At 53.5% G+C, this 57,671-nt stretch carries 49 protein-coding genes and 4 pseudogenes (1 of these 53 running past the window's edge); 31 read left to right on the top strand and 22 right to left on the bottom strand.

The window, feature by feature from the left end:
- From ltrA to O1721_RS25730, 4 genes and pseudogenes are all read left to right on the top strand, one after another.
- Positions 1 to 1,415, top strand: partial view of a group II intron reverse transcriptase/maturase gene (ltrA, locus tag O1721_RS25745; protein ID WP_001189111.1) — the 3' portion only. It extends 94 nt beyond the left edge of the window; the window shows 1,415 of its 1,509 coding nt (coding positions 95-1,509); its start codon lies off the left edge, out of view; it ends in the stop codon at positions 1,413 to 1,415.
- A gap of 80 nt (positions 1,416 to 1,495) precedes the next feature.
- Positions 1,496 to 1,732 (top strand): annotated as a pseudogene (locus tag O1721_RS25740) (DDE-type integrase/transposase/recombinase); the annotation flags it as partial.
- A 224-nt stretch (positions 1,733 to 1,956) separates the two neighbouring features.
- Entirely contained in the window at positions 1,957 to 3,033 is a 1,077-nt protein-coding gene (locus O1721_RS25735; protein ID WP_000227969.1) for an IS110 family RNA-guided transposase, read from the top strand.
- Positions 3,034 to 3,049: 16 nt separating this feature from the next.
- A pseudogene (locus O1721_RS25730) lies at positions 3,050 to 3,326 on the top strand (IS3 family transposase); the annotation flags it as partial.
- A 199-nt stretch (positions 3,327 to 3,525) separates the two neighbouring features.
- Here O1721_RS25730 and fghA read toward each other — a convergent pair.
- The 5 genes from fghA to O1721_RS25705 form a co-directional block, all read right to left on the bottom strand.
- Positions 3,526 to 4,362: an S-formylglutathione hydrolase gene (gene fghA, locus O1721_RS25725; RefSeq protein WP_012561110.1), complete on the bottom strand. Its 837-nt coding sequence runs from the start codon at positions 4,360 to 4,362 to the stop codon at positions 3,526 to 3,528.
- Positions 4,363 to 4,426: 64 nt separating this feature from the next.
- Positions 4,427 to 4,825, bottom strand: a complete 399-nt coding sequence (locus O1721_RS25720; protein WP_012561111.1) for a VOC family protein — start codon at positions 4,823 to 4,825, stop codon at positions 4,427 to 4,429.
- Positions 4,826 to 4,868: 43 nt separating this feature from the next.
- A complete protein-coding gene (gene frmA, locus O1721_RS25715) occupies positions 4,869 to 5,978 on the bottom strand; it encodes an S-(hydroxymethyl)glutathione dehydrogenase (RefSeq protein ID WP_017384070.1) in 1,110 nt (369 codons plus the stop codon).
- 34 nt (positions 5,979 to 6,012) lie between these two features.
- Positions 6,013 to 6,288, bottom strand: a complete 276-nt coding sequence (gene frmR, locus O1721_RS25710; protein ID WP_017384071.1) for a formaldehyde-responsive transcriptional repressor FrmR — start codon at positions 6,286 to 6,288, stop codon at positions 6,013 to 6,015.
- A gap of 113 nt (positions 6,289 to 6,401) precedes the next feature.
- Positions 6,402 to 7,099 (bottom strand): IS1 family transposase gene (locus O1721_RS25705; protein ID WP_223195083.1). Its coding sequence is split into 2 segments (ribosomal slippage): positions 6,402 to 6,850 and positions 6,850 to 7,099, totalling 699 coding nucleotides; the frame shifts between segments, so codons are not numbered across the junction.
- A 400-nt stretch (positions 7,100 to 7,499) separates the two neighbouring features.
- Here O1721_RS25705 and acuI point away from each other — a divergent pair.
- Complete coding sequence (acuI, locus tag O1721_RS25700) at positions 7,500 to 8,483, top strand: acrylyl-CoA reductase (NADPH) (RefSeq protein WP_023280857.1); 984 nt, start codon at positions 7,500 to 7,502, stop codon at positions 8,481 to 8,483.
- A 62-nt stretch (positions 8,484 to 8,545) separates the two neighbouring features.
- Here acuI and acuR read toward each other — a convergent pair whose 3' ends face one another.
- Together acuR and O1721_RS25690 are read right to left on the bottom strand one after the other, a co-directional pair.
- Positions 8,546 to 9,202 (bottom strand): acrylate utilization transcriptional regulator AcuR, encoded by a 657-nt coding sequence (gene acuR / locus O1721_RS25695; protein ID WP_023280966.1) that lies wholly within the window; start codon positions 9,200 to 9,202, stop codon positions 8,546 to 8,548.
- 423 nt (positions 9,203 to 9,625) lie between these two features.
- Positions 9,626 to 9,922: a helix-turn-helix transcriptional regulator gene (locus tag O1721_RS25690; protein WP_017384073.1), complete on the bottom strand. Its 297-nt coding sequence runs from the start codon at positions 9,920 to 9,922 to the stop codon at positions 9,626 to 9,628.
- Positions 9,923 to 10,780: 858 nt separating this feature from the next.
- On the opposite strand from O1721_RS25690, the gene O1721_RS25685 reads away from it, so the two are divergent.
- From O1721_RS25685 to O1721_RS25665, 5 genes and pseudogenes are all read left to right on the top strand, one after another.
- Positions 10,781 to 11,269, top strand: a complete 489-nt coding sequence (locus tag O1721_RS25685; protein WP_023280967.1) for a P-loop NTPase fold protein — start codon at positions 10,781 to 10,783, stop codon at positions 11,267 to 11,269.
- Positions 11,270 to 11,313: 44 nt separating this feature from the next.
- Positions 11,314 to 12,464 (top strand): IS3 family transposase gene (locus tag O1721_RS25680; protein WP_087855188.1). Its coding sequence is split into 2 segments (ribosomal slippage): positions 11,314 to 11,572 and positions 11,572 to 12,464, totalling 1,152 coding nucleotides; the frame shifts between segments, so codons are not numbered across the junction.
- Positions 12,465 to 12,588: 124 nt separating this feature from the next.
- Entirely contained in the window at positions 12,589 to 15,303 is a 2,715-nt protein-coding gene (locus O1721_RS25675) for a P-loop NTPase fold protein (RefSeq protein ID WP_157843391.1), read from the top strand.
- 204 nt (positions 15,304 to 15,507) lie between these two features.
- Positions 15,508 to 15,837 carry a hypothetical protein gene (locus tag O1721_RS25670; RefSeq protein ID WP_000140246.1) on the top strand — a complete coding sequence of 110 codons (330 nt, stop codon included), beginning with the start codon at positions 15,508 to 15,510 and terminating at the stop codon, positions 15,835 to 15,837.
- A gap of 114 nt (positions 15,838 to 15,951) precedes the next feature.
- Positions 15,952 to 16,962 (top strand): annotated as a pseudogene (locus O1721_RS25665) (radical SAM protein); the annotation flags it as partial.
- A gap of 86 nt (positions 16,963 to 17,048) precedes the next feature.
- Here the strand turns inward: O1721_RS25665 and dkgA are convergent.
- Positions 17,049 to 17,876, bottom strand: a complete 828-nt coding sequence (gene dkgA, locus O1721_RS25660) for a 2,5-didehydrogluconate reductase DkgA (RefSeq protein WP_003862493.1) — start codon at positions 17,874 to 17,876, stop codon at positions 17,049 to 17,051.
- Between the two features lie 105 nt (positions 17,877 to 17,981).
- The gene (yqhD, locus tag O1721_RS25655) at positions 17,982 to 19,145 is read right to left on the bottom strand and encodes an alcohol dehydrogenase (protein WP_032649530.1); all 1,164 of its coding nucleotides are present in this window, start codon (positions 19,143 to 19,145) and stop codon (positions 17,982 to 17,984) included.
- A gap of 195 nt (positions 19,146 to 19,340) precedes the next feature.
- On the opposite strand from yqhD, the gene O1721_RS25650 reads away from it, so the two are divergent.
- The gene (locus tag O1721_RS25650) at positions 19,341 to 20,240 is read left to right on the top strand and encodes an AraC family transcriptional regulator (protein ID WP_032649528.1); all 900 of its coding nucleotides are present in this window, start codon (positions 19,341 to 19,343) and stop codon (positions 20,238 to 20,240) included.
- A gap of 45 nt (positions 20,241 to 20,285) precedes the next feature.
- Here O1721_RS25650 and yghB read toward each other — a convergent pair whose 3' ends face one another.
- Together yghB and metC are read right to left on the bottom strand one after the other, a co-directional pair.
- Complete coding sequence (gene yghB / locus O1721_RS25645; protein WP_479954017.1) at positions 20,286 to 20,945, bottom strand: DedA family general envelope maintenance protein YghB; 660 nt, start codon at positions 20,943 to 20,945, stop codon at positions 20,286 to 20,288.
- 142 nt (positions 20,946 to 21,087) lie between these two features.
- Entirely contained in the window at positions 21,088 to 22,275 is a 1,188-nt protein-coding gene (metC, locus tag O1721_RS25640) for a cystathionine beta-lyase (protein ID WP_032649526.1), read from the bottom strand.
- Positions 22,276 to 22,526: 251 nt separating this feature from the next.
- On the opposite strand from metC, the gene exbB reads away from it, so the two are divergent.
- Together exbB and exbD are read left to right on the top strand one after the other, a co-directional pair.
- Positions 22,527 to 23,258 (top strand): tol-pal system-associated acyl-CoA thioesterase, encoded by a 732-nt coding sequence (gene exbB / locus O1721_RS25635; RefSeq protein WP_003862482.1) that lies wholly within the window; start codon positions 22,527 to 22,529, stop codon positions 23,256 to 23,258.
- Positions 23,259 to 23,262: 4 nt separating this feature from the next.
- On the top strand, positions 23,263 to 23,688 hold the full coding sequence (gene exbD, locus O1721_RS25630) for a TonB system transport protein ExbD (RefSeq protein WP_001251472.1): 426 nt from the start codon (positions 23,263 to 23,265) through the stop codon (positions 23,686 to 23,688).
- Positions 23,689 to 23,768: 80 nt separating this feature from the next.
- On the opposite strand, the gene O1721_RS25625 is transcribed toward exbD, so the two are convergent.
- Together O1721_RS25625 and O1721_RS25620 are read right to left on the bottom strand one after the other, a co-directional pair.
- The gene (locus O1721_RS25625) at positions 23,769 to 24,194 is read right to left on the bottom strand and encodes a hypothetical protein (RefSeq protein ID WP_017382748.1); all 426 of its coding nucleotides are present in this window, start codon (positions 24,192 to 24,194) and stop codon (positions 23,769 to 23,771) included.
- A gap of 1 nt (position 24,195) precedes the next feature.
- A complete protein-coding gene (locus tag O1721_RS25620) occupies positions 24,196 to 24,600 on the bottom strand; it encodes a hypothetical protein (protein ID WP_032649523.1) in 405 nt (134 codons plus the stop codon).
- Positions 24,601 to 24,703: 103 nt separating this feature from the next.
- On the opposite strand from O1721_RS25620, the gene O1721_RS25615 reads away from it, so the two are divergent.
- Positions 24,704 to 25,207, top strand: a complete 504-nt coding sequence (locus tag O1721_RS25615) for an ESA_00282 family adhesion-associated protein (protein ID WP_015571866.1) — start codon at positions 24,704 to 24,706, stop codon at positions 25,205 to 25,207.
- A gap of 43 nt (positions 25,208 to 25,250) precedes the next feature.
- Positions 25,251 to 25,739, top strand: a complete 489-nt coding sequence (locus tag O1721_RS25610) for a TIGR00645 family protein (RefSeq protein ID WP_006811956.1) — start codon at positions 25,251 to 25,253, stop codon at positions 25,737 to 25,739.
- Between the two features lie 109 nt (positions 25,740 to 25,848).
- On the opposite strand, the gene O1721_RS25605 is transcribed toward O1721_RS25610, so the two are convergent.
- Positions 25,849 to 26,889 carry an aldo/keto reductase gene (locus O1721_RS25605; protein WP_032649519.1) on the bottom strand — a complete coding sequence of 347 codons (1,041 nt, stop codon included), beginning with the start codon at positions 26,887 to 26,889 and terminating at the stop codon, positions 25,849 to 25,851.
- Between the two features lie 151 nt (positions 26,890 to 27,040).
- On the opposite strand from O1721_RS25605, the gene O1721_RS25600 reads away from it, so the two are divergent.
- Positions 27,041 to 28,588: a methyl-accepting chemotaxis protein gene (locus tag O1721_RS25600; RefSeq protein WP_032649517.1), complete on the top strand. Its 1,548-nt coding sequence runs from the start codon at positions 27,041 to 27,043 to the stop codon at positions 28,586 to 28,588.
- Between the two features lie 2 nt (positions 28,589 to 28,590).
- On the opposite strand, the gene fucR is transcribed toward O1721_RS25600, so the two are convergent.
- Positions 28,591 to 29,340: an L-fucose operon activator gene (gene fucR, locus O1721_RS25595; protein WP_032649514.1), complete on the bottom strand. Its 750-nt coding sequence runs from the start codon at positions 29,338 to 29,340 to the stop codon at positions 28,591 to 28,593.
- Between the two features lie 76 nt (positions 29,341 to 29,416).
- Positions 29,417 to 30,283, bottom strand: a complete 867-nt coding sequence (gene yghU, locus O1721_RS25590; RefSeq protein ID WP_032649511.1) for a glutathione-dependent disulfide-bond oxidoreductase — start codon at positions 30,281 to 30,283, stop codon at positions 29,417 to 29,419.
- A gap of 183 nt (positions 30,284 to 30,466) precedes the next feature.
- On the opposite strand from yghU, the gene gss reads away from it, so the two are divergent.
- Entirely contained in the window at positions 30,467 to 32,329 is a 1,863-nt protein-coding gene (gene gss, locus O1721_RS25585; RefSeq protein ID WP_015571862.1) for a bifunctional glutathionylspermidine amidase/synthase, read from the top strand.
- 52 nt (positions 32,330 to 32,381) lie between these two features.
- Here gss and pgaD read toward each other — a convergent pair whose 3' ends face one another.
- Genes pgaD through pgaA form a run of 4 tightly spaced genes read right to left on the bottom strand, consistent with a single transcriptional unit; the run spans position 32,382 to position 38,521 of the window.
- Positions 32,382 to 32,816: a poly-beta-1,6-N-acetyl-D-glucosamine biosynthesis protein PgaD gene (gene pgaD, locus O1721_RS25580; RefSeq protein WP_015571861.1), complete on the bottom strand. Its 435-nt coding sequence runs from the start codon at positions 32,814 to 32,816 to the stop codon at positions 32,382 to 32,384.
- The gene (gene pgaC / locus O1721_RS25575; RefSeq protein WP_015571860.1) at positions 32,813 to 34,144 is read right to left on the bottom strand and encodes a poly-beta-1,6-N-acetyl-D-glucosamine synthase; all 1,332 of its coding nucleotides are present in this window, start codon (positions 34,142 to 34,144) and stop codon (positions 32,813 to 32,815) included. The genes pgaD and pgaC overlap by 4 nt, the downstream gene beginning before the upstream one ends.
- A complete protein-coding gene (pgaB, locus tag O1721_RS25570; protein WP_032668621.1) occupies positions 34,137 to 36,074 on the bottom strand; it encodes a poly-beta-1,6-N-acetyl-D-glucosamine N-deacetylase PgaB in 1,938 nt (645 codons plus the stop codon). The genes pgaC and pgaB overlap by 8 nt, the downstream gene beginning before the upstream one ends.
- Positions 36,075 to 36,082: 8 nt before the next feature.
- On the bottom strand, positions 36,083 to 38,521 hold the full coding sequence (gene pgaA, locus O1721_RS25565) for a poly-beta-1,6 N-acetyl-D-glucosamine export porin PgaA (protein WP_032649509.1): 2,439 nt from the start codon (positions 38,519 to 38,521) through the stop codon (positions 36,083 to 36,085).
- A gap of 668 nt (positions 38,522 to 39,189) precedes the next feature.
- On the opposite strand from pgaA, the gene O1721_RS25560 reads away from it, so the two are divergent.
- Positions 39,190 to 39,717, top strand: a complete 528-nt coding sequence (locus tag O1721_RS25560; protein WP_045324834.1) for a helix-turn-helix transcriptional regulator — start codon at positions 39,190 to 39,192, stop codon at positions 39,715 to 39,717.
- Positions 39,718 to 39,778: 61 nt separating this feature from the next.
- Here O1721_RS25560 and O1721_RS25555 read toward each other — a convergent pair whose 3' ends face one another.
- Together O1721_RS25555 and O1721_RS25550 are read right to left on the bottom strand one after the other, a co-directional pair.
- Entirely contained in the window at positions 39,779 to 42,826 is a 3,048-nt protein-coding gene (locus O1721_RS25555) for an autotransporter outer membrane beta-barrel domain-containing protein (protein ID WP_032649505.1), read from the bottom strand.
- 116 nt (positions 42,827 to 42,942) lie between these two features.
- Positions 42,943 to 43,257: a hypothetical protein gene (locus tag O1721_RS25550; RefSeq protein WP_032649503.1), complete on the bottom strand. Its 315-nt coding sequence runs from the start codon at positions 43,255 to 43,257 to the stop codon at positions 42,943 to 42,945.
- Positions 43,258 to 43,432: 175 nt separating this feature from the next.
- Between O1721_RS25550 and O1721_RS25545 the strand changes: the two are divergent.
- From O1721_RS25545 to O1721_RS25485, 13 genes and pseudogenes are all read left to right on the top strand, one after another.
- Positions 43,433 to 44,065, top strand: a pseudogene (locus O1721_RS25545) (LuxR C-terminal-related transcriptional regulator).
- Positions 44,062 to 45,846 (top strand): hybrid sensor histidine kinase/response regulator, encoded by a 1,785-nt coding sequence (locus tag O1721_RS25540; protein WP_032649501.1) that lies wholly within the window; start codon positions 44,062 to 44,064, stop codon positions 45,844 to 45,846. Before O1721_RS25545 ends, O1721_RS25540 begins: the two are co-directional and overlap by 4 nt.
- A gap of 218 nt (positions 45,847 to 46,064) precedes the next feature.
- The gene (locus tag O1721_RS25535; protein WP_006777717.1) at positions 46,065 to 46,940 is read left to right on the top strand and encodes a ParA family protein; all 876 of its coding nucleotides are present in this window, start codon (positions 46,065 to 46,067) and stop codon (positions 46,938 to 46,940) included.
- Positions 46,933 to 48,303, top strand: a complete 1,371-nt coding sequence (dnaB-PI, locus tag O1721_RS25530; RefSeq protein ID WP_006777718.1) for an SPI-7-type island replicative DNA helicase — start codon at positions 46,933 to 46,935, stop codon at positions 48,301 to 48,303. Before O1721_RS25535 ends, dnaB-PI begins: the two co-directional genes overlap by 8 nt.
- Complete coding sequence (locus tag O1721_RS25525; protein ID WP_006777719.1) at positions 48,300 to 49,994, top strand: ParB family protein; 1,695 nt, start codon at positions 48,300 to 48,302, stop codon at positions 49,992 to 49,994. The genes dnaB-PI and O1721_RS25525 overlap by 4 nt, the downstream gene beginning before the upstream one ends.
- Positions 49,987 to 50,697, top strand: coding sequence for a DUF2786 domain-containing protein (locus tag O1721_RS25520; protein WP_006777721.1), 711 nt, complete (start codon positions 49,987 to 49,989; stop codon positions 50,695 to 50,697). Before O1721_RS25525 ends, O1721_RS25520 begins: the two co-directional genes overlap by 8 nt.
- Before the next feature lie 6 nt (positions 50,698 to 50,703).
- Positions 50,704 to 51,294 carry a DUF2857 domain-containing protein gene (locus O1721_RS25515; protein ID WP_032646920.1) on the top strand — a complete coding sequence of 197 codons (591 nt, stop codon included), beginning with the start codon at positions 50,704 to 50,706 and terminating at the stop codon, positions 51,292 to 51,294.
- Complete coding sequence (locus O1721_RS25510) at positions 51,291 to 51,539, top strand: ParE family toxin-like protein (protein ID WP_004115572.1); 249 nt, start codon at positions 51,291 to 51,293, stop codon at positions 51,537 to 51,539. Before O1721_RS25515 ends, O1721_RS25510 begins: the two co-directional genes overlap by 4 nt.
- A gap of 99 nt (positions 51,540 to 51,638) precedes the next feature.
- Positions 51,639 to 52,877: an STY4528 family pathogenicity island replication protein gene (locus O1721_RS25505; RefSeq protein WP_006777723.1), complete on the top strand. Its 1,239-nt coding sequence runs from the start codon at positions 51,639 to 51,641 to the stop codon at positions 52,875 to 52,877.
- Between the two features lie 416 nt (positions 52,878 to 53,293).
- Positions 53,294 to 54,007: a PFL_4669 family integrating conjugative element protein gene (locus O1721_RS25500; RefSeq protein ID WP_010615557.1), complete on the top strand. Its 714-nt coding sequence runs from the start codon at positions 53,294 to 53,296 to the stop codon at positions 54,005 to 54,007.
- Position 54,008: 1 nt separating this feature from the next.
- Positions 54,009 to 54,563 (top strand): hypothetical protein, encoded by a 555-nt coding sequence (locus O1721_RS25495; protein WP_006777724.1) that lies wholly within the window; start codon positions 54,009 to 54,011, stop codon positions 54,561 to 54,563.
- A gap of 15 nt (positions 54,564 to 54,578) precedes the next feature.
- Entirely contained in the window at positions 54,579 to 56,600 is a 2,022-nt protein-coding gene (locus tag O1721_RS25490; protein WP_006777725.1) for a DNA topoisomerase III, read from the top strand.
- Positions 56,601 to 57,237: 637 nt separating this feature from the next.
- Positions 57,238 to 57,671, top strand: a 434-nt coding sequence (locus O1721_RS25485; protein ID WP_479954011.1) for an STY4534 family ICE replication protein, incomplete at its 3' end; no start/stop codon positions are given.

Below are 57,671 nucleotides of genomic sequence, written 5' to 3'. Positions count from 1 at the left end.
AAGCGGCGCGGATCACGCTTTCATCAAAGGGGGCCCATACCCCCGGCGTTGATGGCGTGAACAAAACAATGCTACAGGCCAGACTGGCTGTTGAGCTGCAAATCCTCAGGGATGAATTACTCTCAGGCCACTACCAGCCCTTGCCCGCCAGACGGGTTTACATCCCTAAAAGCAACGGCAAACTGCGACCACTGGGTATCCCCGCGTTGCGGGATCGTATTGTTCAGCGGGCCATGCTGATGGCGATGGAGCCGATATGGGAGAGTGATTTTCATACGCTCTCATATGGCTTCCGGCCTGAGCGCAGTGTCCACCACGCGATCCGCACGGTGAAATTACAGCTCACAGACTGTGGTGAAACCCGGGGACGCTGGGTGATTGAAGGCGACCTGTCCAGTTACTTCGACACCGTACATCATCGACTGCTGATGAAGGCTGTACGCCGCAGGATCAGTGACGCACGTTTCATGACTCTGCTGTGGAAAACCATCAAGGCGGGACATATCGATGTCGGTCTCTTTCGGGCGGCCAGTGAAGGTGTACCACAGGGCGGTGTTATATCGCCGCTATTATCGAACATCATGCTGAATGAGTTCGATCAATACCTGCATGAGCGCTACCTGAGCGGGAAAGCCAGAAAAGATCGGTGGTACTGGAATAACAGTATCCAACGGGGCCGAAGTACGGCGGTCAGAGAAAACTGGCAGTGGAAACCCGCGGTGGCGTACTGCCGCTATGCCGATGATTTTGTCCTCATCGTCAAAGGCACCAAAGCACAGGCGGAAGCCATCAGGGAGGAGTGTCGGGGTGTGCTCGAAGGCAGTCTGAAACTCAGGCTGAACATGGATAAGACTAAAATCACCCATGTTAATGACGGCTTTATCTTTCTGGGGCACAGGATCATTCGCAAACGCAGTCGTTATGGCGAGATGCGAGTGGTCTCAACGATCCCGCAGGAGAAAGCCAGAAACTTCGCCGCATCGCTGACAGCACTGTTATCAGGCAACTACAGTGAAAGCAAAGTCGATATGGCTGAACAACTCAACCGAAAACTGAAAGGCTGGGCCATGTTCTATCAGTTCGTTGATTTTAAGGCCAAAGTCTTCAGTTATATCGACCGTGTCGTGTTCTGGAAGCTGGCTCACTGGCTGGCCCGCAAATACCGTACAGGTATCGCTTCCCTGATGAGGTGGTGGTGTAAATCACCGAAACCGGGTCAGAGCAAAACGTGGGTTTTATTTGGTAAAACCAATCACGGCAAGCTCAGCGGCGAAATACTGTACCGGTTGGTGGGGCAAGGCAAGAAGCTGTTCCGCTGGCGGCTACCCGAAGGTAATCCCTATCTGAGGACGGAGACCAGAAACACGTATACATCGCGCTTTACAGAAGTGGCAATGGCGTTCGCCAGCATTTAAATGGAGAGCCGGATGCGCTGAAAGGTGCACGTCCGGTTCGGGGAGGAGAGGCAGGGAAATAGTCCGACTACGCCCTGCCTCTTACTCTACTCCGCACCTGGCAGGGCTGGCTGTATCTGGCGGTGGTTATCGATCTCTTCGCCCGTAATGTGGTCGGCTGGTCGATGAAACCCACTCTCTCACGCGAACTGGCGCTCGACGCGCTGATGATGGCGGTCTGGCGCCGAAAACCAGACAGCGAGGTTATCGTACATAGCGATAGTAATAATGCCGATGTCAGTCTTTACCACCACTTAGTTTGCCGTTTAACCAGATTGGTGTGATTACTGATGCAGTGAAGACCTTCCCGCATCCTGACTCACACAGCGATCGACCTTTTGTGTCCTGCCCTGGACCCGTCGGTTGCCGGAAGCGCCTTCATGCGAGGCATCTCCTCACCGATGCGCGTGACTCAAGAAGGGCCTGACGGCTTGTCTCGTTACTGTCCTGTCCGGGTTATCTGTCTGGAGATTCAACTCTGTTTCCTCACAGGAGCTCTGTCATGGTTGATAAAGTTACCGAAGCTGCCGTTGTGGGTGGCGTGGATACACATAAAGATTTGCACGTTGCCGCTGTCGTAGATCAGAACAATAAAGTCCTTGGGACTCAGTATTTCTCCACAACACGACAAGGTTACCGGCAGATGCTGGCATGGATGACCTCGTTTGGGACATTAAAGCGAATTGGTGTTGAGTGCACAGGTACCTATGGTTCCGGTTTGCTTCGTTATTTTCAGAACGCCGGGTTAGAAGTTCTTGAGGTGACTGCTCCAGACCGGATGGAGCGACGCAAACGGGGTAAAAGTGACACAATTGATGCTGAATGTGCCGCTCATGCAGCATTCTCAGGCATCAGGACAGTTACTCCCAAAACGCGTGATGGCATGATTGAGTCCCTGCGGGTATTAAAAACTTGCCGAAAAACAGCAATATCAGCCCGCAGAGTCGCTCTCCAGATTATCCATTCAAATATTATCTCTGCCCCGGATGAATTACGTGAACAGCTCAGAAATATGACGCGCATGCAGCTCATCAGGACCCTGGGTTCCTGGAGACCTGATGCCAGTGAATACCGCAATGTAACCAACGTTTATCGCATTTCATTAAAGTCCCTTGCCCGACGCTATCTCGAGTTACATGACGAAATCGCTGATCTGGATGTCATGATTGCGGCAATTGTCGACGAGTTGGCACCTGAGCTGATTAAACGTAATGCTATCGGATACGAAAGCGCTTCACAGTTGCTGATCACTGCCGGAGACAATCCTCAACGGTTAAGATCAGAATCAGGATTTGCGGCACTGTGTGGTGTCAGCCCGGTCCCCGTTTCTTCTGGAAAAACGAACCGTTACCGACTTAATCGTGGTGGAGATCGTGCTGCAAATAGTGCACTTCACATCATCGCCATCGGACGCTTACGAACTGACGCAAAAACAAAGGAATATGTCGCCAGGCGTGTAGCCGAAGGACATACAAAAATGGAAGCGATACGCTGTCTAAAGCGATATATCTCCCGCGAAGTTTACACGTTACTGCGCAATCAAAACAGGCGGATCAACAGTATCCCGATAACAGCTTGACTCTTAGAAGGGCGTCCAGGGCAGCCAGTACGGCAGTGACGACTGGCAGCGCTTCTACCGGGCCAATAACCTGGCGCCGAGCATGAGCCGGCGTGGCAACTGCTGGGATAATGCGGTGGCCGAATCGTTCTTCAGTTCGCTGAAAAAAGAACGGATCAGAAAACGCATATATAAAACCAGGGATCTGGCCCGGGCGGATCTTCGATTACATTGAAGTCTTCTATAACCGGTCCCGGCGCCACAGCCACCTCGGCGACGTCAGTCCGGAGGCCTTCGAACAGGCCTCGTCGTGAGGACAGGATTTGTCTACAGGCGTGGGGTCAGTCCAAACTATAGGGCAGGATCGTCTACCGGGGCGGGGTCAGTCCATCAACGGCTCGGAAGTGTCTAGATTATCCGTGGCGATTCAGTTACAGTACATCTCAGGTCTGCAGGGTTCAGGCCCTGTTCAGGCCTGAAAATTAAGCACATTTTCTGAGGCTGGAAATCAACTCATGCTGACAGCCTGAGCCTGTTGGCATGGTAAGCAATGTGCTCACCAATAAAGCTGGAAATGAAATAATAGCTGTGGTCGTATCCAGTATGATATCGGAACGACGCATTGAGGTTCATCTCATTGCATACTCTCTCAAGGATTTTGGTGCGCAGTTGCTCTTCATAAAAGGCGTCACTCAGCCCCTGATCAATGAAGATTTCTGGTAATTTTTCACCCTGTAAAATGAGGCTGACTGGATCGTAGGCTTCCCACGTTTTTCTGTTTTCACCCAGGTAAGCGCTAAATGCCTGTTGCCCCCATGGCACCTGAGAAGGCGATACTATCGGGGAAAATGCTGATACGCTCACATATTCACCAGGATTTCGCAGAGCCAGCACCAGAGCACCCAGCCCTCCCATAGAATGACCGGATATAGATTTTCTTGCCGTTGCAGGAAAATGATTCATGACGACATCCGGAAGCTCTCTGAGAATATAGTCATACATCCTGTAATGAACATTCCACGGCTGTTCCGTCGCGTTCAGATAAAAACCGGCCCCCTGGCCAAGATCGTAACTGTCGGCATCCGGGACATTATTACCCCGGGGACTGGTATCCGGGACAACAACGATGACGTTATGCCGGGCTGCATAATGCTGCATACCTGATTTGGTGATGAAATTCTGCTCAGTACAGGTCAGGCCCGACAACCAGTATAGTACCGGCAGTTTTTCTGTTACTGCTTTGGGAGGAAGATACACACCGAAATTCATTTCACAATTAAGGGATTGTGAATAATGCCGGTACACGTTTTGCCAGCCGCCAGAGCTGGCATGCTGCTCAATGAGTTCCATCAGCCGTTATCTCATGGTTATTTCCCCTGACCGAAGCCAGGGGAAGTATCTTTAAATCCGGACGTCAGATAAACGTATACGCCGTGATTTTGTTACCCGCCGGATCCCGCAGGTAGGCAGCATAGGCCCCGGGAAGGTGACCACGCGGGCCAGGTTGACCTTCATCAGCTCCACCGGCGGCAAGGCCGGCAGCATGGAAAGCATCAACCTCTTCCGGGGTGGCAGCAGCGAAGCCGACAGTCACCCCGTTAGCGGAAGGTGCTTCACCGTTGCCCGGACGGGCAATGATAAATGCCGGCTTTTCGCGGCCATAGAGTACCCAGCCGTTGCCAAACGGGCCGAGGTTATTGATACCAAGCGTGCCCAGGACGACATCGTAAAATGCGGAGGATTTCTCGACATCGGCTGCGCCAATGAACACATGAGAAAAGATGCCGTCACCAGAAATTACCGGAGTTGTCATTTTCCACTTCCTTCAGTTTGAGTTGATTAAAATTCTGATGGGATCAGTAATGAATCACTGTCCGGATAGATTTGCCTTCATGCATAAGCTCGAAGGCGTCATTGATTTCATCCAGTGTCATCGTATGGGTTACAAATGGCTCAAGGTCAATATCCCCCTTCATGGCATCCTCGACCATACCGGGGAGCTGAGTGCGGCCTTTTACTCCGCCAAACGCGGAACCTTTCCATACGCGCCCGGTGACCAGCTGGAAAGGACGGGTGGAAATCTCCTGTCCGGCCCCTGCGACACCAATGACAACGGACTGCCCCCACCCACGGTGAGCACTTTCCAGCGCTGCACGCATGACGTTAACGTTACCGATACATTCAAAGGTATGGTCAATACCCCACTTGTTGATATCCAGCAGAACATCTTTAATCGGTTTGTCATAATCATTCGGGTTAATGCAGTCAGTGGCCCCGAACTGACGGGCCAGGTCAAATTTTGTCGGATTAGTATCGATAGCGATAATACGTCCCGCTTTTGCCTGACGGGCCCCCTGTACCGCAGCCAGACCAATTGCCCCCAGACCAAAAATGGCAACTGAATCGCCCGGCTGCACTTTAGCCGTGTTATGGACGGCGCCAATACCGGTAGTCACGCCACAACCCAACAGGCAGACGTGTTCATGGTTCGCCTCCGGGTTAATTTTTGCCAGAGAAACCTCGGCCACAACGGTGTATTCACTGAATGTGGAACATCCCATGTAGTGGTAAAGAGGCTGACCGTTGTATGAAAAGCGAGTGGTCCCGTCAGGCATCAGTCCTTTGCCCTGAGTCTCGCGAACCGATACACAGAGGTTCGTTTTACCGGACTGGCAGAATTCACACTCCCCGCATTCAGCGGTGTAGAGCGGAATAACATGGTCACCCGGCTTCACACTGGTGACGCCTTCACCAACTTCAACGACGATACCGGCTCCCTCGTGGCCGAGAACCACCGGGAAAACGCCCTCAGGGTCATTCCCTGAGAGGGTAAAGGCATCGGTATGGCAGACACCTGTGTGGGTGTTTTTAATCAGCACCTCGCCTTTTTTAGGCGGAGCAACATCAATTTCAACAATCTCCAGGGGCTTCCCTGGTGCAAATGCAACAGCGGCACGTGATTTCATACGTAATATATCCTCAATGTAATAATGGCCTCACCTATTTAAGATAGGCACGAACCAGCTCAATCGTATCGTCAACTGATTTACTGACTTCATGACTGTAGCTGTCATTCTGGTCAAAGGTTTCCCGTATGTGGCTCTCCAGCACCTCTGCCATCAGTCCGTTAGCGGCGCCCCGGACGGCGGCGATTTGCTGGAGAACGGAACGGCATTCAGCGCCACTTTCAAGTGCTCTTTCCAGAGCATCAATCTGACCCCGGATACGGCGAACCCGGGTTAGGACCTTTTTTTTCTCTTCAGGAGTACTGGGCATTGCTTACCTCACTGCTCTGTATTTCTTATACTATAGGGGAGTATTACATTAAGATCAACACATACCCCACTATAGTATAATAAATATATCAGAGCACCGGTAATGACTCCAACTTACTGATAGTGTTTTATGTTCAGATAATGCCCGATGACTTTGTCATGCAGCTCCACCGATTTTGAGAACGACAGTGACTTCCTGCCCAGCCTTGCCAGATGCTGCCTCAGATTCAGGTTATGCCGCTCAATGCGCTGCGTATATCGCTTGCTGATAACGTGCAGTTCTCCCTTCAGGCGTGATTCATAAAGCGGCCAGCCATCCGTCATCCATACCACGACCTCAAAGGCCGACAGCAGGCCCAGAAGACGCTCCAGCGTGACCAACGTGCGTTCACCGAATACGTGCGCCACAACCGTCCTCCGTATCCTGTCATACGCGTAAAACAACCAGCGCTGGCGTGATTTAGCGCCGACGTAACCCCACTGTTCGTCCATTTCCGCGCAAACAATGACGTCACTGCCCGGTTGTATGCGTGAGTTTACCGACTGCGGCCTGAGTTTTTTAAGTGTCGTAAAATCGTGTTGAGGCCAACGCCCATAATGCGTGCACTGGCGCGACATCCGACGCCATTCATGGCCATATCAATAATTTTCTGGTGTGTACCGGGCTGAGAGACGGTGTAAGTGAACTGTAGCTGCCATGTTTTACGGCAGTGAGAGCAGAGATAGCGCTGATGTCCGGCAGTACTTTTACCGTTACGCACCACGCCTTCAGTAGCTGAACAGGAGGGACAACTGATAGAAACAGAAGCCACTGGAGCACCTCAAAAACACCATCATACACTAAATCAGTAAGTTGGCACCATTACCCGAATTACCAGCGTCTGCTCTTGGCACGGAGCGGACCTATTTACTGAGCCGAAGGTCCGCTCAGACTAACTCATTAAAGCCTGGTTGTTTTATCGCATCATCAGCCGTGTTCTGAAGCATTAGCTATGTATCTTCAGGGATGCTGATTTTCCCTCTGCACCAGATAAACCAGAATACAGTTTGATGTCGGTCAAAAAAGACAGCTTTAAGTGCATGAAATGAATAATGTTTCTTGAATGCTGGCAAAGCACTGGGATAGTAGTGTTGATTATTAGACGATCGGTCAATATTATTTATTGACGACTTAATGACTGAACGGTAAACGCCCGGACAAACGAGGTGAACGTGTTTAAATCTTTATTAATCAACAAAACAGATGGACGCTATAGTGCGCAACTTGCTGAAATCGCTGAAAGTGAACTACCGCAGGGGGATGTGGAGGTCAATGTTGACTATTCATCCATCAACTACAAAGACGCACTGGCCATTACGGGCCGGGGCCCAATCGTCCGACGCTTTCCCATGGTGCCCGGCATTGATTTTACCGGTACAGTGTCCGCCAGTTCACATCCCGAATATCAGGCCGGAGATAAGGTTCTCCTGACCGGCTGGGGTGTTGGGGAAAAACACTGGGGCGGACTATCCGAAAAAGCACGGGTAAATGGAGACTGGCTGACGCCGCTCCCGGCTGGCGCTAACGGCAAACACGTAATGGCAATCGGAACAGCTGGGTTTACCGCGATGCTGTGCGTAGACGCACTTCTGAATCATGGTATTAAGCCTGAAGATGGTCCGGTACTTGTTACCGGTGCCAGCGGCGGCGTCGGGAGCATTGCGGCCATGATCCTTGCATCAATGGGGTACCGCGTTACGGCGTCTACTGGACGCCCGGAAGAGGCTGCCTGGCTCTATAAAACGGTCGGTGTGGACGAGATTATTAACCGTTCCGAGCTCTCCTGTCCCGGAAAACCGTTACAGAAAGAACGCTGGGCTGCCGCCATTGATACAGTCGGTAGCCATACGCTCTGCAATGTATGCGCCGGGGTGCGTTATGGCAGTATTGTTGCAGCCTGCGGCATGGCACAGGGGATGGAACTAATGGGGAATGTGGCTCCGTTTATCCTGCGTGGCGTCACGCTGAAAGGGATTGACAGTGTCATGTTCGCGAAGGAAAAAAGAGCGGCGATCTGGCAGCAGGCGGTACAGTATTTACCGGAGTCCAGACTGGATAGCCTGACCACCGTTTATCCGCTGAGTGATGCCATCAATGTGGCCGAAAAACTTCTGAGTGGCGGAATTCGTGGCCGGGCAGTAATTCAGTGTAGCTAATGAAGTGGAAGCCAGGCTCAGCCTGGGTTTGATAATTATTATCAGGGGCTGCGGCCCCTTTTTTACTTTTCAACAGCCGTGTCCTTAGAGGGCTGATAGCGTACTGACTTTTTGAAATAGCTCCAGAAGTCGTACACAGGCTGGGTTGAGCAATAAAGTTTGGCACGCATTACGGCACCCTCCCAACTGCTCCAGAAAATGGCCGCCAGTTGCGTATTATTCATATCGGAACGGATTTCGCCCGAAGATAACGCGTCGGACAGACAGCACGCCACAAGCGCCTGCCAGCGCTCAAGTATTTCGTGGAGCTGTTTGATAAAGGACAGTGGAAGACCCGGACTCTCCTGCATCATATTGCCAACCAGACAGCCCCGGGTGAAATTGTACTTTTTAATGCCGTCGCAGGCATCGTCGATGAAATTTTCCAGACGCATCATTGGTGTGAAGGATGATTCATACAGATGTTTTTGGAGTTTATGCACAAAGAAACTGTCATAGGCGCTCAGAACAGTCTGGGCATACTCTTCTTTGCTCTTGAAATAGTAATAAAATGAGCCTTTAGGAACACTGGCATTTTTGACAATGGCATCGACTCCCGTTGAAAGAAAACCATTCTGCGTGAGCAGTTCAAGCCCGCTTCGGATCAGGTCATTACGGGTATCTGTATAGGTACTCTCTGTTTTTCGTGGCCTGCCTCGCCCACGAATTTCGCCAGTCATGACTTTGCTCCTGCATTTTATTAACGGAAAAGAATAAGTGATTTTGCGCGGAGGCTTCAATCAGTTTATCCCCGGCGGTGACGAGGTGGCCACCTATGCCGACTGGACAGGGGACTGACTATTGCCATAACGCCATCGCAGGTTGCTTCAGTAAACCTGCTAATCCCGTACAATGGCGAATTCGCTATATCCGCTTCTCGCACTTAGCTGCCATAAATCGGCCAGGCAATCACAGGTCATTTCTGTCTCGCAAAGAAGGTGCCGTTTCTGCTTTGCGTTGACACCCCTAAATATTAGAATTAAAAGGAGAGAGTTACTGGAAAAAGGCAGCGGAGGCAGTGACAATCGTGGCTTGAAGCCACTACTCGATGGATGCGGACATGTAGTTGGCGTCATTCGACAAAACTAGCAAACTTCTAATAGTCACCATTTCTCCCGTCTGGCGGGAGTGCTGTCAAATGCCCCCCTCATCTCTGTGTGGGAAATGAAGGGTGAAGGGGAAATAGATGACAGCGTTATTTCTACGCCCAGAATACTGAATACCTTGTACAGACGATCAATACTGGCGCTAGCAGGGTTTGCTTCCAGGCGGGCATAGGTTTGCTGCGTTACGCCAAGCCTCTCAGACACATCTTTTTGCGTGAAGCCCTTGATTTTGCGAAACCCGATTAGCACAGGTCTGAGCTGGTTCAGCGTTTTTATCGGGAACTGATTATTCATAAGTGACCTGCCTCGCAGACTGAGTAGGGAGTACCGCCCTGTAATACAGCAGGTAAGGTGTATTTTGTGTTATACAGACTATAGGCTGTAAAACCTTTATTGAAAAGATGCTGATGTTCCAGGGGCATGCCGAGCATGGACGATTTTCTGCGGGGCGGTATTTCGCTACGGGGGAGATTGCGTTCGGGCAATGTACCGGTGTAAAAAACGTCAATTTTTCAAAACCGCTGTTATCGGGATAAGCTGAAAACTCCGAAGGCAGACACAGCCACGAATAATGTCAGACTTAAACTCTGTAGCTGTCTTCTTTTGCCTGTAAATAACGTCTAGTTTGACTCTGATGAAGGCTGTACCAGGCAGAGAACATGTCACTCTCGGGGCCGGATGATAAAATGTGTTCAACTGGCTGGGCAGGGTAATAGCGAAGAACGTTCTCTGAAATTCGATTCAGCTCAGCGTAACGTGCGCTGTAGGTATGTATAATCCATTGCATCAATTTTGCATCCGTATTATTCGCAGATTACACACAAGAAGCTTAACAATGGCTGAAAGAGTGAGCAGGGATATGTAACAAAAACAAGGGCTTCAAGATGAACTGGATAAAACCGGAGCAGAGCAAGCCCTGTTCCGGTTTGTCAGGCTTTGGAATTTCTTCCAGGCCCCTGCAGCTAGTCACAACAAACACATTAATGTTTTCATTGCTTCAATTCAATATTATTGTGTGAAAGGGATTCCATCGAAATCGGCTTATGCATGCTTAAAACTAAACTGCCCCGGCTGCAGTCATTTGGTTGCTGTGGGCTCTGTACTGTGTCTAATAGTGAAAGAATCTTACGTTATAACGAAGGAAATTGCTGAATGACTCTACGATTGCAGACGGAATCACCCGCTGACCAGGATATGTTTAGAGGCAGCAGTCATGAAAAAGTTGCAGAGAATGTGGCTCAGATCATCAGGACACCTGATGTCAATATTATTGGTCTGGAAGGTGAGCTGGGTTCAGGTAAGTCAACAATATTGAAGTTCCTGCAGAAAAAGCTTAAAGATGATTTTACGTTCATTAACTTTGATGCAGAACGTTACCATCATGGCTCAACTAAAAAAGCGCTTATCGATGTCATCCACCACGGGGTCAGCCTACAATGTCCGGGCTCCCGGGATGTGTTGGATAAGTATAAAAATCTGGCTCTGGGTAACATCGTTGAATACGACAAGAGGGTCAGCAGCAGGCTAAGCTGGTTGACCGTCGTTTTTATTTTACTGTCATTGCTTTCCGTGCAGATGCTTCGTTATGTGCTAACAGACCTTAATCAATATTTTACTAACAATGATCTTACCCACGAATAGTGGACACACGACTAAGTGAGTAAACTCTTAACCAGAGGTGACTCATGACAAAACCAGCATCAACCAGTAAGAAGCCCCGCAAACAGTACACGCCTGAATTCCGCAACGAAGCCCTGAAGCTTGCGGAACGTATCGGTGTTGCTGCCGCTGCCCGGGAACTCAGCCTGTACGAATCCCAGCTCTACGCATGGCGCAGTAAGATTAACAATGCCCGCAGCTCTTCCGAACGTGAGCAGGAAATGTCCGTTGAAATTGCCCGTCTTAAGCGCCAACTGGCGGAACAGGCAGAGGAGCTGGCCATTCTCCAAAAGGCCGCGACATACTTCGCGAAGCGCCTGAAATGAAGTATGTCTTTATTGAAAAACATCGGGCTGAGTTCAGCGTCAAAGCCATATGCCGGGTACTGCGGGTCGCCCGTAGCGGCTGGTATGCGTGGCGTCTGCGTCGTCAGCAGATAACACCACGTCAGCAGTTCCGGCTCGTCTGTGATACTGCTGTCCGTCAGGCATTCACTGAGGCAAAACAGCGTTATGGTGCGCCTCGTCTCGCTGACGAACTGCCTGAGTACAACGTCAAAACCATTGCCGCCAGCCTGCGGCGTCAGGGGCTTCGCGCAAAAGCGGCCCGGAAGTTCAGCCCGGTCCGATACCGCGAACATGGCCTGCCGGTGTCTGAAAATCTGCTGAAACAGGATTTTTACGCGAGTGGCCCGAATCAGAAGTGGGCGGGTGACATCACGTACTTGCGCACGGACGAAGGCTGGTTGTACCTGGCGGTGGTCATTGACCTGTGGTCCCGTGCTGTCATCGGCTGGTCGATGTCGTCGCGGATGACAGCGCAGCTGGCCTGCGATGCGCTACAGATGGCACTCTGGCGACGTAAGCGCCCGGAAAATGTCATCGTGCATACGGACAGAGGCGGGCAGTACTGTTCGGCAGACTATCTGGCGTTACTGAAGCGGCATAATCTGCACGGTAGCATGAGTGCCAAAGGATGTTGTTACGACAATGCCTGCGCGGAAAGCTTCTTCCACTCGCTGAAGGTGGAATGTATCCACGGGGAACGCCTTATCAGCCGGGAAATCATGCGGATGACGGTGTTTAATTATATCGAGTGTGATTACAATCGGTGGCGCCGACACAGTGCCTGTGGCGGACTCAGTCCCGAACAATTTGAAAACCAGAACCTCGCTTAGGGCCGTGTCCACATTACGTGGGTAGGATCACAAGGAGTCATTATTAGGGTGGCTTTTTTATGTTGAGGTGGCCGCGTTTCTTTCTCCTGCCATTATGGTCGCAGGACTGGCATGCCTGCAGAACATGGAATGGTACAGAAAGAAAGGGTATTCGAGTATTGGTGATTTGTTCAAACGCAACAGTACTGACAGGATTGAAGAGACTTGGCTAGTTAATAAGGAGGTCGGAGCTATTGAGCTGGCTGAAGCTCTGCAGGGATTTACCTCCAAAGAGGTCATTTCCCATGGAGATCGCTTCATCCTTATCATTGATAATCTGGACCGAATCAGTGCAGACAAAGTGAAAGAGCTCTGGAGTGATATGGAGCTTATTGCCGGAGCCACTCATGAACACTTCAGGATAGTGGTGCCCTATTCGGCAAGACAGGTTTCAGCCTCACTTTCTGTGGCGGGTTTCAGCGGGCGTGAGTTTATTGCAAAGCGGATTCCTGTAAGTTTTCAGGTTCCTCCTCTTATTTCGGCAGGATGGCAGGAAGCGTTAAGGCAGTACTGGAAAGAAACAGTAAATGAGGATGCAGGGATAGCGTGCCGGGAAGCAACGGTGTTGCTTGAGCGCTGGAAACCCTCTGAGTATCCTCGTATCACACCGCGATTAATGAAGAAGTTTGTTAATGATATTCATATTCTGAACCTTACCGTTCCTGCAACAGAAGATCATCGCCATATTCTTATTGCTCTCTACTTACTGGTGGTCAGATACGGGGAGCGAGATATTAAAGTATTACTTCGCGATCCCAAAGCTAGTCAGACCGAACCCGGTATTGCTCCGGATGATTTTGACGAGATGCTCTCGCTAACTTATCAACAAATATCCCGAATTTTTAATAACGATACAGAAAGATGGAGCGAATTTCTGATGAGCATCCACTATCAGTCCACGGTGGAGCTTGCCAGGAGCGAGTTGCTTGATACGCCTCTTAAAGACGCGATTGGTGCTATAAATATCCCACGGCTTGAAGAACTGACGGCCTTGTGGGGTTTCGCTGAAGCATGGCAGCGAGTGGCACCACATATTCAGATGCGAGACTGGCTGGTTTCTTATAGCCGGATGGATGAGAAGTGTCAGGCTCTCGCCGAACCGCAACTCAAAGTCGCAGTGCAAATGCTGAATCAGAGTTATGCTGTTTCACTCAGAGAAAAGAATGATGAAGGTTTCGTATTGAGTCTGCAGAAACTGATGGCTGACGGGCGGATAAGCCTAGAGCCTTTCGTCGAAAGGCAAATATCGTTTATTGTGAGTAAACTTGATGAAATTCAGGATTCAGAAAAATTGGAGGCTGAATCCACGCAGACGTTGCTGCAGGAAGCTGATTCATACTCTGTTCTGGCCGGTGAATCACTACTGAATAAAATGGAGAATTTTGTAGATGGCGTATTTTATGTGGAATACCTTGTCAATAATGAAGAGACCTTGTCAAACCTGAAAATTGGCACACTAGATATCGGAAATCACGGTCGGGAGGAGATGTTACGCTATGGAGCTGAGCAACCTCAGATAGACCTTTTTAATCCGGGAATTATCCGGCATATCAATATTGCATCGAAGGCGGTACAGAACGTAATTGGAAAGAATGATGGTACAGGTGGGGCTCAGGTTAGCTCTGCAATAATGACGCTTAAAAATCGTCAGGTTGTTGAGGACGTTATCCATTTCAGAAAAATTGTTCTGAGCCCGGACTGGAATAATAATGTTTTAAATCAATATTATCTTAATAATACGGCGACGAGGAATCTCTTCCCTGCGGAATTTGCTGCACAGGCTGTTGCTCACATGGTGCTCCATGGTAACTATGCCGGTATCGAGTCGTACAGTGAACATATTGGTGAGGAACGGTTTGACCTGGCTTTGGCTGCATATCTTCGTTATCTACGTACTGCCGAGAGTATCTTTATAGCACTTAAGGATAAAAATGTTCTGCCGTACATCAAAAATGCTGTTGGCAGGATTGTTGATTTAGGTCTTCTGGTGAATATACCTGTCCTGAGCTTTGTTAAAGGTCAGTATGACGTCATCAAAGAAGCTACAAATGCAACCTCTCTTTTAATATTTGTGCGAGAGCGTCAAAAAGCACTGTCAGAGAAAATAATTGAGTCTGATGTGAATGCTATGGGTCCAGTATTTCTCCATGACGTATATCAGTCAGGTGAGCAGTTTGATATTTTGAAGAAAAAGCTGAACGCCCTGGCATGTGGAGTATTTAGTTCTTCTGAAAGGCTTATTGAGTGTTTTACGGTTCTTCCTGTGAACATGCGCTTTATCCTTGAACAAATGCAACTTCAGGGGCAGCATATCCGGATGGAAGGTAGTGTGGGTATCTTTGCATCATGGTTCCGTGATGCAGAGCCAGACGTTGTCACAAATGCCGAGAACATTCATTTCCTGTGGTCTTGCCTCGACGATACCCAGAGAGAGACTGTACTTGATGAGTTGCACGATGTCTTACTTGAAAGACATATTCGTATTGACAGCCGTATTGCGATTATTACCCGTTTTCATAATGAGTTGTCGTTTATTGAACCTGAGAAGGCCGTTGAACGCAGGGCTATTGCGGCGCTGTTTAGCGCTTCTGTTGATAATGTATTATTGTCTCAATGGCTTGACCGTCAGACGTTTTCATTTTCATCATGGTCTCCGGAGGACGCCCGTACGGCAACGAGTTGTATAATGAATAACTCGGAGATTTTTCCTCTCATCTGCAGGAATTCACAGTATATTAAAAACAGAATGTTACCAGAGAAAGCGGACGTTACAGAAGATAGTGATACGTTTCCGGACTGAGTTCGTTCTTTAAATCCTATACCTGAAGACCACAGCGGTGGTCTTTGGGAGTTTTTTTATTGCCTGATATACATTAAGCATGTTATATCTTGCTAAGAAATAATCATTCAGGGATTAATCATAACTACTGAAGTTATGTTGTGTTCTTTTCTTTTAAAAATAAATTATTCAGATTTATTTTCTATTGATTTAATGAGGTAGGGAATGACAGAAAGTGCTTTGCTTTTGCGAGAGGCATTTAATGAATCGGTTAACTATATGACATGGTCTTTTTATTCACTGATAACTGCTTACGTTTCGATGGCTTTTTATGATAGAGTTGAGGTTAAGACCCGAATAAATAATTATCTGAATAAGTTACTTTTCGTGATTGCTATGTCCGTTTTTATCCCAAATATGTACTTTGTTTCAATGGTGTTCAGTCAGAAGTTAGGCACCGCAGCTGGCGTTGCGTCATTCATTATTGGGCTACTTTTCATGATGTTAAACTCGGCGCCTGTAATTACTGGTATCGTACAGCAGCGCAAAGATTGAGTTTTATGAGTATAGTCAGTTGGGTTTTCATCTGTTTTATCAGACTTAGAAAAATGAAATCTTTCAATTCATTGATTTTAAACGCAAAAAAATTTCTAAATGATCAGAATTATAGGGTGCTCGCTCTGTTCGATCACTGAACATGAAGGCCGTATTATTCAGAGCCGTTCCGAAGAGTCGATTGTTAACGAGATCGAAGCGATTCGCGACACGGTGCCGGGCTTTACCGGCGTGATCTCCGATCTGGGTGGTCCAACGGCCAACATGTATATGCTGCGCTGTAAATCGCCGCGCGCCGAGCAGACCTGCCGTCGTCTCTCCTGCGTCTATCCGAGCATTTGCGAGCATATGGACACCAACCACGAGCCGACGATCAACCTCTACCGTCGCGCCCGTGACCTGAAAGGCATCAAGAAGATCCTGATCGCCTCCGGCGTGCGTTACGACATTGCGGTGGAAGATCCGCGCTACATCAAAGAGCTGGCGACGCACCACGTTGGCGGTTATCTGAAGATCGCCCCGGAGCACACCGAAGAAGGCCCGCTGTCCAAAATGATGAAGCCAGGCATGGGCAGCTATGACCGCTTTAAACAGCTGTTTGATACCTATTCAAAACAGGCGGGGAAAGAGCAGTATCTGATCCCATACTTCATCTCCGCACACCCCGGCACCCGTGATGAAGACATGGTGAATCTGGCGCTGTGGCTGAAGCAGCGTCGATTCCGTCTGGATCAGGTGCAGAACTTCTATCCGTCGCCGCTCGCCAACTCGACGACCATGTATTACACCGGCAAAAACCCGCTGAGTAAGATTGGTTATAAGAGCGAAGACGTGGTGGTGCCGAAAGGGGATAAACAGCGCCGTCTGCATAAAGCGCTGCTGCGTTATCACGATCCGAAGAACTGGCCGCTGATCCGTCAGGCGCTGGAAGAGATGGGGAAAAAGCACCTGATCGGCTCGCGTCGTGATTGCCTGGTGCCAGCGCCAACGCTGGAAGAGATGCGCGAAGCGCGCCGCCAGAACCGCAACACGCGCCCGGCGCTGACCAAGCACACGTCTATTGCGCATCAGCGTTCGAACGGTGTTGCGGGAACGAAGAAGAACGTAAAACGTAAGACCGGTTAAACCTGTAACAATGCCCGGTGGCGCTGCGCTTACCGGGCCTACAGGTCTAACCCTCTCCCCTCCGGGGAGAGGGCAGGGTGAGGGGATCACCCGCCAAACTGATCCGGGTCCGGCCCAAGCCGTTTGCCCTGATCCAGCTTCGCAATTTCACCCAGCTCGTCTTTATCCAGGCGGAAATCCCAGACGTCGAAGTTCTCGGCGATACGCGATGGCGTGACCGATTTCGGGATCACCACCAGACCGCTATCCAGATGCCAGCGAATGACGATCTGCGCCGGGGTTTTACCGTACTTATCCGCCAGTTCACGGATGATTTTCTGGTCAAACACCCCTTCGCCGCCCTGGGCCAGCGGGCTCCAGGATTCGGTCTGGATCTTGTGCGTGGCGTTCCATGAATGAAGCTGGCGCTGCTGCATAAGCGGATGCAGCTCAATCTGGTTAATCACCGGCGCGACGCCCGTTTCATCAATCAGGCGTTGCAGATGATGAACCTGGAAATTACAGACGCCGATGCTTTTTATCAGCCCCTCTTTTTGCAGTTCAATCATCCCCTTCCAGGCATCAACGTAATGGTCGATAGCCGGTACCGGCCAGTGCATGAGATAAAGATCGACGAAATCGAGCTGGAGTTTCTCCAGACTCTCCTGCAACGCTTCGCGGGGACGCTTTTGATCGTCGTTCCACAGCTTGGTGGTGATGAAAAGCTCATCCCGGGGAACGCCAGCGCTGGCAAGCGCTTTTCCCACGCCGTCCTCGTTTTTATAGGCGGCGGCGGTATCGATGGACCGATAGCCGACTTCCAGGGCTTTATGAATGGCGGAGACGACCTCGTCGTTACCGGCTTTCCATACACCTAGCCCCAGCTGGGGCATCACGTTGCCGTCCTGTAGCTTGATTACGGTTTGGTTTGCCATTTTTCCTCCTTCAGGTGCTCATCGCCGGAGGGAACCTCCGACGATGTGATGTGCATTAAGTCTGGACGAAATGTCAAAAAACGAAAGTCAGGATCCTAAAAACGCTTAGCGTGCCGCTTCGTAAATACGACGGCTGACGTCAAGGGTGATGTCGCCATGCTCGCCGATCTGCGTCATACCGTGTGCTTCCAGTTTCGCCAGCAGGGCAGGGATGGAGCTGCCGTCCAGGCCGTAGCCAGAGAGACGCGTTGGCACGCCCAGGCTTTCAAAGAAGTGACGGGTGGCTTCAATCGCGGCATCGATACGCGCATCGTCGGAACCGTCGGTGATGTTCCACACGCGTTCGGCGTACTGGAGCAGTTTGGCGCGTTTAGCGTCACGTTTTTCGTTCCACAGCGCAGGCAGAACCACCGCCAGCGTCTGGGCGTGATCCAGGCCGTGCATCGCCGTCAGCTCGTGGCCGAGCATATGGGTAGCCCAGTCCTGCGGCACGCCTGCGCCGATCAGGCCGTTCAGCGCCTGGGTGGCAGCCCACATCACGTTGGCACGCACGTCGTAATTTTCAGGCTCTTTCAGCGCTTTTGGACCTTCTTCAATCAGCGTCAGCAGAATGCCTTCCGCGAAACGATCCTGAATTTTGGCGTTTACCGGGTAAGTAACGTACTGCTCAACGGTGTGAACAAAGGCGTCGACCACGCCGTTCGCCACCTGACGCGCAGGCAGGGTATAGGTGTAAACCGGATCGAGGATCGCGAACACGGGCTGAACGTGTTCGTTCATAAAGGCCTGCTTGTCACCGGTGGTTTTACGAGAGATGACCGCGCCTTTGTTGGACTCTGATCCGGTGGCCGGCAGCGTCAGCACGGAGCCCATCGGGATCGCACTGCTGATGTCGCTGCCGCCCGTTTCCAGAATATGCCACGGGTCGATGTCGTCAGCGTAATGGGCCGCCGCCGCGATGAATTTGGTGCCGTCCAGCACGGAGCCGCCGCCCACCGCCAGCAGGAAGGTGATTTGCTCATCACGGGCGATTTTCACCGCGTTCATCAGCGTTTCATAAGACGGGTTAGGCTCGATACCGCCGAACTCGCGCACGTCCAGACCTTCCAGAGCGCTGTACACCTGATCCAGTACGCCGGTTTTTTTCACGCTGCCGCCGCCGTAGGTAATCAGGACGCGGGCGTCCGTCGGGATTTGCGCGCGCAGGTCGGCGATGGCGTCTTTACCAAACAGAATGCGGGTTGGGGTATGAAGATTAAAGTTGTTCATGGCTTGTTCCCTGTAGTGGGTAAAAAATCGTGGTGGCGCAGAAGGCAACCTGATGCTGCTCATTGTGGCGGGCAGGCGCTATCCTCTCAATGCACATTCCTGCCGATGTCTTGCCCATTTCTACAGCGCGCTGGAGAAACGGTAAGAAAATGCGCACACTGTCAGCGTCGGAAACCGTACCCGGAGTAACTGAAAATGAACCGTGATGCCATCTGCCGCCAGCTAACGTCGCAGATTAAAAGACTGATAGATAACGGAAATGATTCGGCTGAGCTGCTGCCGGATATCCGATTGCTGTACGGTACCCAGCCCGGGACGCGCACCCCGGTGATGTATCAGCCCGGCATCGTGTTTCTCTTTTCTGGCCATAAGATTGGCTATATCAATGAGCGCGAGTTCCGTTACGACACCAATGAATATCTGCTTCTGACAGTACCTTTACCCTTCGAATGTGAAACTTTCGCGACAGAGGAGGTACCGCTCGCCGGAATCCGCGTCAACGTCGACATCCTCCAGTTGCAGGAGCTGCTGATGGAGATTGGGGAGGACGAACTTTTCCGGCCGTCAATGGCGGCAAGCGGTATCAACTCCGCGACCCTGTCGGAGGAAATTCTCTGCGCGATTGAACGCCTGTTAGACGTGATGGAAAGGCCGCTGGATGCGCGTATTCTCGGAAAACAGATTATCCGCGAAATTCTTTACCATGTGCTGCTGGGACCGGGCGGCGGGGCGCTGCTGGCGCTGGTAAGCCGGCAAACGCACTTCAGCCTGATTAGCCGCGTGCTGAAGCGCATCGAGAGCCAGTACACGGAAAACCTCAGCGTTGACCAGCTGGCGGCGGAAGCCAATATGAGCGTCTCGGCGTTTCACCATAACTTTAAATCTGTCACCAGCACGTCACCGTTGCAGTACCTCAAAACCTACCGTCTGCATAAGGCGCGGATGCTGATGATCCACGATGGCATGAAGGCCAGCGCCGCGGCGATGCGGGTCGGGTATGAAAGCGCGTCGCAGTTTAGTCGGGAGTTTAAGCGTTACTTCGGCGTCACGCCGGGGGAAGATGCGTCACGTATAAGAACCATGCAGGGAGCCTGAGGGGAAACGGAGGCCGGGTAAGCGGTAGCGCCACCCGGCTTTTATTTATGCGCTGCAATACTTTTTCTTAATCACCACCGCAATGGTACCCACCAGCCCTGCAACCAGCAGGAAAATCGGCAGGATCATCAGGAAGGTCATCACCTGGTCTTCATGGCGCTTAACAAAGGGGATCATATTCAGCGCGTAGCCGAGCGTGGTGACCACGCCTACCCAGAGCAGGGCGCTCAGCCAGTTGAAGAACTGGAAGCGGCGGTTAGAGAGGCCTGAGATACCCGCCATGGTAGGCAACAGGGTACGAACAAACGCCAGAAAACGCCCGGCAAGTAACGCCAGCAGGCCGTGACGGTCAAACATGCAGGTCGCGCGCTGGTGATATTTATGCGGCAGCTGCGCCAGCCAGCCTTTCACCACGCGAGTGTTTCCAAGCCAGCGCTCTTGCAGGTAGCTCAGCCAACAGCCGAGACTGGCCGCAGAGGTGAGGATCACCATTGTCGGTGCGAAGTCCATCACGCCCTTGCCGATTAACGCCCCTGCGAGCAGGAGCAGGCTGTCACCGGGTAAAAATGAGGCTGGCAGTAATCCATTTTCCAGAAACAGCGTCGCGAACATCACGAAATAGACAATCCCGACGACATGCGGGTCCGCCAGCGCGGCAAAATCGTGTTGCCAGAGCGCCGTGATGATATTTTGAATAACAGCCATGGACTTTCCTGTGGAACAGCAGATATAACGCTATTGTACTCCCAATTTTGCCTGTCGGGGTTGATCGCAGGCGCATCTCATACAGACTTTTCTGCTTGCGGTGTTCAGAATAGCGTCCGGGGAGTACATTTCAGCCAGCACTTTACACGATGCGCTCAAATCCTGCCGATAAATCCGCAATTAAATCGTCCACATTTTCCAGCCCGATATGCAGGCGGATTAAGGTCCCCTCGAAGTCCACCTCGCCGCCCGGGCGCAGGGCCGCAATCTGCTCCGGCTGGTTGGGCAGGATCAGCGATTCAAACCCACCCCATGAATAGGCCATGCTGAAGAGGGTAAAGTTATCCAGATAGCTTGCCAGTTCGGCGTCATTCAGGCGCTTTTTAAGAACAAATGAGAACAACCCGCTGCTGCCCGTAAAGTCACGTTGCCAGTATTCGTGGCCCTTGCTGCCCGGCAGCGCCGGATGGTTAACGCGCTCCACCTGCGGATGCAGCGCCAGCCACTGTGCAATTTGCAGGCTGCTTTCGTGATGCTGACGCAAACGCACGCCGAGCGTACGGATGCCCCGGCTGGTCATGTAGGCGGTATCGGCATCCACCATCTGGCCCATCAGGTAGGCGTTTTCACGCAATTGATCCCAGCAGCGGGCGTTAGACACCGCCGTACCGATCATGCCGTCGGAATGGCCAATCAGGTATTTCGTTGCCGCCTGAATGGAGATATCAATATCGAACTCCAGCGCCTTAAACAGCACGCCCGCCGCCCAGGTGTTGTCGATCATGATGATCGCCTCCGGCGCTTTGCTGCGCACGGCCTTCACGATGGCAGGGACGTCATGCACTTCCATGGTGATTGAGCCGGGAGATTCCAGGAACACGATGCGCGTGTTCGGCTGAATAAGTTCGGCAATACCTTCACCGATGAGCGGGTCGAACCAGCCGGTGGTCACGCCAAGCTTGCTGAGGATCCGGGTGCAGAAGTCCTGGCTTGGCTCGTAGGCGGTGTTGGTCATCAGGATATGGTCGCCCTGTTCGACAAACGCCAGAATGGTATTGGCCACAGCCGCCGCGCCGCATGGGAACAGCGCACAGCCCGCGCCGCCTTCCAGCTCGCACATGGCTTCCTGTAGTGAAAAATGGGTTAGCGTGCCGCGACGACCGTAAAACAGCCCGCCTTTGGCGCGATTACGCGTGGCGATTTTTTTCTCCTCCACCGTATCGAATACCAGCGAGGAGGCCCGTTGAATCACGCTGTTGACCGATCCCTGGGTATATTGCTTGCTGCGTCCGGCCTGCACCAGCGTGGTATCAAGATGCTTCTTTGTCATGTTCGCCAATCCTGTTTTTATACGTCTGGACGTCCAGACTACCACGATTGTCAGAATGTGCATCCGGATGCTTATCGAATAAGCAGAAAATATTATCAAAAATTCGCATAAGAAATTTTTACTGCGTAAGCGCAAGGAAAGTGAGCGAAAATTACGGCACTATGTAAATACTAATGAGAACTACTATCAATTCGACGACGTTTTGATATTATTACGTTCAGATTTTGTGATTTGCGTCCTGGAGATACAGAGTGGGTAATAATTTGATGCAGACGGATCTCTCCGTTTGGGGCATGTATCAACATGCTGACATCGTAGTTAAGATTGTGATGATCGGCCTGATTCTGGCGTCCGTGATCACCTGGGCTATCTTCTTCAGCAAGAGCGCCGAACTTCTTTCACAAAAACGCCGCCTCAAGCGTGAGCAGAAGCAGCTGGCGGAAGCCCGCTCTCTGGATCAGGCTTCTGATATCACCTCATCCTTCCATGCGAAAAGCCTGACTACCCTGTTAGTGAACGAAGCGCAGAACGAGCTGGAACTCTCCGCAGGCAGTGAAGATAACGAAGGCATTAAAGAGCGTACCGGCTTCCGTCTGGAGCGTCGCGTTGCGGCCGTGGGTCGTCATATGGGCCGCGGTAACGGCTACCTGGCGACTATCGGCGCCATCTCCCCGTTCGTCGGCCTGTTCGGTACCGTCTGGGGCATCATGAACAGCTTTATCGGTATCGCCCAGACGCAGACCACTAACCTTGCGGTCGTCGCGCCGGGTATCGCAGAAGCGCTGCTGGCCACGGCTATCGGTCTGGTTGCCGCTATCCCGGCGGTTGTTATCTATAACATCTTCGCGCGCATGATTGGCAGTTACAAAGCCACACTGGGTGACGTTGCCGCGCAGGTTCTGCTGCTGCAAAGCCGCGATCTGGACCTGAACGCCAGCGCCGTTAAACCGGTACATGCGGCGTCCAAACTGCGCGTAGGTTGATTGTATGGCAATGCGTCTTAATGAAAATCTGGACGATAACGGTGAAATGCATGAGATCAACGTGACGCCGTTTATCGACGTCATGCTGGTTCTGCTGATTATCTTTATGGTTGCCGCACCGCTGGCGACGGTGGACGTGAAGGTGAATCTGCCTGCGTCCTCCAGCCAGCCGCAGCCGCGTCCGGAAAAACCTATTTACCTGTCCGTGAAGGCCGATAAGTCCATGTTCCTGGGCAACGATCCGGTAACGGATGCCTCGGTTATTCCGGCGCTGGACCAGCTGACCGGCGGCAAGAAAGACACCACCGTCTTCTTCCGCGCGGATAAAACCGTCGATTATGAAACCATGATGAAGGTAATGGACACGCTGCATCAGGCGGGATACCTGAAGATTGGTCTGGTCGGCGAAGAGAAAGCGGCCGCGAAGTAAAACGAAAGCTTTTGCCGCCTTCCCTGCCGGGTGGCGGCGTCGCCTTACCCGGCCTGCATTCCGCAACAATCATTGTTGACTCACACTGAAGGCGCCGTCGGCGCCTCTTCATCAAGCGCTACACAGGTCACGTTTGAAGTTCGGTAATGACCTTCCGAGAGTTTACGGGTCAGGCGCAGGGTGGCTGTCTCGCGTGCCAGCAGGTACTGATAGTTCGCCTCCAGTCGCCCGAGGATCTTCTCTTTAAGCTCAGGGCGCTGTTCAATAATGGCGTTCATCACCGCGCCGTAAATCTCCTCCTTGGCCTGCAAGGCGTAAATCTCCCGACGATTCTGCCATTTCAGGCGCACCAGCGTGGCCGGAATCGAAACCAAATCCTGCGTAATTCGCGTCATCTCGTCATTTTTTATCTTTTTCAGGGCGTCGAGATTCTGCTTTAAGATAAATTCATCGCTTTTCTTATCATCTAAAGTCAAATAAACGTTATTACCGCTGTCATCATTCACGTTAATCTTCCCCTAGGTTATAAAAAATGGGATTGTTTTTTTCACGCGTAATTAAATTAAGCCAAATTTCATTGCCGGCCTCATTTATTTGCTGCGTTTTCTCGGTCATTATTTGACTTAGCGTCTGGGCATCTATTTCCCCTTCGGCCTGTAAATCATTTAGTAGATGAACTAAGGCTTCAATCTTGATGGCGCGAAATAAACGCTCTTTTAAATGGCGATCGTGCTCTTCCAGCACCATATTACGGGATTTGCCGGTGCGTGAAACACCAATTAATATGTCGGCTTCATAGTCGGAGAGTTTTCTTTTTCCTTGAGTGAAATTCGCCTCTTTATCTGCTTCCGTCGAAGGCTGTTCCACAGGCGTAATGTGGTACTTTGCCGGGACAAGATTGTCGGGCAGCATTTTAATTTCCTTTAATTTCAAAAAAGGTGGGGGTGGAAAAAGGGTGAGATTCGTTGACAATAACATGAGGCAATTTTAAAATCAAAAAAAATGGAGCCTACCCATGAACAGCATTTTCTTTACGGTCATAACGTTACTATTACTGACCGCTGGCGTGCTTTTATTGATGCAAGCGTTAAATAAAACGAAAGCGTCAAAAGACGCCAGTGAACCGCCGCAGCCTGAATTGATGTCGAAAGAGGAGGGGGAAGATCATTTCTCCGTATTGATGAACGCCGTGACGCCGGTCTGGTACTGGCGGGTAAATCACGAATATATCGATTTTCTCCATGCGACAATTAAGCGAATGAAAATGGCTGAAATTAATGATACGCCCGGCCTGTTCGACGCGCAGCGCCGTTGTAGCGACCTTAATTCGGCGGTTTATAAATATTACGACAATATCAAAAAGCGCTGTCTGAATGGCGAGAAGGTGTCGTACTCCGATTTAGACGTATTAAATCTGCGCCAGTGTTTTCGCGAGTTTAGCCTGGAAGCCTACCCGGAACTGGTCGCGCTGGTCTGGCCGGAGTATGCGCGTCCGGATGTGGATCCCAACGAGGTATAGTTGAGATATACTGAGCGCTGGTTTCGTTTGCAGACAGGATTTTATGGAACGCTTCTTTGAAAACGCAATGTATGCCTCTCGCTGGCTGCTCGCACCCGTCTATTTTGGTCTCTCCCTGGCGTTGGTCGCCCTGACGATCAAGTTCTTCCAGGAGATATTTCACGTCCTGCCAAACATTTTCTCCGTGGCAGAAGCCGATTTGATTCTGGTTCTGCTGTCGCTGGTGGATATGACGCTGGTGGGGGGGTTACTGGTGATGGTGATGTTCTCCGGTTATGAGAATTTCGTCTCTCAGCTTGATATCGCCGAGCACAAAGAAAAGCTCAACTGGCTGGGAAAAATGGATGCCTCATCGCTGAAGAATAAAGTCGCGGCGTCGATTGTGGCGATTTCGTCTATACACCTGTTACGCGTCTTTATGGACGCGAAAAACGTCCCGGATAATAAGCTGATGTGGTATGTGATTATCCACCTGACGTTTGTGCTGTCGGCGTTTGTGATGGGGTATCTGGATAAGATCAGTAAGAAATAAATCCACCACGCCCCTCACCCTGCCCTCTCCCCAGAGGGGAGAGGGTGTTCATGTTCCCTCTCCCCTCTGGGGAGAGGGTTAGGGTGAGGGGCGAAAGCATCGGACTGCACTATTTATCCGACGACGCCTGCCACAAATTCAGCTCACCATCCGCAACGTGCTGGTCAATCCGCGTCAGTTCATCTTCGCTAAAGCGCAGGTTATTCAGCGCCTGAACGTTCTCTTCCAGCTGCTCCGGGCGGCTCGCGCCAATCAGCACCGACGTTACACGCTCATCTTTCAACAGCCAGCTTAGCGCCATCTGCGCCATCGTCTGCCCGCGCGCGTGCGCCATCTCGTTCAGCAAACGAAGGCTGCTCAGGTTGGCTTCCGTCAGCATTTTCTCCGTCAGGCCGCGCACTTTTTTCCCTTCGCGTTGCATACGTGAACCGTCCGGAATACCGTTCAGGTATTTTCCGGTGAGCAGGCCCTGTGCCAGCGGGGTAAAGGCGATACAGCCCGTTCCGTTTTTCTCCAGCGCGTCCAGCAGGCCGGTCTTGTCGACCCAGCGGTTAAGCAGGTTGTAAGACGGCTGGTGGATCAAAAGCGGGATCTTCCACTCGCGCAGCAATTCGGCCATTACCGCCGTGCGTTCCGTGGAGTAGGACGAAATGCCGACGTACAGCGCTTTTCCGCTCTGCACCGCGTGCGCCAGCGCGGAGGCGGTCTCTTCCATCGGCGTGTTTTCGTCTACGCGGTGAGAATAGAAAATATCCACATACTCCACACCCATGCGTTTCAGGCTCTGGTCGAGGCTGGCGAGCAGGTATTTACGTGAACCGCCCGAACCATACGGCCCTGGCCACATGTCGTAGCCCGCTTTGGTGGAGATGATCAGCTCGTCACGATACCCGGCAAAATCCTCCCGCAGCAGACGGCCAAAATTCTCTTCAGCGCTGCCCGGTGGGGGGCCGTAGTTGTTGGCAAGGTCAAAGTGGGTAATACCGAGATCGAAGGCCTTACGCAGCAGCGCGCGCTGGGAATCGAGCGGCTGAACGTGACCGAAGCTGTGCCACAGGCCTAGCGACAGTGCCGGTAAGCGCAGGCCGCTTTTGCCGCAGTATCGGTACTGCATGTTTTCGTATCGGCCGGTGTAAGGGTGCCAGGACATGATGTCTCCTTTCTTGTCGGTGAATTTTCGAAACAACGTTTTCATTCTATGCCGACTCGATAACAAAAAAGTATATTTTCTGCGGTATCTGCCGATAAAGAGGGTAGTACTCGCCTCTGGGCGAATTCACCCTCACGGCAAGGAATACTCAATGAAGATGCTTCGTAATTTCACCATCCGTTTCGTCATGCTGACGATACTGGGGATCTTTTGTGTCATGTGGGCAGGCGTGGGGCTTTACAGCACCTGGTCTCTGTCTCGTGTTTCTGATGGTAATGATGTTGACCGCCAGCTGGTCCGGCAAATGACGGTGCTGAGCCAGGGCAACGATCAGTACTTCCGTTTCGTCACCCGCCTGAGCCGGGCGATGGAAGTTAAAGCGGCGGGCGGCACGCCGGACCTGGCTCCTGCTCAGCAGGCGCTGGATAACATGAGTAAAAAGCTGGCAGAGATGAAAGCTATCTCTCCGGGCCCGATGGATGAAAAGGTGTCTGCGCAGGTGATTTCCACCTGGCAGGCGCTGCTCGATCGTGGCGTGACGCCGCAGATGGCGCAGGCGAAGCAGGCGACGCTCGAAGGCTATCGTCAGCATGCCAACAACGTCACGCCGCCGCTAAGCCGTGCATTCGGGGCAGCGGCTGAGAACTTTAACAACACCGCGGCGAAGGCGCTCGACAGCACGCGCGTGGTGGTCGACGGCCTCACCAGCATGACCCGGACGGTGATTATCACCGCCACGATCGTGGGTCTGTTGATCCTGCTGTTCACCGACCGCTACCTGGTGGCGATACTGGTAAAACCGCTGGATCGTATCCGTCAGCAGTTCCGTCAGATTGCGCAGGGCGATCTCAGCCAGCCGATTGAATCCTTTGGCCGCAACTGCGTGGGGCAACTGGTGCCGCTGCTGAGCGCCATGCAGGACAGCCTGCGGGAAGCGGTCAGCACGATTCGTTCCGGCAGCGAGAATATCTGGCGCGGGGCAACGGAGATCTCCAGCGGGAATAACGATCTCTCTTCGCGTACCGAAGAGCAGGCCGCCGCGCTGGAAGAGACCGCGGCCAGCATGGAGCAGCTAACCGCAACGGTGAAGCTGAACGCCGAAAGCGCGCGCCAGGCCAGCCAGCTTGCGGATGTCGCCTCCAGTACGGCCAGCCGCGGCGGCTCGCTGGTGGAAGATGTGGTCACAACCATGAGCGGCATTTCGGACAGCTCGAAAAAAATCGCTGAAATCACTACCGTCATCAACAGCATCGCCTTCCAGACCAATATTCTGGCGCTGAACGCCGCGGTGGAAGCGGCCCGGGCCGGGGAGCAGGGGCGGGGCTTTGCGGTCGTGGCGGGTGAGGTGCGTAATCTGGCCAGCCGCAGCGCGAATGCGGCAAAAGAGATCGAAGGGCTGATTGCAGATTCCGTTGCCCGCGTGGAGCAGGGGGCGCAGCTGGTGAACGATACCGGCACCACGATGGAAGCGATCCTGCGCGACGTGACGGAAGTGACCGTCATTATGAAGCAGATCGCCACCGCGTCAGAGGAGCAGAGCAAAGGTATTTCTCAGGTCGGCGTTGCCATCACGCAGATGGACGGCGTGACCCAGCAGAACGCCTCGCTGGTGGAGCAGGTTTCCGCCGCCGCCGCCGCACTTGAACGGCAGACCGAAGAACTCCAGCGCTCAGTGCAGAAATTCCGTCTCACCGCGTAACCTCATCGTGTCAGGCCGTCTCTGGCGGCCTGACGTTTATCGCTCTGAATAATCTGTGTCACCTGCGACAGCTGACCAATTTTCACTTCACTTGCCCGCATAAATTTACTTTTGTCGATCAGCAGCAGCGACTGGCTGGCGCGGTTTAACAGCAGCGCCTTAAAGCCCGCGTTGTGCTCGGACGGATCCCAAAGGACGCCATGCTCATCGACCCCTTCACACGAGAAGATGAACAGATCGATCTCCAGCCCTTTTAGCTGCGTCACCAGCGCCGGATTAACATAGCAGCGATACTTACGCTCAAGCGTTCCGCCGGAGCAGATAAGCGTGATCCGCTCGCGCTTTGCCATCTCGTGGCAGATAGGCAGACTATTGGTAAATACGGTGAGGTCGATGTCCGGCAACTGGCGCGCCAGATGAAAGCAGGTTGAGCTGGCGTCGAGGGCGATGGTCATCCCTTCGCTGATCCAGCCCAGCGCGTGGCGGGCAATATCGGCTTTGTCGGCATAATGGCTTTTCAGGCGTGCGCCAAAGGGTTCACCGCTGTCGCGGCTGTCCGGGTGAATCAGACGCGCGCGCCCGTGCTGGCGCAGAAGCTTCCCCTGCTGCTGCAACGACTTCAGATCCCGGCGGATGGTCTCTTTGCTGACGGAGAGCTTTTCAGCCAGCACATCGGTAGTCAGCCAGTCGCTTTTACTCAGCAAGGTGATAAGGCTCTGCTGTCGGGTCGCTTTTAGCGTCTGGTCTGACATACGAGGCTCCTTGCTCACGCGTGCTGACGCATTTTTCTCATCGCGGAAGAAGGGCGGCGAACCGCCCGGTCATGGATCAACCCTGACGTTTATCTTCCGTCTGGGTATCGAAGTCGCTTGCTGAATGACGCTCATGTAACTGCTCGTTCAGCTCGCCGTTGGTACGGTTAACAATGCGCCCGCGTTTAACAGCCGGACGATTCGCCACATCTTTTGCCCAGCGCTGCACGTTGGTGTACTTCCCGGCATCCAGGAACTCGGCGGCGTTATACACGCTGCCCAGCGCCACGCAGCCAAACCATGGCCAGACTGCCATATCCGCAATGGTATATTCCTCACCCGCTACGTAACGACCGCGCGCCAACTGTTTTTCCAGCACGTCGAACAGGCGTTTAGCTTCCATGGTGAAGCGATCGATAGCGTACTCAATCTTCACTGGTGCGTAGTTATAGAAGTGGCCAAAACCGCCGCCGAGGAACGGGGCCGCGCCCTGTAACCAGAACAGCCAGTTCAGGGTTTCCGTTCGTCCTGCCGGATCTTTTGGCAGGAAGTGACCAAATTTCTCGGCCAGGTAGAGCAGGATATTGCCGGATTCAAAGACGCGCGTCGGCGGGGTGGTGGAGTGGTCACGCAGGGCCGGGATCTTCGAGTTCGGGTTCACGTCGACAAAACCGCTGGAGAACTGATCGCCCTCACCAATGCGGATTAACCATGCGTCGTATTCCGCGCCCGTCACGCCCAGCGCCAGCAGCTCTTCCAGCATGATGGTAACTTTCTGTCCATTCGGCGTACCGAGAGAGTACAGCTGGAGCGGGTGCGCGCCCACAGGTAGCTCTTTCTCGTGCGTCGCGCCCGAGACGGGACGGTTGATATTGGCGAACGCGCCGCCGTTATTCTGTTTCCATTCCCACACTTTCGGTGGCTGATAGGTGTTATCTGACATGTTGGCCTGCCTTTTTGGTGTTGTGTTGAGGCAGTGTAGCAGGAGATGCAGGAACCGTTTAACGATGCGAGCGTAATGGGCAGGGCGGGTGTATGATAACGCCACCTCTGTCAGTTAATTACAACGTGCAGACGACGACAACCCAACAAAAAAATTGCCGCCTGCCTGTTTTAGGTTGGACACATGCGTAAAGGAACGTTAAGCAGTGACGCACCCTTCGGGACGTTATTAGGTTATGCGCCGGGTGGCGTGGCGATTTACTCTTCAAATTACGGCAGTCTCGATCCGCGTCACTACCCGGAAGACGCGGAATTCCGCAGCTATATCGGCAACGAATACATGGGCCATAAATGGCAGTGCGTTGAGTTTGCGCGCCGTTTCCTGTTTCTCAATCACGGGTTTGTTTTTACCGACGTCGGGATGGCGTGGGAGATCTTCTCCCTGCGTTTTTTGCGCCAGGTGGTAAACGACAATATTCTGCCGCTACAGGCCTTTGCCAATGGCTCAAAACGCGCGCCGCAGGCCGGTGCGCTGCTCATCTGGCAAAAGGGCGGTGAGTTTCATGAAACCGGCCACGTCGCCGTTATTACCCAGCTGCTGGATGACAGAGTGCGCATTGCCGAGCAGAACGTTATTCACTCCCCGCTGCCGATGGGGCAGCAGTGGACGCGCGAGCTGCGTCTGAGCGTGGAGGACGGTTGCTATACGCTTCATGACACGTTCAACGATACCGAGATCCTCGGCTGGATGATCCAGACGGAGGAGACGGAACACAGTATTCCTCAGCCGGAGATCGACGGTGAACTGCTGAAAATCAGCGGCGCGCGATTGAAGAACAACCGTCAGTTCGACGGAAAATGGCTCAATGAAAACGACGCCCTGCAACAGGCGTACGTTCGCGCCAATGGCCACGTTATCAACAACGATCCCTGCCAGTACTTCACCATTACCGAAAGCGCCGAGCAGGAGCTGATCAAAGCCACCAACGAACTGCATCTGATGTACCTTCATGCCACCGACAAGGTGCTGAAAGACGACAGCTTACTCGCGCTTTTCGACATCCCGAAAATTCTCTGGCCGCGTCTGCGCCTCTCCTGGCAGTGGCGTCGTCACCATATGATCACCGGTCGTATGGATTTCTGCATGGATGAACGCGGCATCAAGGTTTACGAGTACAACGCGGATTCCGCCTCCTGCCATACCGAGGGCGGGCTCATTCTTGAAGAGTGGGTGAAAAACGGCTATCGCGGCACCGGCCACAATCCGGCGGAAGGGCTGCTGGAGGAGCTGACCGGCGCATGGAAGCACAGCCACGCGCGGCCGTTTGTCCATATCATGCAGGACAACGATATCGAAGAGGATTACCACGCGCTCTTTATTCAGCGCTCGCTGATCCAGGCCGGGTTTGAAACCAAAATCCTGCACGGACTGGGGGCGCTGAGCTGGGATGCCGCCGGGCAACTGATTGATGATGAAGGCCGTCACGTCAACTGCGTATGGAAAACCTGGGCGTGGGAAACGGCGATTGAGCAGATCCGCGAGGTGAGCGAAACCGAGTACGCCGCCGTGCCTATCCGCACCGGTCACCCGCAAGGTGAAGTGCGCCTGATTGACGTCCTGCTGCGCCCGGAAGTGCTGGTCTTTGAACCGCTGTGGACGGTGATCCCAGGTAACAAGGCGATCCTGCCGGTGCTGTGGCAGCTGTTCCCGAACCACCGTTACCTGCTGGATACCGATTTTGAGGTCAACGATCTGCTCAAACGGACCGGTTATGCCGTTAAACCGATCGCCGGACGCTGCGGGAGCAATATCGATCTGATCGGCGCCCAGGACGAACTGCTGGACCAGTCCAGCGGCAAGTTTGTTGACCGCAAAAATATCTACCAGCAGCTATGGTGCCTGCCGAAGGTTGACGGCAGATACATTCAGGTCTGCACTTTTACCGTGGGCGGGAACTATGGCGGAACCTGTCTGCGCGGGGATGACTCGCTGGTGGTGAAGAAAGAGAGCGATATTGAACCGCTGATTGTGGTGAAAGATAAATAGCGTCTCCCTGTTATAAAAACGCCCCCGCAGGGCATGTTGCGGGGGCGTTTCATTACTGCTCTTCCTCTTCCTGCTGCTCGCTGATCTTCAAATCAATGATCCGGCCAATCTGGTCATGGTAAACCGTCAGCAGGTTGTACTGGCTCATCTCGGACATAATTTGCGGCGTGACGTTAAAACTTTGGGCAAGCTCGTCATGGCGCAACATTTCCGGATGACGCCGCCTCACATGCGCGCGGCGGCGATTGTACTGATACCACAGGATCAGCAGCCAGCCGTTGAACGCGGCAATCAGCAGATAGACCAGCACCGTATTAAAAGAGGCGATAATCACGCTCCAGCGGTGATCGCCCTCCTCGGTTAACTGCATCCACAGCCTGGCGTAAAGGAAAAACAGGAATCCTCCCCAGGCTATCAGCGTTAATGCGGCATCGAAAAGACGCGGTGCCAGCCGATGTTCAGTCAAAATTAACGTATTCTCGTTCATTGAATGCTCCCTTTACCCCGGTCCGGACTGATCCAGCGCGCGCGGGCGCGTTTACGTTTAAGCATGACTTTCGGAAATGCCACAAGGGTGGTAAACAGGCCAATCATCCAGTACACCATCGGGAACCAGATTACCCAGAACAGCGAGCCTGCCACTTTCCGCTCGTAGCGCCGCTCGATATACAAACTGACGAGGAATTGCAGCAGGCACATCACGCCCAGCAGCAGCCCGGTAAACGCCGGTGGAAACAGGCTCGCAACGGCCAGGTTCGCGGGAAGAGGGATAATATGGCTGAGAATGAACAACACCACGGTCGCCCCATAGGCAAACGCCCACAGCGTTGATAGCGCGTACTCAAGAAACAGGGGCCACATGCGATGATGCTCCCAGCGGGCCATCTTGCGCAGGTTAACCAGAAACACCTCTGCACCCCCCTGCGCCCAGCGCAGACGCTGTTTCCACAGCCCCTTTAGCGTCTCCGGCATCAGGATCCAGCACAGTGCCCGCGGCTCGAAAAAGATATCCCAGTGGCGAAGCTGAAGCTTCCAGCTTATGTCGATATCCTCTGTGATCATGTCCGGGCTCCAGTACCCGACATCCGCCAGCGCCTGTCGGCGAAAGGCGGCGATGACGCCGGAGACGGTAAAGACCCGGCCATAGATCCGCTGCGTTCGCTTGATAAGGCCAATAATGGAAGAAAACTCGCCCACCTGAATGCGGCCAATCAGCGTTGAGCGCGTGCGAATACGCGGATTCCCGGTGACGGCCCCAACGTGGGGATACTGAATCAGCGGTGCCACCAGATACGCCGCGGTGTCGCGGTCGAGCAGGGCGTCGCCGTCAATGCAGACCAGCAAATCGCCCCGGGCCGCCGCAGCGCCGGCCTTGAGCGCCACGGCTTTCCCCTGGTTCTCCGCGAGATTAATCACCCGCAGGCGCGGTTGCTCTCGCGCCAGCTGTTGCAGTACCTCCGCCGTGTTATCAGAAGAACCGTCGTTGATGGCGATAACTTCCACATTCCAGTACCGCTGACCCAGCGCGGCGCTAATGGTCTCCCGTGCGTTGCGTTCCTCATTGAAGCAGGGAATAAGAATCGAGATTAACGGCTCACCGGCTAAGGCGGGGGCGGGTGTTGCGTTATCCCACGACCAGTGCCGTTCAAGCTGAAACCAGAAATAGAGGCCGCCGGTTACCCAGAGCACGGACATAAAAAGCGGCCAGAAAAAGACAAAGTCCAGAATCAGTTCGCCGGTAAACAGCGCGGCTACGCCTAACGGCAACCCGAATACCAGACACAAAATAGAGAAGGCGATAATGCGATCAGTCATTGTCAGGATACCAGTACGAAGAAAATTCAGGCCTGATACGCGAAATATCAGGTTGGTTGTTGAGGAAGTCGTCGGGGTAATAACCGTAATTTTTGATGCCGTTCAGCTGGAGCACCCGCATCCACTCCACCAGACGTTCATCGGCTACGGCACGCTGCGGTTTCTGCGCCCAGTCCCTGGCCTGTAGCTCAAAAATCGTTTTATTCAGCGCGCCGGGGCGTGCGGCGACGGCTTTGACTAAACGCGTCAGCCAGGCATTGCTCTCTTCTGCCGGGACGGACTCCATCAGCGGCATTGCCATCGGCACCGTCCAGTCGTAGGCCGCCAGAAAATCATCCATATTTTGCGCAAACCATGCCTCGCTTTCCGGCTCGAGAATGGGTAACACGAACATGTTCCGCGCGGTTTTGATCTGCGGGCCACGGATGTTTTTCACCGCCTGGCTCAGGGTGCGGGTAAAGCCGATAAGCCGCTGACTCTTCTGCCGGGTCGTGTCCTGTCCGGCATCGTCAACGTCCGTCAGCACCGCGTCGTCATGAAATAAGATGCCATTGAAGCTGGCATAGCGGGCCAGATCTTCATAGATCTCCGTTACCTGCTGGCGAACCTGCGGACTCCAGGGGGAGAGCCTGATATAGGGCTCGGCGGCCACGGTCAACGCTCCCGTTTGACGATCCCGGCGCTGCACGCGCGGCAAGGCTGGACTGAGATCGAAAGAGAGAACCGGCATCCACGCGAAGACTTTCACTCCCGCGCGGGTTTGTAGCTGCCAGGCGACAAAATTAAAGAGATCGGCCCGGACCGGGAGCCGACGGTTGGGGAAATAGAGCGCATCGATCCTGCCGTCGCCCCGCGGATCCGAAAACGCCTGGAGAAACACATGGCTGATTTTCATGTCGTAGACCCGCTGGACGAGTTTGTTGATGTTTTTCGTCTGCTGGGCCGGATCGGGATCGTAGACGTAATCGAGATCGACATGCATGACGCGCACCGGGTCAAACTCCTGAACGCGGCTAACCGTGTTGGCAAAGGTTTTTATCGACGGATTTCCAGCGATCAGCAGGCGCGGGATGTTGCCGAGGTCGCGCACGTTTCCCAGCCCGTCTTCCAGGGTAAAGGCCAACTGATAGCCCTGTTTCTGGGCGATAGCGAGCGACGTACCGTTGGCAGCCCCATAGGGCCACACCCAGGCACGCGGCGCTTTTCCCGTCACCTGGGTGATTTTATCGGTGACTTTGCGTACGTCTGCGGCGATCCGCTGGTTGAAGTGTTCATCGGTTTCGTAATGCCCCGTCGCGTTATCGAAAAAACGGTTGGCGATGGCGGGTTCACGGCTTCCCTGCGGGTTGGCCGGAATGCCGTAATGCGAGGCCCAGGTATGCGAGCCAATCTCAATCAGCGGGGACTGGCTGAGCTCGCGAACCATATCCCAGGTGGCAAAGCGATCGCGGGGCGTCATCAGACCGCCGAAGTTAACTTTTTGATTTGCCGGCGTATCCACCCAACTGCCCACCGGCGCCCACAGCGCAGGAACGTTCCAGGCCTGAAGCAGAGGCCAGACCCGGGTGTAAAAGCTGCTGTAGCCGTCGTCAAAGCTGAGCAAAACGGCTTTCGGCGGCAGCGCTTTTTTCCCTTCATGCGCATCCAGAATGTCCTGCACGCTGATGGCGTGATAGCCGTTGTGCAAAAGCCAGCTTATCTGCTCGTTTAACGCGCTGGTGCGAACGGAGAGGTAGCGCTGATCGGCGGCATCATCTTCAACGTCGTGGTAGGCCAGGACCAGAAACTGATTCTCGGGCCAGGGTTTGCTGGCCTCCAGCTGCGGCCTCTTTTCAGGGGCCATAAAGGAGAGCGGCTGCGCGCAGAGGCTCGCGCTGAGGCAGAGCCAGCCGATGACGATCAGGCTTACAGAAAAACGTGTGTTCAGCATATTCATCCTTAAAAGCGTAAAGTCGCATCTAACGTGACGGAGAGATTGCTCTCGCGTTTGCCGTCGTAAGGGCGCTTATCCCAGTTCAGCATCACGCCAGTATCGACAACGTTGTTCCACTGGATGCGTTGCCCGTAACCCAGCAGGGTAACGGCACCCGCGGACTGATTTTTCTGCCAGTAGCTGCCCCCTCCTGCCACGAACTGCTGGCTCCAGAGGGTGTCGTAGTGGCGGTACATCTCATGGTCAACGGACAGGGCAGCCGTCACGGACAGATCCCGTGCCGGGTTGTAATAGAGCGTATTCCGCAGGCTGTTTTTACTGGCGGCGATCCCCGGTTCGAGATCCAGCGTCAGGGTCGGGGTCTGCCAGAGACGCTCTTTCCCAGAGAGGGTGTATTCCTGACGGCGGTTGTGGTCCGAGAAGCGGCTGACGGCGGCGTTGAACTGGTATTCACGTCGCTCGTTTTGATACCAGCGCACCCCACCTTCACCCCGGTTGGCGCTGATCCCATTGCGTAATGCCCGTAAGGGTGTCGCACGTGACAAGTGTTCGAGGTTACCGCTGACCTGCCAGTTATCACTCAGGCTGTAGGTTGTTGAGAGCCGTGCGCCCGGCCTGTTTGTGCCGTGATAGCGGTTGCTGGAGAGCTCGGCTTCGAGCGTGAGGTCACGTGGGCGCCACTCAACGCCGCCCAACAGGTGGCGGCTGATGCCTTTACCTTCGTCGAAATTCCCCTGGGCATAGCGGGCGCCGGCAAACAGCCGCCAGTTATCCGCCACGGGCGGGCCATAGAGCGTGGCGTCCCAGCTCATGTCGTGGCTACCGCTGACGGGGTTATCTGAGTGCAATCCTTTACCCGCGTTCAGACGCAGCTCAGACATGTGGTGGACCGCTCTGAGCCTGTCCAGGCGACGGGCGCTGCGATCGGCGGGGGCGCGAGCAATCACGTCATCAGCCAGTAAATCCATCTGACGCCACTCCTGAAGGTCCATTGCGACGTAAGCCTGCTGTTTTTCAAGCTCCAGATTCGCGGGTTCAAGCGCCTCTGCTCGTTTAAGCTTTTGCTCGGCCGCGCGCGGCAGGCCTCTGGCCTGAAGCAGGGCGGCATAATCAATCTGTAACCCCTGATTTCCCGGCGCCGTTGATGCCAGACGATACGACAGCTTTTCGGCCTCCGGCAGGGCGTTGGTCGCCAGCAAATAGTTAAGTTTGAGAGACTGTCCGGTGAGCCACCGATCGTTCGGCTGAGCGGTCGGGGATCCGAAATCGTAGCGGGTCCAGGGAACGCTGCGGGTCTCGCGCTCAACGTAGCGGCGGGCGGTCTGATACTGCCCCGTATCCAGCCAGGCGTAGAAAAGCGCATGCTCCTCATCCTGCGGATCGGAGGCGTAGTGTGGATAGCGTTGCACAAGCGAGAAGGCGGCGACGGTGTTTTTCTCCTGCAAATATGCCGAGATCACCCAGCCGATGGCCCAGTCCGGTACCGGATGCTGTGCGGCCGTCAACGCCTCATATTCGCTAATGACCTGCCGGTAATTACCCTGCGCATACAGGGCGCCAAGCCGATCGATACGGGCAAGGACGACGTCTTCAGCCGCCTGCGGGTCGTTTTGCCAGCGGGAAAGCAGGGTGTGATAGCGATCTAACGCGTTTTGTGCCAGCCGCAGGCGCTCTTTCTCCGTTCTGCCAGGCACATCCGCCAGGCGTACCCTTTCAGCCGCGGCGTTACGCTCAAGGCGGCGGCGCTCCGCGGGAGACATCGCCGCGCTTTGCGACAGCCAGAGTGCAGGCGTGCTTACCCGGTTTTCCGTTAACGCATCGATCGTCTCGCGAAGAAGGGCATTATTCTCGGGAGCGGCGTTCAGTGCACGCATGTCCGCCAGCAGCCGGTCCCCGTTTTTTCCCTGGCGCATCCAGACATAGGAGAGCGTCTCAAGGTGCGCGGGAGAAGGATCGTCCTTAACCAGCTGCCGGGCTTCCGAAAGCGCGAGGCGATCTCTGCGGGCATCGGCCAGGGTCTTAACATAGCCGATGCGGTAATCGTCGTTATCTGGCGCAAGGCTGAGCGCCTCTTTCCACAGCGATAAGGCGGATGGCCAGGCTTTTTGGTTTCTTCTGGACTGGGCGACAGCAGCGATGGCGCGAGCGGGCAGCGGCATATAAATACCATAACGCTGCCAGACCCGGATAACCTCATCATCGCGTCCTGCCCAGGAGGCTACCTGTAACCAGTCCGCAACCTGTCCGGGTGTTAAAGCATGCTGTTGCTCATAGCGCTGTAGGTAATCAAGAAACAGAGCGTAATTACCGTTACGTGCCTGTTGTATCTGATGCTCATAAACGGATTCATCAGCCTGAACCAGAACAGGAAAGAGTAAAAGCAGGAGCAATAATATTGTGGTGCGATAAAAGAATAACGTAGTGAAGCTAAGCGATCTTTCCATATCTATTTGCCATTTGTTTATCGTGAATCCATTGCATAACACGGCCGCCTTTTAACTCTGTGTTAAAGGGCATAAAGGAGAACATTAAATCTGAATGATGCTACGTTATGGGGTACTTACTTAAAGGTAATTATGAGCCCTCATCTCAGTGGTCTGATTGGGCTTAATGTACACCCGATATGTTGGGGGATAAATAAGTTGAAAAGCGGCTGAGAGGTTTTGGGATAATTCTGGAAGAAGTAAGTTTTTTAGATAATTCAGTGCAGGATTGTTCTTTTTAACTGATTGATGTTAAATGGTTTTTCTTTCTCTGCTTCCTGTTTTGTTATATTCGAAATGAAGTTCTGCTGAGTTAATTAAAGTACTTTCTGGTACATGTTTGGGAAGTTTCATGACAAAAATTCTTAATGTTCAGAGAAGTGACTTTTCTGAAATTCTTTTTTATTTATAATTAACGACAGACATTGAGTGATAGTCTGCAAAAAGTCTAGCTCACCAATGTCATATTGAGGGATGATCAAAGCCAGAAAACATTTGCCGTAAATGTAAAGCGCTATAAACGAAAGCGTTCTTGTTTCTTAAGAGGCGGGCTTGCTTTAATCTAAAAGGGATGGTTAGTGGCGACTTCAATAGTGTTAGTGACTCAGGATTGTTTCCTTGTCAGGGGGATGCGGCTATTTTTCCCGGATATAATTTGCCTCAGTTCGATAGACAGAAACATATTTGATACCGACGCAAATGAATATACTGTACTGATTGATAGCCGTACGCCGCTCCGTTTATATGATTACCTGATACGCCATCCGGCCAGAACGAGAAAAACGATCTGCTGCGTTATGCTGGATATGCGTCCTCGAGAGGAGGATCTTCTCAGTATGAAGCTGTTTATGAACACGTCGCTTACGGCTCCGGATATGGCGTCGTTATTCAATCTGGTGCTTGATATGAAAGGCAGGCGTCTGACAACCAAATGGCTGCTTAACTTACGGCTGAGTCGACACGAAGCGATAATGATCAGGTTGCTGAAGGCAGGGAGGTCAATGGAAGAGATTGCAGATAAGCTGAATATGTCGGTTAAAAGCCTCTATCGCAAGCGAACGGTGCTGTCGGAGCGGTTAGGAGCAGGTAACTTCAACGAGGCGTGTTTGTTTATCTTTAAAAACAAACTGCTGGACGTGGTTGGGAACGATCCCTAGCTTCGTCAGAAGCCAAAAGCAGAAACCCGCCACGAGGGCGGGTTCTTTTAATGGAAATAATTCAGAACGACCAGCGCAGATTGGCGTTAACAGAGTTGACGCGGGTATCCGCACCATATTGTCCCTGGTAACCCACATCCAGCGTCGCAGCACGCGACAGCTGTACGCTCACGCCGATATCACCGACCATCACATCCTCATCCACGGCCTGTCCCTGAGTAATGAACGCGTCGCTGCCCGCAAACGCCATGCGCGAAGAGGTATTCTTATCGCCATAGGCGTGCTGCCAGCCCAACGAACCGTAGAGGTTAACGTGCTTCGGCAACTCGGTCACACCGCGCAACCCGAGTGTCGTATAGAAGGTGTTCATCGTTTCGTTACGGACGCTCAGCGCAGCGGCACCGCCGTCTTCCCTGAAGCTGTCGGTATGCAGCCGGATGTACGATAAATTGACGAACGGCTCAATATTCCTGTCTGGCTGGCCGAAACGGTAGCCCGCTTCGGTGAACGCCAGCAGGGAGTTCGCGTCGTAATCTGACTTCAGCTGATCCGAGAAGCCGCTGAAATCAACATTGCGCTCGCCTTCGATCTTGTGCCAGGTGTAACCCAGCGCGCCGCGAAGGGAGAACGCATCCTGTTGACCCGCCGCATACAGACCAAGGTGATAGTTGTCGGTATCCGTTGAGGAGCGACGGCTGTCGACGTCATAATCACCCCGGCTGTAGCCGAAGTAGCCGCCGACACGCACGTTATGGTCCGCCAGTTTGCGATCTGCCCCCAGCAGGAAGCCGGTGGTGTTGCCGTCCAGCTTGCCCACGTTACCGTCGCCGCTGTTTCGGCTCCAGGAGCTGAAGGTCTGGCCCCAGACGCCATTGTTTTGCGGCTCCGGCTGCTGCACCAGCGACATGGCTAACGGTGGTATCGGCAGGCTGTCGTTATCAAACGCGCGCTGCATCCGCTGGTTTAACACGTTAAACACCTGCGTGCTGCCAGCGATCAGGTTGGACTGCATTGACGGATAAACTTCACCAGAAAGCTGGTTGAACGCCTCGCGCGCTTCCGGTGCGCTTAGCAGAAGCAGCGAGTTATACAGCGCCAGCGACGGGCCGCTTTGCGTCAGCGTGGAGAGCGCGCCAGCGGTATTCCACTGGTTGCTGCTTTGGGCCACGGTCTGGAAAATGCCCGGCTTGCCGCTGCCCGGGTTTTCACCGCCAGGATTCTCACCGCCCGGGTTTTCACCTCCGGGGTTTTCACCGCCAGGATTTTCGCCTCCGGGGTTTGCACCGCCAGGATTCTCACCACCAGGATTTTCGCCTCCGGGGTTTTCTCCTCCAGGATTCTCGCCACCGGTTTCTTTCTGCGCGATGGTCAGATCGACGGCGTTGGTGCTTTGCTTAAGCGCCACGTCGAGGAATGCGGATTTGGAGATCGCTCCGGCGAACTCACCGTCGATTCCCCCGTCGGAGGTCAAAATGCGGTAGCTTTGGCCCGTTTTATAGCTGGTTTGCGGATCCAGCGCGGTGACCTGTACCTTAGCCTGATTGCTGATGGTGGTTTTACCCGATACCAGTAGCTGGTCGCTGCGGCCATCTCCTGCGATATCCACGTCATAGAAGGATTCGCCGATAAAGTTCAGATAGCGTTTCAGCGTCAACGTACCGATATTGCCGTCGCCGGGCGAGATATGTCCGCCGGACAGGATCTCGGTCTGGCCCAGCGTCCCGTTGCCGCCCAGCGTGCCGCCGGACTTGATTGACGCGGCGCTGCTATAACCCACCCCGTTGCTGACGTCTGAACCCGCCGTCGCGTTGAGGATCAACGTGCCGCCGTTCTCCGCGCTAAGGGTCTGGACGTCAAAGATATCGTCTTCTGGCTGGGTATTAATATTGCTGGCAATGATGACTTTACCGCCCCGCGCGGTTACGTTCGCCTTGAGTGCGGAAAGATCGCCGTTCAGCGTCGTCTGCCCGGAGGTGTTGATCACATCACCTTCACCGCTCATCGTGTTGCTGAAGAGGTAATTTCCGTCGGTATGGTTGAAGTAGACATAGCTGCCGAACAGTCCGCCACGAAGGCTGATTGCCGTCTTCGCATCGAGGGTACCTGCGCCGCCCGCCGTGCCAAGCGTTGGCTCAGTTAAACCCGTGCCGGTGTCCATATTGCCGCGGCTGCCGATGATGAGCGCACCCCGGTTCGAGCCGGAACCCGATGTCCCCACGATCAGCGCATTGCTGCCAGCGGAAAATGAACCGCCGTCAATCACAGACAGCACGCCATTGCCGTAATCGCCCACGCTCACGCTGCTGCCGCTGGTAAAGCGCGAGTCCTTGCCTGCAATAACCAGTTCGGCAGTTTTCCCTGCGCCGGAGACGCCCGCCACCTGCACGCCGCCAACGTTAACCGTTCCGCCGTTCACCACATCCAGGTCGCCATATAGCGTCAACGTACGGCCAACGTTCCACTGTGACCCGCTCCCCGTGACGGTGGCTTTCGGGCTCAGCGTGTCGGTTTCACCCGGCCCGGTACCGTTGCCGATGCGCGCATCGTAAGCGGTGCTGAGCGACGCGCCGTCTTCAATCGCAAGCGTGGAGCGTGCGCCCAGATCGGTGCCTACACTGAGAAAATTACTGGTCACACGAGAGCCGGCACCCGTGGCGATTAGGTGGCTGTCGTAGCCGCGGGTGGTGCCGACAACGATCTCCTTTGCGCTCGCCAGCGCGCCCTCTTCGACTCGCAGGGTGCCGAGGCCAAGATTCAGGTCGCCGCGAAGGACGTACCGATCGTTCACCGCGTTAAGCTCAGCGTCTGGCCCACGGACCGTGACCACGCTTTCATAAATTTTGCCGTCGAACAGCCGACCGATATTGATGTTATAGGCGGTGATTTTGCCATTATCGATCAGCAGGTTTCCGCGTTGGTTACGTCCAACATAAACATCTCCGGTGTAACCCAGCGTTTCGGTAATACGCGAGTCGCCATCAAAAAAGGCATCGGCTGCACGCGCGACATCGGCAGGTAAAAACAGTAACAGCGGCGCGGAAAATAGAGCGAGGTAAAGTCTGGAAAGCGGCGTCTTAACCGCTAAAGAATGCGATGTAGAGTTATTCACGGGCTATCTCCGTACTCATTAGCATGATGTCAGGAACATCGTTTTTATATGAAAACTCAGATACGTCAGATAATGTAAAAGGCGTTATTTATGTACGCCTTTTGATGTGGCGTTAATTATTTATGTGTGACAACTGGTGTACAGGTTGGCGCGCTCAGCGTCGGTGCAGATCCTAAAATTCCCGGCATCATCATCGATGAACAATCGAAAATACGCCCTTTTTCTGTCGTGGCGCGATAAGAGAGTTTTTGTCCTCCCAGTGCGTCCGGCTGGGCGCCATTAACGTTGGATACAGTTATTTCATCCGATGAGCCCAGTCCCAGCATTTTAGCGGTCTCCGCCTGTAGGAGTGGAATAGCCTGATCGGTTTTCAACGTGGAACAACCGGCTTGCATCAACGTAACGGTTAAAACGATTAGTGGTTTTTTCATAAATTATCCTTGATATCCAACCAGTTAATTTCACTGATTGTATTTATGTTTTCTTTTACCCAAATCAGCGAATAATATATTTCTCTTTCCTAATCGAAAAAACCCTCCTAAAGTAGGGTGGGTAGATAATAATTCATCTGTACTCTAAGATATGCGAAGGTAAAAGGAGGCTCCTTTGGGACAGAATTATGCGTTAGTCGTTGATGACCATCCATTGGTAGCAAGCGGCATCGCCAATTTTCTGATTACACATTGCCAGTTTAAACAGGCGTGTGTGGTGACGAATGAGGATGATTGCTACCGCCAAATTAGGGATCATGGCCCGCCACGTTTGCTGGTAATCGATTTTTGGCTCTCTTCCGGAACGGCCCTGAAATTACTCAAAGAAGTTAAACAACTTTACCCACAGGTACGACTCCTGGTGGTCAGCGGGGATGACAATAATGATATCTGGCGCAAAGTTAATGCCGCCGGGGGACACGGTTTTGTATTGAAAAGCGAGCCACCTGAGATGTTCTCGCGGGCCGTTTTCGCACTCGCTGATAATCAGACCTGGTTTCCTGAGGGAAACGAAATTTCCGTTAAGACGAATAATGGGAAGTTAAGTAAATTTAACTTAACGCCGTGACAAATAGACGTGTTAAATATGATTATGCGCGGCCTGCCAAATAAACGTATCGCCGCCCAGCTTTCAATTTCTGAGCCCACGGTCAAAGAACACATCAGCAATATATTGAAAAAGATAGGCGTTAACAGCCGGGTCGAAGCCATCACGCTTCTGCATGGCAAGCAGGAACCGTCGGAATGAGGTTTTTTCAGAGCTTACAAAATGATGGTATCTCTCCTCCGGCGCAGATCCGTTTGCTAAACAACACCTTTCTGCGGCTGGTATTCAGCTTTAGTGCGGTACCCTTTGTTGGTATTCCTTTCGCCATCTGGATTTATATGCTTGGGGATGAACTCGGCCCGACGATTATCTGGATAATTATTTATCTGCTATGTGCCGTGGCGATACGAATATTGCACCGACGCTATCAGCGTGAAGCGAAAGAAAACGGTGAAAGGGACGTTCTGCGACGCTGGCTTCCGCGTATTAATAATATTGCCTTTATTCACGGGCTGGGAATTTCATCACTCTATTTAATTACGCCACAGACGCAGAATTTTGACTTTTTCCTGTTACTTAATATCAGCATTGCCGCCATCGTCGCCGCCAATGCGACGCATCTGACGCCTGTCATCAGTACCTTTACGCGTTTTTTCTTCGCCTCCTGGGGGGTGCTGAACCTCGGTATTATCTGGCGGCTGGATGAGTTGATGTTCATCGTGCTCATGCTGAATCTGCTTTACGGCTTCGCGATTTACCGCCATGCGTTAACTTCCCATGCGTTCTTTATTCAGCAAGCGCTGCTTGAGGAAAAAAGCTCACGCCTTGCGGAACAGTTTCGTCAGGCCAAAGAGGACGCGGAGCAGGCATTGCTGGATAAAAATCAGTTTCTGACCACCGCCAGCCACGATCTGCGCCAGCCCGTACACGCAATGGGCTTTCTGATCGAAGCCATCCTCCACCGAAACCGGGACGACAGCCTGACGCCGCAACTCCTTGACCTTCAGCAGAGCGTTCGCTCGGTGCATTTAATGCTCAATTCTCTGCTCGATCTGAGCAAAATAGAATCCGGGAATGTCCTCTCTGCCCCGACCAAAGTGGATATCGGTGCTCTGCTCGACTCGGTCATCACGCTGTTTCGTGAAGAGGCCAACAGCCGCGCGCTTAGGCTGTGCATCCGGCGGCCTAAACGCCGTATCGACGTGATGGGCGATCCGCTGCTGGTGCGACAGTCCCTGATTAACCTGATTCAAAACGCCCTTCGCTACACGCTCCAGGGCGGGGTGCTGGTCGCCATCCGACCGCGCGGTGACGAGTGTATGGTGGAGGTGTGGGACACGGGAGTCGGTATCGCCGATGAAGAGAAGGGCAAAATCTTCTCACCTTACTACCGCCCCGAGCTGGCATGGAAGATCGACAGCGCCGGGCACGGGCTGGGACTGGCCGTCGTTGCCCGTTGTGCCAAGCTCATGAAGGTGAAATACGGGATGCAATCTATTGAAGGGAAAGGCTCGCGCTTCTGGATGCGCTTTATCCAATATGCTGGCGAAGATAGCGTGCTGGACACCCCGCCCGCCGCTGACAACACCGCCACGCCGGTACGCTATGCGCCGCTGCACGGTTCCTGCCTGGTCGTTGATGACGACCCGCTGGTGACGTCTGCCTGGGAGAGCCTGATGAGCGTCTGGGGAATCGACGTACGCTGTGCGGCCTCGGCTGAAGAAGCGTTTGCCATAATCGACGACGGCTTTACGCCGTTCGCCGTGCTGTGCGACCAGCGCCTGCGATCGGGCGAAAGCGGCTTCGACATCCTGAAAGCGCTTTTTGAACGTCTGCCGGATATGAGCGGCGCGATAGTCAGCGGCGAATTTAATTCACCGGTTCTGCTGGAGGCGGAGCAGGAGGGTTACCTGGTGCTCCGCAAGCCTCTGGAGCCGGCTAAACTGCATGCGCTGCTGACGCAGTGGTCGGGATGTCATTAAGGGAATGCAGAAATAGTGATTCTGGCGGGTTCATAATGCAAAAACGGACCTCCGTGGAGGTCCGTTAATATAAATTTTGGTGCCCGGACTCGGAATCGAACCAAGGACACGGGGATTTTCAATCCCATTGCCGGAAAGTTAAATTTTTTGCCTTTGTGTTACAGAGATGTGAATAATCGCTAACGCATACATCCAAACCATTGTTTTGGATGTGCAAAATGACAATACTTCCCGTTATCTCTCCCAAAGGTGGAGAAGGCAAATCCACGTTTGCTGCTTACCTTGCCGGTTTTCTTGCCGATGCTGGCCTGAATACCCTTCTTGTGGATGCAGACTATTCCCAGCCCACAGCCAGCAGTATCTTCGCGCTGGAGCATGAATCCCCATTCGGTCTCTATGAATTGTTGATGCAGATGGTCAGTGACCATACGCAATGCATTTCGCAGACCGCCATAAAAAATCTCGATGTCATCTACTCAAACGACCCGGACGAACTGTTGCCGACCGCGATGCTCCACGCTGCAGATGGCCGTCTTCGCCTGCGTAACATACTTCAGCATCCTTTCTTTAACCGTTATGACGCCATTATTGTGGATTCTAAAGGCGCAACAGGCGTTATGACTGAGCTTTCCCTCCTGTCCTCTACCGGTAATGTGATGGGCGTTGTTAAACCCATCCTTCCGGATGTCCGTGAATTTATCCGCGGCTCCCTTCACATGCTTACCCGCCTGAAAACCTATGAAAATTACGGTATCCGCCTTCCTGATATTTCCATTCTCGTCAACTGTATCGAAAACACTCTGCTTGACCGTGAAGCAATGGACGGTCTTGCCGCCATCATTAACGAAAAACATTACGACGCCTCTGCGCTGGGCAACCGTGACGTTTATCGTTTACTCAATACCCGTATCGAGGCGCTGGATATTTTCAAACTGGGGCACGTCAAGCAGCAGCCCGTGCATCGTCTGGAATACAAAACACGCCGCAAAGGTCCGGCCGCAGCCGTCACCATGCACGACCTCGCGTGTGAACTGTTCCCTGAGTGGCAGAGCCATTTCAGTGACGTTCTGACCCGGGAGGTGCGTCATGTCTGAGATGATGATGCCCTGCTCTTATGAGGCTGAGCAGGCCGTACTGGGCGGACTGATGCTTGATAACGACCGGTGGGATGAGGTGATACTGCAAATCTCCCCGGAAGATTTGTTTTCCCGGCCGCACCGTATGGTCTTCCGCGTCATGGCCGAGCTGGCCGGAGAAGGGCTACCGCTCGATCTCATCACTATTACGGAACGGCTGGAGAACAAAGGCGACCTTGAACAGTGTGGCGGCTTTGCTTATCTGGCTGAAATGAGTAAAAACACGCCGTCTGCAGCCAATATCCTTGCTTACGCCGGCGTGGTGGCGGAGAAAAGCCGCCTGCGGCAGCTGATGACAGTGGGTAACAGTCTTCTTTCCGATGTGCAGGCCCCGAAAGCCAGCTCGGCCGGCATCCTTGAGTCGGCCGAAGGTAAGCTGTTTAACATTGCCGAACAGGGAGCCATGCAGCTCAACAGTGAGACCGGCGTTAACGAGGCGCTGGATAAACTGCTGACGCATCTGGAAAGTATGTCCGCCAGTGACGGCCTCACCGGCACACCGACCGGTTTCAGTGAACTGGACGCGATGACCTGTGGTCTCCAGCCCGGCGATCTGGCCCTGCTGGCCGCCCGTCCTTCCATGGGAAAAACGTCGCTGGCCATGGCCGCCTGCACCGCGGCCGTGGGCGCAAAACCTGACGATCACGTCTTTGTGTTCAGTCTTGAAATGCCCTCAGAGCAGCTGATGATGCGCCTGCTGGCGATGGAAGGCCGGGTGGAACTGTCCCGGCTTCGCAGCGGCAACATGGATGATGAAGACTGGGCTCGCGTGTCAGCGGCTACCGGTCGCATTATTGAATGGAAAAACCGTCTGATCATTGATGATACCAGCTACCAGACCCCGGCTACACTGCGCGCCCGCGCCCGTCGCTATGTCCGCAAATACGGCAGACCCTCTCTCATCATGCTGGACTATCTGCAGCTTGTCCGCTCCCCCGAGCAGGAAAACCGCACGCAGGAAATAGCGGAAATTTCCCGCTCGCTTAAGGCGCTCGGTAAAGAGCTGGGCTGTCCGGTACTGGCGCTTTCCCAGCTCAACCGCCTGGTGGAGCAGCGGGCCGATAAACGCCCTAATAATGGTGACCTGCGTGACTCTGGTGCGCTTGAGCAGGATGCAGACCTCATCATGTTTATTTACCGGGATGAGGTTTATAACCCCGGCACTCCTGATGCCGGGGTGGCTGAGATCATTGTCGGCAAGCAGCGGCAGGGGCCAACCGGCACGGTGAAAGTCAAATTTGACGGGCGTTATACCCTCTTTTCGGAGTTTCAGGAAGGCAGCTATGACTTCGGTTACCGCAGCGGGAGGAAACAGGCATGAGCCGTAAAAGTTCTAATGTGGGGGCTGCCATGCTGCAGCCCGGACGCCAGTCGCAGGCGGCCGGCAATATCAGCGTCATGCCGGCGGCTGAAATGCCCATGGTCCTGACGCTCGACCAGTTAAGCCCGAATCCTGATAATCCGCGAACATCACGCAATCCGCGTTATGACGATATCAAGGCTTCCATCCGTTCGCGCGGGCTGGACACCGTACCCAAAGTCACCCGTGACCCGGATGGTGAGCCCGATATGTACATCTTCAGCGACGGTGGTAATACACGTTATCAGATCCTGTCAGAACTGTGGCAGGAGACCGGAGAAGACCGTTTTTTCCGTGTCCATGTGTTGTTCAAGCCGTGGCCGGGACGGCTGCAGTGTGTTATCGGCCATCTGGCAGAGAATGAAGTGCGCGGGGAACTGAGTTTTATTGAAAAAGCGCAGGGGATCCACAAAGCCCGCTCTATATATGAAGAGCAGTTAGGAAAGCCAGTCTCTTTACGACAGTTGTCAGAGCTTCTGACCCGTGAAGGTCTGCCGGTACATAATTCAACTATCAGCCGTATGGAAGATGCACTGAAATATCTTTTTCCGTGGATCCCAGACCTGCTTGAGTCCGGGCTCGGCAGGCCTCAGATAACGGCGCTGCTGGCGCTCCGGCATGATGCTGAACGCGTGTGGGATGAGTTTTGCCTGATTTCAGACACAGGCGACAAATCCTTCAGCGACGTTTTTGGCCAGTGTTGTGGCCGTTTCAACTCACCGGAACTGTGGTCTCTTGAGATGTTTCGCGATGAATTAATTGGTGATTTACTGCATGCGCTGCCCCATCCGGAGCTGGATTATGACCGCTGGATGATGGAACTGGATCCTAAAGAACGTAACCGCAGACATCACTTCGGCGATCCAGAACCGGTGTCCATCCCTCCCGTAAACAGCCTCGTCACCGCTGACTCTGCAGGTCAGGCCACACCGGCGCAGAAGTCTGTTGAGGTCGCGCAGCCTTTCTCCAGTCCACGTCGTGAAATCTCAGGAGAGCCGGTAACGCCCGCCCCGGATAATACCCCACCTGAAAAACTGGATAAACAGCCCCCCCGGCATGAGGTTCAGCCAGATATGTACGGTGCCGCGCCGGTCATTTCAGGTGAGAGCGGGGATGTTAGCGGGCTGGTTACCCTCTCCGATGGGTACGGAGAAGAGAATGGTGGAGAAGAGGACAATGGGGAGGATGGCCTGCTTTCTCTTTTAACACCAGAACCTGAAGTTGTCCTGCAGGATGACGCGCCAGTGACTAATGACAGCATCTGGCATGTGCCGGCCCATCAGGACGATATCGAACACCTGCAGAATACCGCTTTTCGTCTGGCCTGGGAGCTGGGTGAGGTCCTTGGCTGCGAAGATGAAATTCTTCCGCAACGCGACAATGACATGTCTGCCGGTTACGTCGGGGCAGGTGAGGTGTGTTCTGAAGCCGCCGCATTTCTGCTGGGCCTGACCGGCGAAGCGCCTGCGCTGCATCCTGCGGCAGGAGTGTGTGGTCTGCCGGAGCTTTTCACCGGCGGCCCGGGTGAGGGGGAAGCACCTGCACTGACAGATGAAGATGCTCTGAAACTGCTGCGCCTGATGCGCGTTATGCGCCGTCTTCGGGAGCTGCAACGCGGTCTGACGTACGGGGAGGATAACAGTGATGAATAACTCACAGCGACAGTTGCGACTGCTGAATCTTGTCAGGAAACTGCTGAAGCTGGGCCGCAGCAACAGTAATGCCCATGAGGCAGGACTGGCCCTGCAGCGTGCCCAGAAGCTGATGGCCAGATACGGTATCAGCGAGCTTGACGCCAGTCTTACATCTGTGCGCGAGGCGTCTTCCCGCACGGCCCCTTCGGATGCTGAAAAAGTTCCGGAATGGATGGTGACCCTTGTCCGGGGCGTCTGTCATGCCTTTGGCTGCCGCGCTTATTACTCATGGCGTCAGACCTCTGCCGGGTATCGCCGTTCGGTAACCTTTTACGGATTCAGTGAAAAACCTGAGATAGCAGCCTATGCCTTTGATGTGCTGACGCGCCAGCTGAAAGATGCCACAAATTCTTATCTCAAAACCCAGAGTAAGCGGCTGAAACTGGCCACACGCCGGGCGAGAGCGGAGCAGTTCCGTGACGGCTGGGTATGTGGGGTGCGTGAGGTGATATCGGCAACTGACATCAGCAGCGAGGAGGAGCAGGTGATGAGCCACTGGCTGGAAAGCCGCAGTATGAAAACAGTCACAACCCGTGAACTGAAAGCCTGCCGCGGGGCGGATACAGCACGTTATCAGGGGTATGAAGCCGGACAAAATGCCCGTATTCATCATGGTGTCAGCGGCCGGGGTCCGGCAGCCATTGGTTACCGTCAGGATTAAGGGGGAATGATGAACAGTTTATCTCAGGCTGCCAACGGATTGCTGATGCAGCTGGTTATGGATCTCAGAAGTGGCTATCTGCGCCGCTGCGAATCGCTGGGACTGAACCGCGAGGAAATGCAGATGCTGCAGGGGCTCTCGCTCGAAGAGCTTCACTACCTTTCCGGCAGTGAGGTGTCGATCATCAGTGTGGGCATCAATCACGGCAATCTGGTGCGCATGCTGCAGCAGGCCCGGACGGAACAGAAACGACTCCAGCGTATCGATCGGGCGCTGGCGCTGGGCGGCTCCATTGAACTGATGGCCAATTACTTCGGGCTCTCCAGTACGGACGTGGCGGCCCGCCGTCGTATTGCCGGTATCGATGTCCGGCCGGGGCGCGGTAACGCACTGGGTGATGAGGAAAACGCCGCCCTGTGGCGTCAGTGGCAAAAGTCCGGCGTTGAAGATGCGGAAAGTGCTGACGGGCTGGACGTAATGATGCTGGCTGCAGAACAGATGAACGTCTCGCTGACGTCCGTCTGGCATGCCGTCCGCGGCTGGCACAAAACCCGGCAGCCTTCTCCGGCACGAATGCCGGTAAGGAAGACGGCATGAAATACAGGATGGTTGCGCCGGGCCTGCGGGCTCCCCATGGTACGCCGCCGCAATGCTGTCAGAAGGCGTTACGTCAGGTTCGCCGTTTCCGGCAGGGGGCGCGTAATTACACCCGGCTCGATGAGAAAGGCTGCGGTTACTACAAAATCGATCTCGGCCCGTTCTGGCGTTTGCTGAGTCGCAACGAAGGCCGGACATGGCTTCTTCTCAGCCACGAACGCTATAACAGCGCCATACGGAAATAGCAGCATGACAGCCTGTTTACCCTGCACCCGTACGCGGGTGCATTACTAAGCATACTGACAGTTCAGAACGGCCGTGATGGCGGCCGAAAAGGAAAAATAATGAGTCTGCCTGCAGAAAGCCTGATTGCTTATACGCTGGATAAAATGAATGCCCGCCTTGCGGCCAGACCCCGGCGGGATGATGGCAGGATACGTAACGGCCTGCTGTTTACCGGAAATGTGCATGATTCCATTCCCCGCCGGCTGTTGCTCGACACGCGGTTGTCACCACTGGACAAGATGGGCTGGATGATGATCCGGCTGTATGCACAAAATAATGAGGGGGCAGTTTTCCCCAGCTATGACGAACTGCAACTGCAGCTTGCCTCACCCGGAAAGGGGAAAGCCTCAAGGGAAACGGTAAGCCGCGTCCTGCTTATGCTACGAATAACCGGCTGGCTCAGCCTCTGTAAACGCGTGCGGGATGATAAAGGGCGGGTGCGGGGGAATATCTATGCTCAGCACGATGAGCCCCTGACGTTCAGCGATGCGGAAACGCTCGACCCCCGCTTCCTTGATACGGTGGCGGATGCCTGCCTGAGTAAAAACCGGACTATCAGCCAGACCGCCCGCGAAGTGCTCGACGATATAAAAAACGACCCCACCATGCGCCATTATCGCAGCCATCTTGCGCTGATCGAATCGCGTCTGGACCGCCCACAGACGCCCAGCCAGATGGCGAAACATCATCACCGAATACCCCGTCCCGCACCGGGTTCGGAAACCGAACTCAGTCATAAACGGCCAGGAATCATCGCTAAAAAACAGGGTTCGGATACCGAACTCAGCCCAGAAAGATACAACAATTCACTGAGTTCGGAATCCGTACTGCCAGTAAAAACAGGCAGTTATGACCGGGTTCGGAAACCGAACCATTACGTACGTAGTATCACACACAGTGTGAATAAAAATACGTACGTACCGGGTAAACCTGTGCTTCCCGACAGTTTGCATGAACTTGTGCCGGCAGAAGATATTGCCATGCTGACCGCCCAGCTGCAGGCGCTGCCTGAAGAACAGGCACAACTTGTGCTGCTCAGCCTGCAAAAGGTGATGGCACGCCAGCAGCTCAGCAACCCGGTTGGCTGGTTGCTGGCCGTAATGAAAAAGGCCCGTGAGGGCAGGTTATACGCGCCCCGTCAGGCTGATGATTCGCCTGAGAGTGCCGTGCAAAAAAATGCTCAGCGTCCTGAACAACAGCTGTGGAAGCCAGAACCACGTTCTTCTGTCCATCCTGTATCGGAAGAGAACATACGAAATTTGGTTAGAGATATTCGTAGAAAGCTAAACGATAGATAGCTACTTCTAGAACCGGAGGTTAAAAAACAACCACCGCTGCGAGTGGCAGCAGTGGTTAAAAAGCAATCGGTGCTGCGAGTGGTAGCAGTGGTTAAAAAGTAATCGGTGCTGCGAGTGGCAGCAGTGGTTAAAAAGCAAACAGTGCTGCGAGTGGCAGCGGCGGATAAAAAATGTACAGCACTGTATGGGTCTGGTTTGAGTAAAACATGAAAGGATTTTATCTTTTGATTTTTAAGCAGTTTGAGGTGTCATTCTATATAACTGACTACTTCAACGCCCTGAGCCAGCCCGCTATGAAGCCATATAAGTGAATTTCCGAGATTAGGGATCTGGTTTCTAGTTGTCCCCAAGCTCCTGCCTGAAGAGTATCACTGACTCAGGTCGAACCTGACCGGGATCTTACAGGAGATGATTTCATGACCACTGAAAATGAAACGCGAAGCGATAAACCGGGCGGACTCACATCCTCCCTGAAAATCGAGATCCACTCAAACTATGCTATCCGTCTCTGGGAAGGCCGCCCGCAGGCTCAGGCGAAGGAGGGTGTAAAGAAAGTTAAGCATGCCATCATGAGTATGCCCCAGGCTATTAAGCGCTCAGGAATTATTTATCAGGATTCCCTGGCAGATAACCCATGGGCAGATGAGGCGATGTTCAGGGTTGAAACGCTTTTGAATGAAGCTGGAGAACATATCAAAAGCCGGGTAGAAGAACTTGAGGTCATATTGAAATCAGTTCCCCCTGCTGTTTCATTTTCTGACATTGCCTCCTCGTCTCCACTTAATATAGGCGTATACAGTCGTTCTCCGCTGGGTTACAGATGTGTATGGGTACTCGTCGGATATGACCAGATGGCCCTTAAAGCATTCCAGGCGGCTCATTACGGTCTCATATCCCGCAACCGTCGCGATGAACTACTGAGCCATTGCGCTCACTTAATCAGAAAAGTATATGGTGTGCTACGCCTTTATCGAACCGTCAAGGTTAACCGTGCTGACATAGCAATCCAGACTAAAGAAGCACAACAGGCAATAGAAAAACTGGGCATGCCCGATACTGACATTCTTACTGGTAAGAAACGCTCTTCCTTTTCTCCACCTCTGAGAAAAGCCGTTCAGGAGGAGAAATAATATGATTCGCCCTGTGTTCCTCCTCACCTCCTTCTTTTTACTGAGCGGATGCGCAACAACGGACTGGGCTGCGATTAATAAACAGGTCAGCGATACCGCTGCGAACCTGACAAAAACGTTAGGCGGCAACGACAGCGGAGAAAGTGGCGGGATGCCGCTGATGAGCCCGGCGGGGCAACAGGCCATGCAGTCCGTCGATAAAACGTTCTCCGTGCCGGTCGATGTGGATACCGCGGCGGCCCGCCTGAAGCGCCATTACAAATTTATCTCCACACAGGAGCTTGAGGCACTGCGGCAGGCCGCAAATGACGGGGACTGGAAAGCGGCGGCAGAAGATGATGCGCATCCCGTCTGGGACGCCATGCCGGGCAGCTACTACAAAATGGGCTCCGACTGGAACGGACGTGATCACCTGGATATCGAAATCGAGAAAAACGGGTCCGGCAGCAGGCTCTATGTTGTCTATCGCTCATCATCATCACAGCGTCTGGCCGGGTCCGGCGTCACGAAGCTGATGAATGATGTCCGCGCTGTTGCGGCGGGTGAAAAACGCTGATGCGGGAGGCAACACATGCAACTCTTTCTGTGTGAAAAACCCTCCCAGGCAAAGGATATTGCCCGCGTGCTGGGTATCAGCAAGCGTGAGCAGGGATTTATCAGCGGCGGTAACATCGTTGTGACCTGGGCGGTCGGCCATTTACTCGAAACTGCCAGCCCTGAAGCCTATGGCGAGCAGTATGGCAGGCCATGGCGTGCCGATGTTCTGCCTGTGCTGCCTGAGGCCTGGAAAATGGTCGTTAAAGAGCAGACAAAATCGCAGTTCACCGTTATCAGTAAGCTGCTCAAAAAGGCGTCTGAAGTGGTCATCGCAACCGATGCCGACCGCGAGGGCGAGGTGATCGCTCGTGAGCTGATGGAATACTGCCGCTACAGTGGCGCGGTACGCCGGCTCTGGTTGTCAGCCCTGGATGAGGCCAGTGTGAAGGAAGCACTTAGCAGTATTCTTCCGGGGGAAAAAACAGCCCTGCTGTATGATGCCGGCAAGGGCAGGAGCCAGGCGGACTGGCTCATTGGCATGAACCTGACGCGTCTTTATACCCTTAAGGCCCGTGACTCAGGGGTGTCAGAAGTGCTGTCCGTCGGGCGGGTACAGACGCCGACGCTTGCTATGGTGGTTAACAGGGATAATGAAATCACATCCTTCGTGCCAAAGCCCTGGTGGCAGGTACATGCGCTTATTGAAAAAGAGGGCGTCCGGTTCCGGGCAGTCTGGGTGCCCGTTGAGCAGTACTGTGATGAGGAAAAGCGTTGCATCAATCCCCAGGCCGCCCGGGCGGTGGGGCAGTTGTGTCAGCAGCAGGGCAGGGCTGTGGTACTGGAGGTAACACAGAAGCGGGAAAAAACGGCGGCCCCCCTCTGTTTTGACCTGGGCACCCTTCAGCAGGTCTGCTCCCGAAAGTTCGGCATGGGCGCAAATGATGTGCTCGCCATTGCCCAATCCCTCTACGAAACCCACAAAGCGACCACCTACCCCCGGACAGATTGCGGTTTCCTTCCAACTTCGATGCAGCAGGAAATACCCGACGTTCTGGCGGCAGTGGCAAAATCCGATCCCGCTGTGGCCCCGGTACTGAATCAGCTGGACAGGAAGTTTGTCTCGCGTGTCTGGAATGACAAGAAAATCACCGCGCACCATGCCATCATTCCCACCCGACAGGCATTTGATTTGTCGCGCCTCAGCGCCGATGAGCTGAAGGTCTACCATCTGATTCGCCAGCATTATTTCGCCCAGTTCCTTCCGCTGCAGGAATCTGACGTGACGGAGGCGTCTTTCAATATCGGTGGTCAGCTGTTCCGTACACGCGGGAAAGTCGGTGTGGTGACGGGCTGGAAGTCATTGTTCCAGGCTGAAAAAGATGACGATGAAGAGGACGTCGACGGTGACAGTATGGCGCTGCCGGCGCTGGCAAAAGGGGATATTTGCGCTGTCACCGGTTCTGAGGTTAAAGATATGAAAACCAGTCCGCCTAAACCGTTCACGGAGGGGACGTTGATTGCTGCCATGAAGAACGCGGCCAGTTTCGTCAGTGACCCGAAGCTCAAGAAAGTGCTGCGTGATAACGCAGGTCTGGGCACAGAGGCGACGCGTGCGGCAGTACTCGAAACCCTCTTCAAACGACACTATCTGGAGAAAAAAGGGAAGCACATCCACTCAACGCAGATGGCCCGGGAGCTGATTGCGGCCCTGCCGGAAACGCTGACGAGCCCGGGCATGACCGCATTATGGGAGCAGGCACTGGATGATATTTCGCAGGGGAAAATGTCGCTTGCGGTCTTTATGCAAAAGCAGCTGCAGTGGACCCGTCACCTTGTCGAAAAAGGCCGCCAGGACAGTGTGAAAATCACCGCTCCCGTCACGCCCCCTTGTCCGTTATGCAAAGGGCCCACACGTAAACGCAAAGGTAAGAAAGGAGATTTTTGGGGTTGCGTGCGTTACCCAGACTGCAAAGGTATTATTAACACCAACGGGAAAAAGACCACAAAGCGCAAAAAAGCAGCATCAGGGACAAAAACAGAATCATCCGCACAGTGATGAGTTATTTCACTGTACAACCCCGGGCCGGGTTCTGCTAATGTGACTACGCTTCGATATGTACCCCTTTGCCGGAGGCAGCCAGCTTAACTTTAACGGGATTAATCTGGCAACCGGCACGACGGTCTGCCATCGCACATCTGGCAGGAACTGTAAGACGCATGCGCTCCGTGAAAATCGCGTCGGGAACGGATCCCCGGAGTAGTGAGATACATTAAGGTCTGGTACAGCCCCCACGGCGTTGCATATGCAGCGCCGTTTTCATTTCTGGTTTTATGGGTTGACACCAGGCTTGTTTGGTTTAAAAATCAACAGTGCTTACCGCTGTTTTTCACAGCCAGCTAAAGTTTCAGCAGTCTGAGAGAAACGCCTTAGGGTGACTGCCAGCTAACGTTTCACCGGTCTGAGAGAAACACCTTCGGGTGACCGGAAAATCCTCGCAGCCTGAGAGAGGATACCTTCGGGTGGTAAATCCGTTTAACCTCTGGAAACGGATATCACTGCACAGTGATTGAGGTCCTTTCAACATACCAGACTCTCAGGATTCAACCGATCCTGACCCCCGACGGGAAACCACTCCCGTCAGGGCAGATGGTTTCTCCGCCGTACCTTTTTTTACCTCCATGGAGAAAACATCATGTCTGCAAACAATACTTCTGCATCTGCAAAATCTGAGTACTTCAACCTGACTATCAAAGGCATCGGGTATCTCAGCAACATCCGCCAGGTTAACCATCAGAATGGCTCGTTCCTCAGCTGCGTAATAAATGCACTGAGTGGTCCGACTGATAATCCGGCCTACGTCCGTTTTGACATTTCTGTCGCAGGTAAAGAGGCAACCAGCCTTATCGCCCGCTGCCAGAAAGCCGTCGATGAAGACAAGAAAGTCCTGTTGGGCTTTAACCTGAGTAACCCGTCCACGGACATATTTACGCTGAACAAAGGCGACCATGCCGGCGAACAGCGCGTCAGTCTGAAAGCCCGCCTGATAAAGGTGGACTGGATCAAAATAGGCCAGGAAATGGTTTACAAGACTGAAAAATCTGACTCCGTGCCGCCGCAGAATGGCTC

The organism is Enterobacter cloacae complex sp. HYC033_NIDB (assembly GCF_056673335.1).
The sequence above is the reverse complement of the archived record's forward strand: the minus strand, read 5'-3'. Positions and strand labels throughout refer to the sequence as shown.

What these genes read in the sequence shown, in the direction of transcription:
- O1721_RS25735 (WP_000227969.1), top strand. Translation starts at nt 1,957, where the DNA reads ATGGTTGATAAAGTTACCGAAGCTGCCGTTGTGGGTGGCGTGGATACA.
- fghA (WP_012561110.1), bottom strand. Translation starts at nt 4,362, where the DNA reads ATGGAACTCATTGAGCAGCATGCCAGCTCTGGCGGCTGGCAAAACGTG.
- O1721_RS25720 (WP_012561111.1), bottom strand. Translation starts at nt 4,825, where the DNA reads ATGACAACTCCGGTAATTTCTGGTGACGGCATCTTTTCTCATGTGTTC.
- frmA (WP_017384070.1), bottom strand. Translation starts at nt 5,978, where the DNA reads ATGAAATCACGTGCCGCTGTTGCATTTGCACCAGGGAAGCCCCTGGAG.
- frmR (WP_017384071.1), bottom strand. Translation starts at nt 6,288, where the DNA reads ATGCCCAGTACTCCTGAAGAGAAAAAAAAGGTCCTAACCCGGGTTCGC.
- acuR (WP_023280966.1), bottom strand. Translation starts at nt 9,202, where the DNA reads ATGACTGGCGAAATTCGTGGGCGAGGCAGGCCACGAAAAACAGAGAGT.
- O1721_RS25690 (WP_017384073.1), bottom strand. Translation starts at nt 9,922, where the DNA reads ATGAATAATCAGTTCCCGATAAAAACGCTGAACCAGCTCAGACCTGTG.
- O1721_RS25685 (WP_023280967.1), top strand. Translation starts at nt 10,781, where the DNA reads ATGACTCTACGATTGCAGACGGAATCACCCGCTGACCAGGATATGTTT.
- O1721_RS25675 (WP_157843391.1), top strand. Translation starts at nt 12,589, where the DNA reads ATGGAATGGTACAGAAAGAAAGGGTATTCGAGTATTGGTGATTTGTTC.
- O1721_RS25670 (WP_000140246.1), top strand. Translation starts at nt 15,508, where the DNA reads ATGACAGAAAGTGCTTTGCTTTTGCGAGAGGCATTTAATGAATCGGTT.
- dkgA (WP_003862493.1), bottom strand. Translation starts at nt 17,876, where the DNA reads ATGGCAAACCAAACCGTAATCAAGCTACAGGACGGCAACGTGATGCCC.
- yqhD (WP_032649530.1), bottom strand. Translation starts at nt 19,145, where the DNA reads ATGAACAACTTTAATCTTCATACCCCAACCCGCATTCTGTTTGGTAAA.
- O1721_RS25650 (WP_032649528.1), top strand. Translation starts at nt 19,341, where the DNA reads ATGAACCGTGATGCCATCTGCCGCCAGCTAACGTCGCAGATTAAAAGA.
- yghB (WP_479954017.1), bottom strand. Translation starts at nt 20,945, where the DNA reads ATGGCTGTTATTCAAAATATCATCACGGCGCTCTGGCAACACGATTTT.
- metC (WP_032649526.1), bottom strand. Translation starts at nt 22,275, where the DNA reads ATGACAAAGAAGCATCTTGATACCACGCTGGTGCAGGCCGGACGCAGC.
- exbD (WP_001251472.1), top strand. Translation starts at nt 23,263, where the DNA reads ATGGCAATGCGTCTTAATGAAAATCTGGACGATAACGGTGAAATGCAT.
- O1721_RS25620 (WP_032649523.1), bottom strand. Translation starts at nt 24,600, where the DNA reads ATGCTGCCCGACAATCTTGTCCCGGCAAAGTACCACATTACGCCTGTG.
- O1721_RS25615 (WP_015571866.1), top strand. Translation starts at nt 24,704, where the DNA reads ATGAACAGCATTTTCTTTACGGTCATAACGTTACTATTACTGACCGCT.
- O1721_RS25610 (WP_006811956.1), top strand. Translation starts at nt 25,251, where the DNA reads ATGGAACGCTTCTTTGAAAACGCAATGTATGCCTCTCGCTGGCTGCTC.
- O1721_RS25605 (WP_032649519.1), bottom strand. Translation starts at nt 26,889, where the DNA reads ATGTCCTGGCACCCTTACACCGGCCGATACGAAAACATGCAGTACCGA.
- O1721_RS25600 (WP_032649517.1), top strand. Translation starts at nt 27,041, where the DNA reads ATGAAGATGCTTCGTAATTTCACCATCCGTTTCGTCATGCTGACGATA.
- fucR (WP_032649514.1), bottom strand. Translation starts at nt 29,340, where the DNA reads ATGTCAGACCAGACGCTAAAAGCGACCCGACAGCAGAGCCTTATCACC.
- yghU (WP_032649511.1), bottom strand. Translation starts at nt 30,283, where the DNA reads ATGTCAGATAACACCTATCAGCCACCGAAAGTGTGGGAATGGAAACAG.
- gss (WP_015571862.1), top strand. Translation starts at nt 30,467, where the DNA reads ATGCGTAAAGGAACGTTAAGCAGTGACGCACCCTTCGGGACGTTATTA.
- pgaD (WP_015571861.1), bottom strand. Translation starts at nt 32,816, where the DNA reads ATGAACGAGAATACGTTAATTTTGACTGAACATCGGCTGGCACCGCGT.
- pgaC (WP_015571860.1), bottom strand. Translation starts at nt 34,144, where the DNA reads ATGACTGATCGCATTATCGCCTTCTCTATTTTGTGTCTGGTATTCGGG.
- pgaB (WP_032668621.1), bottom strand. Translation starts at nt 36,074, where the DNA reads ATGCTGAACACACGTTTTTCTGTAAGCCTGATCGTCATCGGCTGGCTC.
- pgaA (WP_032649509.1), bottom strand. Translation starts at nt 38,521, where the DNA reads ATGGAAAGATCGCTTAGCTTCACTACGTTATTCTTTTATCGCACCACA.
- O1721_RS25560 (WP_045324834.1), top strand. Translation starts at nt 39,190, where the DNA reads ATGCGGCTATTTTTCCCGGATATAATTTGCCTCAGTTCGATAGACAGA.
- O1721_RS25550 (WP_032649503.1), bottom strand. Translation starts at nt 43,257, where the DNA reads ATGAAAAAACCACTAATCGTTTTAACCGTTACGTTGATGCAAGCCGGT.
- O1721_RS25540 (WP_032649501.1), top strand. Translation starts at nt 44,062, where the DNA reads ATGAGGTTTTTTCAGAGCTTACAAAATGATGGTATCTCTCCTCCGGCG.
- O1721_RS25535 (WP_006777717.1), top strand. Translation starts at nt 46,065, where the DNA reads ATGACAATACTTCCCGTTATCTCTCCCAAAGGTGGAGAAGGCAAATCC.
- dnaB-PI (WP_006777718.1), top strand. Translation starts at nt 46,933, where the DNA reads ATGTCTGAGATGATGATGCCCTGCTCTTATGAGGCTGAGCAGGCCGTA.
- O1721_RS25525 (WP_006777719.1), top strand. Translation starts at nt 48,300, where the DNA reads ATGAGCCGTAAAAGTTCTAATGTGGGGGCTGCCATGCTGCAGCCCGGA.
- O1721_RS25520 (WP_006777721.1), top strand. Translation starts at nt 49,987, where the DNA reads ATGAATAACTCACAGCGACAGTTGCGACTGCTGAATCTTGTCAGGAAA.
- O1721_RS25515 (WP_032646920.1), top strand. Translation starts at nt 50,704, where the DNA reads ATGATGAACAGTTTATCTCAGGCTGCCAACGGATTGCTGATGCAGCTG.
- O1721_RS25510 (WP_004115572.1), top strand. Translation starts at nt 51,291, where the DNA reads ATGAAATACAGGATGGTTGCGCCGGGCCTGCGGGCTCCCCATGGTACG.
- O1721_RS25505 (WP_006777723.1), top strand. Translation starts at nt 51,639, where the DNA reads ATGAGTCTGCCTGCAGAAAGCCTGATTGCTTATACGCTGGATAAAATG.
- O1721_RS25500 (WP_010615557.1), top strand. Translation starts at nt 53,294, where the DNA reads ATGACCACTGAAAATGAAACGCGAAGCGATAAACCGGGCGGACTCACA.
- O1721_RS25495 (WP_006777724.1), top strand. Translation starts at nt 54,009, where the DNA reads ATGATTCGCCCTGTGTTCCTCCTCACCTCCTTCTTTTTACTGAGCGGA.
- O1721_RS25490 (WP_006777725.1), top strand. Translation starts at nt 54,579, where the DNA reads ATGCAACTCTTTCTGTGTGAAAAACCCTCCCAGGCAAAGGATATTGCC.